The 49,798-nt window shown below is 65.0% G+C and carries 46 protein-coding genes; 35 read left to right on the forward strand and 11 right to left on the reverse strand.

Annotated features, from left to right (window positions below; translation table 11 throughout):
- Window positions 1-202: 202 nt before the first annotated feature.
- Window positions 203-1,525: an APC family permease gene (locus ACQKPE_RS11560; RefSeq protein ID WP_427665899.1), complete on the reverse strand. Its 1,323-nt coding sequence runs from the start codon at window positions 1,523-1,525 to the stop codon at window positions 203-205.
- 221 nt (window positions 1,526-1,746) lie between these two features.
- The gene (locus tag ACQKPE_RS11565) at window positions 1,747-2,568 is read right to left on the reverse strand and encodes a carbon-nitrogen hydrolase family protein (RefSeq protein WP_427665900.1); all 822 of its coding nucleotides are present in this window, start codon (window positions 2,566-2,568) and stop codon (window positions 1,747-1,749) included.
- A gap of 120 nt (window positions 2,569-2,688) precedes the next feature.
- Between ACQKPE_RS11565 and ACQKPE_RS11570 the strand changes: the two genes are divergently transcribed.
- Window positions 2,689-3,474 carry a response regulator transcription factor gene (locus tag ACQKPE_RS11570; RefSeq protein ID WP_427665901.1) on the forward strand — a complete coding sequence of 262 codons (786 nt, stop codon included), beginning with the start codon at window positions 2,689-2,691 and terminating at the stop codon, window positions 3,472-3,474.
- Between the two features lie 8 nt (window positions 3,475-3,482).
- On the opposite strand, the gene ACQKPE_RS11575 is transcribed toward ACQKPE_RS11570, so the two are convergent.
- Window positions 3,483-4,361: a LysR substrate-binding domain-containing protein gene (locus ACQKPE_RS11575; protein WP_427665903.1), complete on the reverse strand. Its 879-nt coding sequence runs from the start codon at window positions 4,359-4,361 to the stop codon at window positions 3,483-3,485.
- A 136-nt stretch (window positions 4,362-4,497) separates the two neighbouring features.
- Here ACQKPE_RS11575 and ACQKPE_RS11580 point away from each other — a divergent pair, with 136 nt between their 5' ends.
- From ACQKPE_RS11580 to ACQKPE_RS11620, 9 genes are all read left to right on the forward strand, one after another.
- On the forward strand, window positions 4,498-4,896 hold the full coding sequence (locus ACQKPE_RS11580) for a RidA family protein (protein ID WP_427665904.1): 399 nt from the start codon (window positions 4,498-4,500) through the stop codon (window positions 4,894-4,896).
- A 1-nt stretch (window position 4,897) separates the two neighbouring features.
- A complete protein-coding gene (locus ACQKPE_RS11585; RefSeq protein ID WP_427665905.1) occupies window positions 4,898-6,001 on the forward strand; it encodes an NADH:flavin oxidoreductase in 1,104 nt (367 codons plus the stop codon).
- A 171-nt stretch (window positions 6,002-6,172) separates the two neighbouring features.
- Window positions 6,173-6,337, forward strand: a complete 165-nt coding sequence (locus tag ACQKPE_RS11590) for a hypothetical protein (protein WP_275639077.1) — start codon at window positions 6,173-6,175, stop codon at window positions 6,335-6,337.
- Between the two features lie 126 nt (window positions 6,338-6,463).
- Window positions 6,464-7,384, forward strand: coding sequence for a SctD/MshK family protein (locus ACQKPE_RS11595; protein ID WP_427665907.1), 921 nt, complete (start codon window positions 6,464-6,466; stop codon window positions 7,382-7,384).
- Window positions 7,381-7,743, forward strand: a complete 363-nt coding sequence (locus ACQKPE_RS11600; protein ID WP_427665909.1) for a hypothetical protein — start codon at window positions 7,381-7,383, stop codon at window positions 7,741-7,743. Before ACQKPE_RS11595 ends, ACQKPE_RS11600 begins: the two co-directional genes overlap by 4 nt.
- The gene (locus ACQKPE_RS11605) at window positions 7,740-8,078 is read left to right on the forward strand and encodes a tetratricopeptide repeat protein (protein WP_427665910.1); all 339 of its coding nucleotides are present in this window, start codon (window positions 7,740-7,742) and stop codon (window positions 8,076-8,078) included. Before ACQKPE_RS11600 ends, ACQKPE_RS11605 begins: the two co-directional genes overlap by 4 nt.
- Window positions 8,075-10,207: a type III secretion system export apparatus subunit SctV gene (gene sctV, locus ACQKPE_RS11610; protein ID WP_427665912.1), complete on the forward strand. Its 2,133-nt coding sequence runs from the start codon at window positions 8,075-8,077 to the stop codon at window positions 10,205-10,207. Before ACQKPE_RS11605 ends, sctV begins: the two co-directional genes overlap by 4 nt.
- 38 nt (window positions 10,208-10,245) lie before the next feature.
- Window positions 10,246-11,514: a type II and III secretion system protein family protein gene (locus ACQKPE_RS11615; protein WP_427665967.1), complete on the forward strand. Its 1,269-nt coding sequence runs from the start codon at window positions 10,246-10,248 to the stop codon at window positions 11,512-11,514.
- A gap of 12 nt (window positions 11,515-11,526) precedes the next feature.
- Window positions 11,527-11,964, forward strand: coding sequence for a hypothetical protein (locus ACQKPE_RS11620; protein ID WP_427665914.1), 438 nt, complete (start codon window positions 11,527-11,529; stop codon window positions 11,962-11,964).
- An 8-nt stretch (window positions 11,965-11,972) separates the two neighbouring features.
- Here the strand turns inward: ACQKPE_RS11620 and ACQKPE_RS11625 are convergent, their stop codons facing one another.
- On the reverse strand, window positions 11,973-12,758 hold the full coding sequence (locus tag ACQKPE_RS11625) for a tetratricopeptide repeat protein (protein WP_427665915.1): 786 nt from the start codon (window positions 12,756-12,758) through the stop codon (window positions 11,973-11,975).
- A gap of 144 nt (window positions 12,759-12,902) precedes the next feature.
- Between ACQKPE_RS11625 and ACQKPE_RS11630 the strand changes: the two genes are divergently transcribed.
- From ACQKPE_RS11630 to ACQKPE_RS11690, 13 genes are read left to right on the forward strand one after another with little or no spacing between them, the layout of a single operon-like run.
- A complete protein-coding gene (locus ACQKPE_RS11630; protein WP_427665968.1) occupies window positions 12,903-13,418 on the forward strand; it encodes a type III secretion protein in 516 nt (171 codons plus the stop codon).
- A gap of 37 nt (window positions 13,419-13,455) precedes the next feature.
- Complete coding sequence (locus tag ACQKPE_RS11635; protein WP_427665917.1) at window positions 13,456-13,674, forward strand: hypothetical protein; 219 nt, start codon at window positions 13,456-13,458, stop codon at window positions 13,672-13,674.
- Between the two features lie 5 nt (window positions 13,675-13,679).
- A complete protein-coding gene (locus tag ACQKPE_RS11640; protein WP_427665918.1) occupies window positions 13,680-14,108 on the forward strand; it encodes a hypothetical protein in 429 nt (142 codons plus the stop codon).
- A 4-nt stretch (window positions 14,109-14,112) separates the two neighbouring features.
- Entirely contained in the window at window positions 14,113-14,889 is a 777-nt protein-coding gene (sctJ, locus tag ACQKPE_RS11645) for a type III secretion system inner membrane ring lipoprotein SctJ (protein WP_427665920.1), read from the forward strand.
- The gene (locus tag ACQKPE_RS11650) at window positions 14,886-15,506 is read left to right on the forward strand and encodes a type III secretion protein (protein WP_427665922.1); all 621 of its coding nucleotides are present in this window, start codon (window positions 14,886-14,888) and stop codon (window positions 15,504-15,506) included. Before sctJ ends, ACQKPE_RS11650 begins: the two co-directional genes overlap by 4 nt.
- Entirely contained in the window at window positions 15,503-16,093 is a 591-nt protein-coding gene (locus tag ACQKPE_RS11655; RefSeq protein ID WP_427665924.1) for a FliH/SctL family protein, read from the forward strand. Before ACQKPE_RS11650 ends, ACQKPE_RS11655 begins: the two co-directional genes overlap by 4 nt.
- Window positions 16,090-17,412 (forward strand): FliI/YscN family ATPase, encoded by a 1,323-nt coding sequence (locus ACQKPE_RS11660; protein ID WP_427665926.1) that lies wholly within the window; start codon window positions 16,090-16,092, stop codon window positions 17,410-17,412. Before ACQKPE_RS11655 ends, ACQKPE_RS11660 begins: the two co-directional genes overlap by 4 nt.
- Before the next feature lie 13 nt (window positions 17,413-17,425).
- Entirely contained in the window at window positions 17,426-17,899 is a 474-nt protein-coding gene (locus ACQKPE_RS11665; protein ID WP_427665928.1) for a hypothetical protein, read from the forward strand.
- Window positions 17,896-18,927, forward strand: coding sequence for a type III secretion system cytoplasmic ring protein SctQ (gene sctQ / locus ACQKPE_RS11670; protein ID WP_427665930.1), 1,032 nt, complete (start codon window positions 17,896-17,898; stop codon window positions 18,925-18,927). The genes ACQKPE_RS11665 and sctQ overlap by 4 nt, the downstream gene beginning before the upstream one ends.
- On the forward strand, window positions 18,924-19,580 hold the full coding sequence (gene sctR / locus ACQKPE_RS11675) for a type III secretion system export apparatus subunit SctR (RefSeq protein WP_427665931.1): 657 nt from the start codon (window positions 18,924-18,926) through the stop codon (window positions 19,578-19,580). The genes sctQ and sctR overlap by 4 nt, the downstream gene beginning before the upstream one ends.
- A gap of 4 nt (window positions 19,581-19,584) precedes the next feature.
- Entirely contained in the window at window positions 19,585-19,854 is a 270-nt protein-coding gene (locus ACQKPE_RS11680) for an EscS/YscS/HrcS family type III secretion system export apparatus protein (RefSeq protein WP_375099509.1), read from the forward strand.
- Window positions 19,855-19,861: 7 nt separating this feature from the next.
- Entirely contained in the window at window positions 19,862-20,680 is an 819-nt protein-coding gene (gene sctT / locus ACQKPE_RS11685; RefSeq protein WP_427665933.1) for a type III secretion system export apparatus subunit SctT, read from the forward strand.
- Window positions 20,673-21,719, forward strand: a complete 1,047-nt coding sequence (locus tag ACQKPE_RS11690) for an EscU/YscU/HrcU family type III secretion system export apparatus switch protein (protein WP_427665935.1) — start codon at window positions 20,673-20,675, stop codon at window positions 21,717-21,719. The genes sctT and ACQKPE_RS11690 overlap by 8 nt, the downstream gene beginning before the upstream one ends.
- A 200-nt stretch (window positions 21,720-21,919) precedes the next feature.
- Here the strand turns inward: ACQKPE_RS11690 and ACQKPE_RS11695 are convergent, their stop codons facing one another.
- The 5 genes from ACQKPE_RS11695 to ACQKPE_RS11715 all read right to left on the reverse strand — a co-directional run bounded on the left by ACQKPE_RS11695 (window position 21,920) and on the right by ACQKPE_RS11715 (window position 34,211).
- Entirely contained in the window at window positions 21,920-25,486 is a 3,567-nt protein-coding gene (locus ACQKPE_RS11695) for a hypothetical protein (RefSeq protein ID WP_427665936.1), read from the reverse strand.
- A 164-nt stretch (window positions 25,487-25,650) separates the two neighbouring features.
- Window positions 25,651-28,503, reverse strand: coding sequence for an ATP-binding protein (locus ACQKPE_RS11700; protein ID WP_427665938.1), 2,853 nt, complete (start codon window positions 28,501-28,503; stop codon window positions 25,651-25,653).
- Between the two features lie 828 nt (window positions 28,504-29,331).
- Entirely contained in the window at window positions 29,332-32,655 is a 3,324-nt protein-coding gene (locus tag ACQKPE_RS11705; RefSeq protein ID WP_427665939.1) for a type III effector HrpK domain-containing protein, read from the reverse strand.
- A gap of 306 nt (window positions 32,656-32,961) precedes the next feature.
- Entirely contained in the window at window positions 32,962-33,465 is a 504-nt protein-coding gene (locus ACQKPE_RS11710; RefSeq protein WP_427665941.1) for a DUF1097 domain-containing protein, read from the reverse strand.
- 14 nt (window positions 33,466-33,479) lie between these two features.
- Entirely contained in the window at window positions 33,480-34,211 is a 732-nt protein-coding gene (locus ACQKPE_RS11715; RefSeq protein ID WP_427665943.1) for an SDR family oxidoreductase, read from the reverse strand.
- A gap of 164 nt (window positions 34,212-34,375) precedes the next feature.
- On the opposite strand from ACQKPE_RS11715, the gene ACQKPE_RS11720 reads away from it, so the two are divergent.
- The gene (locus ACQKPE_RS11720; RefSeq protein WP_427665945.1) at window positions 34,376-35,266 is read left to right on the forward strand and encodes a LysR substrate-binding domain-containing protein; all 891 of its coding nucleotides are present in this window, start codon (window positions 34,376-34,378) and stop codon (window positions 35,264-35,266) included.
- Here ACQKPE_RS11720 and ACQKPE_RS11725 read toward each other — a convergent pair.
- Window positions 35,226-36,134 carry a LysR family transcriptional regulator gene (locus ACQKPE_RS11725; RefSeq protein WP_427665946.1) on the reverse strand — a complete coding sequence of 303 codons (909 nt, stop codon included), beginning with the start codon at window positions 36,132-36,134 and terminating at the stop codon, window positions 35,226-35,228. The two genes, ACQKPE_RS11720 and ACQKPE_RS11725, sit on opposite strands and share 41 nt — an antisense overlap.
- A 102-nt stretch (window positions 36,135-36,236) precedes the next feature.
- Here ACQKPE_RS11725 and ACQKPE_RS11730 point away from each other — a divergent pair, with 102 nt between their 5' ends.
- The 3 genes from ACQKPE_RS11730 to catA are packed head-to-tail and all read left to right on the forward strand — an operon-like array spanning window position 36,237 to window position 38,652.
- Window positions 36,237-37,358 (forward strand): muconate cycloisomerase family protein, encoded by a 1,122-nt coding sequence (locus tag ACQKPE_RS11730; RefSeq protein ID WP_427665948.1) that lies wholly within the window; start codon window positions 36,237-36,239, stop codon window positions 37,356-37,358.
- A gap of 28 nt (window positions 37,359-37,386) precedes the next feature.
- Entirely contained in the window at window positions 37,387-37,677 is a 291-nt protein-coding gene (gene catC, locus ACQKPE_RS11735) for a muconolactone Delta-isomerase (protein WP_375099500.1), read from the forward strand.
- Window positions 37,678-37,716: 39 nt separating this feature from the next.
- The gene (gene catA / locus ACQKPE_RS11740; RefSeq protein WP_427665950.1) at window positions 37,717-38,652 is read left to right on the forward strand and encodes a catechol 1,2-dioxygenase; all 936 of its coding nucleotides are present in this window, start codon (window positions 37,717-37,719) and stop codon (window positions 38,650-38,652) included.
- Window positions 38,653-38,735: 83 nt separating this feature from the next.
- Here catA and ACQKPE_RS11745 read toward each other — a convergent pair whose 3' ends face one another.
- Window positions 38,736-42,341, reverse strand: a complete 3,606-nt coding sequence (locus tag ACQKPE_RS11745; protein WP_427665952.1) for a hypothetical protein — start codon at window positions 42,339-42,341, stop codon at window positions 38,736-38,738.
- A gap of 258 nt (window positions 42,342-42,599) precedes the next feature.
- Here ACQKPE_RS11745 and ACQKPE_RS11750 point away from each other — a divergent pair, with 258 nt between their 5' ends.
- The 8 genes from ACQKPE_RS11750 to ACQKPE_RS11785 all read left to right on the forward strand — a co-directional run bounded on the left by ACQKPE_RS11750 (window position 42,600) and on the right by ACQKPE_RS11785 (window position 49,676).
- The gene (locus ACQKPE_RS11750) at window positions 42,600-43,565 is read left to right on the forward strand and encodes an arsenic resistance protein (protein WP_427665954.1); all 966 of its coding nucleotides are present in this window, start codon (window positions 42,600-42,602) and stop codon (window positions 43,563-43,565) included.
- Window positions 43,566-44,038: 473 nt separating this feature from the next.
- A complete protein-coding gene (gene iacA / locus ACQKPE_RS11755; protein WP_427665955.1) occupies window positions 44,039-45,208 on the forward strand; it encodes an indole-3-acetate monooxygenase in 1,170 nt (389 codons plus the stop codon).
- A 17-nt stretch (window positions 45,209-45,225) separates the two neighbouring features.
- Window positions 45,226-45,588: an IacB protein gene (locus ACQKPE_RS11760; RefSeq protein WP_427665957.1), complete on the forward strand. Its 363-nt coding sequence runs from the start codon at window positions 45,226-45,228 to the stop codon at window positions 45,586-45,588.
- A gap of 54 nt (window positions 45,589-45,642) precedes the next feature.
- Window positions 45,643-46,917, forward strand: coding sequence for an aromatic ring-hydroxylating oxygenase subunit alpha (locus tag ACQKPE_RS11765; protein ID WP_427665959.1), 1,275 nt, complete (start codon window positions 45,643-45,645; stop codon window positions 46,915-46,917).
- 16 nt (window positions 46,918-46,933) lie between these two features.
- On the forward strand, window positions 46,934-47,410 hold the full coding sequence (locus tag ACQKPE_RS11770) for an aromatic-ring-hydroxylating dioxygenase subunit beta (RefSeq protein ID WP_427665961.1): 477 nt from the start codon (window positions 46,934-46,936) through the stop codon (window positions 47,408-47,410).
- Between the two features lie 25 nt (window positions 47,411-47,435).
- Window positions 47,436-48,176, forward strand: a complete 741-nt coding sequence (locus ACQKPE_RS11775; RefSeq protein WP_427665970.1) for an SDR family NAD(P)-dependent oxidoreductase — start codon at window positions 47,436-47,438, stop codon at window positions 48,174-48,176.
- A 31-nt stretch (window positions 48,177-48,207) separates the two neighbouring features.
- Complete coding sequence (locus tag ACQKPE_RS11780) at window positions 48,208-49,167, forward strand: PDR/VanB family oxidoreductase (protein ID WP_427665963.1); 960 nt, start codon at window positions 48,208-48,210, stop codon at window positions 49,165-49,167.
- 11 nt (window positions 49,168-49,178) lie between these two features.
- The gene (locus ACQKPE_RS11785; RefSeq protein ID WP_427665965.1) at window positions 49,179-49,676 is read left to right on the forward strand and encodes a flavin reductase; all 498 of its coding nucleotides are present in this window, start codon (window positions 49,179-49,181) and stop codon (window positions 49,674-49,676) included.
- The last annotated feature ends 122 nt before the right edge of the window (window positions 49,677-49,798 follow it).

Here is a 49,798-nt window from a genome sequence, read left to right on the forward strand (position 1 = left end):
GCCTTCGCGGCCTACGACTTGCTTCGCAAGTCTACATCTCGCGACTTCGGCTACGCCGAAGGGCGCTGCGCGCCAGGGCCCTCCAGACGCCTCCGTTCGGCCTTCTGGAAGTCGCGAAGATCAAGATCAAGATCAAGATCAAGATCAAGATCAAGATCAAGATCAAGATCAACGGCGAAAGCAAAGCGAGAGCGGTGGTGGGTCAGGCTTCTTCAAAGTGCATCTGCGGCGGCTGCTTACGGAAACCGCCCGTCAGCACCGCCAGGTACAGCACGCCCGCCGCCAACCACGCCAACCCCAGGTAGATCGCCAGGTGATCGAGACTGGCCATCAACCACAAGTCCGCTACCAGCCCCACCAGCGGGAACACCAGGAACAGCACAGTCCCGCGCAAGCCACGCTGCCCCTGGGCAATCCAGTAATGGAAGATCACCGACAGGTTCACCAGGCTGAACGCCAGGAACGCACCGAAGTTGATGAACGACGTCGACGTGGTCACATCCATCCGCAGCGCCAACAATGCCACCACACCACACAGCACGATACTGCCTACCGGCGTGCCGAAACGCTCGCTCAGGCGTCCGAAGAACGTCTTCGGCAGCACCCCGTCGCGGCCCATCGCGAACAGCAACCGCGAAGCACTGGCTTGAGCAGACAGCCCCGAGGTGAACTGCCCGACGATCAGGCCAATCAGGAACAAGCTGACGAACACATCACCACCAATATTGCGAGCAATCTCGTAGGCCGCCGAGTCGGCATTTTCGAACGTGGCGGACGGGTGGGCGAGCTGCACGAAATAACTCGTGGCGATGAAGATACAGCCACCGATCAAGGTGATCAGCAGGATCGCCCGCGGAATGTTCTTGCGCGGCTCATGGGTTTCCTCGGTCAGCGTGCTCACCGCATCGAAGCCCAGGAACGAATAGCAGGCGATCGCCGCGCCACTCATGATCAGTGGCAGTTGCACGCCCTCCTTCAAGAACGGCTCCAGCGACCACAAAGGCTTGCCCGCATCGCCCAACACATAGTGCACCGCCAGCCCCACGAAGGCCGCCAGCACCAGGAACTGCACCAGCATCAGCACACCGTTGATGTTCTTCGCCAAGCGCAGGCCAACCACGTTGATGGCCGTGGTCACGCCGATGAACGTCAGCACCCACACCGCATGCGGCACCTGCGGGAAGGCCGAGTGCAGGTAGGCCGCGCCGATCAGCCAGATGGCCATGGGCAGGAACAGGTAGTCCAGCAGCACACCCCAGCCGGCCAGGAAGCCCAGCTTCGGGCTGATGGACTGGCGTACGTAGGTATAGGCCGAGCCTGCCACCGGGAAGGCGGCGGCCATGCGGCTGTAGCTCAGGGCGGTGAACAGCATGGCGATGGAGGCCACCAGGTAGGCCGAAGGCACCAGCCCGCCCGTGGTGTCGGCGAGGATGCCGAAGGTGCCGAGGACGATGATCGGGGTCATGTAGGCGATGCCGAACAGCACCACCGCACCCAGGGAAAGGGTTCGCTTGAGTCGAGCCATTACTGCGTACTCCAATTTATGTTTGTTATGCAGAGTCGAAATCGACGCAAAGGCGGCATCCCTGGCCGCAGGTGTTCTTCTTGTTTTCTCTATCGCCACAAACCCCTGTAGGAGCGGCGGTGCGGCGATCCGACTTGCCCGCGAACCAGGCACCTCGGTGAATGGCCGGGGCTTTGCCCCGGTTCGCGGGCAAGCCCGCTCCTACAGGGACGGTGTTGTATTCAGCTGGCGATGATCAGCTCACGCAGCCCGCCGTCGTGCTCGCGCACCTCACCCGGCAGCACGAAGCGACGCTCGCTCAGGTAGCTGTAGTCGCGCCGTGCGACTTCCAACTGCTTCAGGTCCAGCGTCATGCCCAGTCGGCATTCCTCGCGCCCGGCCTCGCACAGCACCTGCCCGTAGGGGTCGACTACTGCGCTGCCGCCAGCGAACACCAGGCCGCCATCGCCCTCGCCAACGCGGTTCACCATCACCGCGAACGCCTGGTTTTCCATGGCCCGTGCGCAGATGGCGGTGCGGTGCGTGGGGCCGTACGGGTCCATGTTGCCGTTGGTCACCAGGATCAGTTCCACGCCCAACTGGCCCAAGGCCCGCGCGCTTTCCGGGAACTCGATGTCGAAGCAGATCAGCAGGCCTACGCGCACGCCCTTGAACAGCGTGGTGGCGTAGCGGTCGCCGGGGCTGAAGAAGTCGCGGTCGGAGGCCCATAGGTGGGTCTTGCGGTACTTCAGGGCGATGCCCTCGGCGGTCACCAGCAGGGTGGTGTTGTAGAAGCAGCCATCGTCGGCAGCCTCGGCCATGCCCAGCACCACCCCGACGTCACGGGCTTTCGCCGCCTGCTGCACGGCGCGCACGCTGGGGCCATCCAGGGGCTCGGCGACCTGGGCGACATTGGCCTCGGTAGGGAAACCCATCAGTTGGGTTTCGGGGAACACCACCAGGTCGGTGCCGGCGGGGCAGGCGTGAATCGCCGCCAGGGTGCGCTCCAGGTTGTAGGCGGTGTCGCCATCGCGACCGGCCAGTTGCACGAGTTCGACCTTCATTGCAGCTCCTGTACGTAGACATGACCGTACGACCAAAACCGGTCAGAATGCGCCGAGTATGCAGTTGGCCATCGCGCCTGGGTAATTACGCCCATGGGGTAACCCAACAGGGGTAGAGGCATGAACCTTTCGCTACAGGACCTGGCCTGGCACCGCGGGGTAGGGCAGTTGATCGAGACCTTGGACACGCCAGGCTTCTGGCTGGCCCAGGTGCGCCTGCTCAAGCGCTACGTGCCGTTCGACAGCTGGGTGGCGCTGCTGTTCAGCAATGGCCGCCCCCAGGTGTTCGCCGAATGCGCGGCCGAGGACGGCGGCCCCGACCCATTGTTCCAGGACTACCTCAAGGGCCTGTACCTGCTCGACCCGTTCTACATCGCCAGCCGCGAGGCGCCGGGCAGCGGGTTGTTCCAGCTGTGCGACGTGGCCCCGGAATGCTTCGAGCAGACCGACTACTACCAGCGCTATTTCCGCCTCAACGTGGTGGCCGACGAAGTGCAGTTCAACGTGCAGCTCGATGCCGAGCGCACCTTGTGCCTGTCGTTGGGTAGCAAGGGCCGTTTCACCCCGGAGCAGATAGCTTTGCTCGACCTGCTAAGGCCCTGGGTGGCGGGTTTGATGCGCCAACGCATGGCGTTCGAACGGGAGTTGCTGGAGCAGGCCAGCGCCCCGGCGCCGCGTTGGCAGAGCCGCCTCGAGGAAACCGTCGAGGCCCTGGAAACGCCCCTGACTGCGCGCGAGCTTGAGGTGGGGCGCTTTATGCTCAGCGGCTGCTCGAGCAAGGAAATCGCCCGCAAGCTGGCGATTTCCGCCGAGACGGTGAAGGTGCACCGCAAACACATGTACAGCAAGCTGGGGATCAAGTCGCAGTCGGAGTTGTTTTCGTTGTTCTTGCAGGCGCAGGGGTAGGGCGCAGCTCACCCCGCGCTCTGCGCTGCCAACCACGCACATACCGCCGCCACCGCGCCGCCAGTCTCCCCCTCGCGCGTCAGCAGATGATGGCGAAACCCGGTAATGGTCTGCCCGAACGGCTGCACCAACTGCCCCGCCGCCAGCTCATCGCGCACCAACGCCAAGCTCACCAAGGCCACCCCCTGGCCCGCCACCGCCGCCTGGATGGCATGACTCTCATCGGAAAAACTCAGCAGCGGCGCCTCCTTCGGCTCCTCCAGGCCCGACTCGGCGAACCAGCGGGTCCAGGTCGGGTTGTCGGGGTGCTTGCGCCGCCACTGGAAGTCGATCAGCGGGCGCTGCAACAGGTCGGTGACCGACTCGACCTTCAGCAGCGGGTTCGCCACCGGCGCAAAACGATCGGCGAACAGTGGCACCACCTCGAAGCCGGGGTAGGGCCCCTTGCCGTAGCGAATCGCGATGTCGACGCCCGCAGCCTCCAGGTCGACCACCTCGTCCGAGGCCTGGAGCTGCAACGCAATCTGCGGATGTTGGGCATGAAACGCCGTGACCCGGGGCACCAGCCAGCGCGCAGTGAACGCCAGCGTGGCTGACACCGTTACTTGAGCGCGGCCCTGCCGAGGCGTGATGCGCTCGATCACCTGGACGAACGCATCGAAGCCTTCGCGCAGCACCGGGTAGAGCCTTGCGCCGGCATCGGTCAGCAAGACCTTGCGCACCCGGCGCTCGAACAATGCCAGCCCCAGGTGCTCCTCGAGCGAGCGCACCTGGTGGCTGATGGCGGTAGGCGTGACCGACAGCTCATGGGCGGCCTGCTTGAAACTGCCATGCCGGGCGGCGGCTTCGAAGGCGCGCAGCGTGGACAACGGGGGAAGGCGCCGCATGGCTTAGTTTTCCTCATCTATCGGGTGATAATTGAACGTTTGTCGGCCTGGCCGTGAACGTCGATCTTATAGCTCTACACATGACCCCCGGAAGCCACTTTCGGCGACCGGCACCTTCACGTACTGGAGCAAGACGATGAAACTCGAACGCGTTATCACCACCCCCGACAACTACGCGCCCTACCTGCTTTCACAAGGCATTCGCTTCGGCAACCTGCTGTTCGTCTCCGGCCAAGCCGGGGCTGGCGACGATGGCAAGATCGTCGAAGGCGGCTTCCGGGCCCAGGGCGAGCAGGCCTTCGCCAACCTGCGCCGTGCGCTTGAAGCCGGTGGCTCGAGCCTCGACCAGGTCATCAAGGTGACCATCTTCGTCACCGATATGAATAACTTCAAGGATGTTATCGAACTGCGCCGCCAGTTCTTCAGCGCACCCTATCCGGCCGACACCATCGCCGAAGTGCGGGCGCTCTATAACCCCGAGGTAATGATCGAGATCGAAGCCATCGCGGCCGTTGCAACGGCACAGGAGCATTGACATGAGCGCGATCACCCGGCTGTTCGACCCGCTGAACCTCGGTGCGCTCGCCCTTGGCAACCGCCTGGCGGTCGCGCCCATGACGCGGGTCAGCGCCACCCAATCAGGGGACGCCACGGCGCGCATGGCGCAGTACTACGCCAGCTTCGCCGAGGGCGGTTTCGGTCTGGTCATTACCGAGGGCATCTATACCGACGAGCGCTGGTCGCAGGGCTACTTCCATCAACCGGGCCTGGCCAATACCGCGCAGCGCGAGGCCTGGCGGCCGGTGGTGGAGCGTGTCCACGCGGCGGGCGCACGCATCATCGCCCAACTGATGCACGCTGGTGCGCTTTCCCAGGGCAACCGCTTCGTCAGCGATACCCGCGGCCCTTCGGCCAAGCGACCGGTCGGGCAGCAGATGGGCTTCTACCGTGGGGTCGGCGACTACCCATTGCCGCAGGCCATGACCCAGGCCGAGATCGACGAAGCGGTTGCAGGTTTTGCGGCAGCCGCGCTGCGGGCGCGGGAGGCGGGCTTTGATGGCGTGGAAATCCATGGCGCCAATGGCTACCTGCTCGACCAGTTCCTGAGCGAGGGCGTGAACCTGCGCACCGATGCCTACGGCGGTAGTGTCGCCAACCGGTTGCGGATCACCGTGGAAGCGGTGAAGGCGGTGCGTGCCACCGTGGGGGACGACTTCATCGTTGGTTTGCGCAGTTCACAAGGCAAGGTCAACGACTTCACGCACAAGTGGCACGGCCAGGAAGAAGCGGCCGATATCTACACGCTACTTGGACAACTGCCACTCGATTACCTGCACACCACCGAGTTCGAGGCCTGGCAGCCCGCGTTCGAGCAAGGCCCAAGCCTGGCGGCGCTGGCCAAGCGTCATGGTGGCCTGCCGGTGTTGGCCAATGGCTCGTTGCACGACCCTGAGCGCGCTGGCGCCATGCTCGCCTCGGGCGAGGCGGACATGGTCACCCTTGGACGCGGCGCCCTGACCCATGCCGACTGGCCGCAGCGGGTGCGCAATGCAGACGCGCTAGCAGCCTTCGACCGCCAGATACTCTCGCCGCTCGCCGACCTCGAGAACGCCGACCGTCTCAAGGCCAGTGCCCGTTAAAACGTTGTTCGTCGCTGGCGCTTCATGACCTTTCACAACGTTTCACAGCGGTGGCCGAAACCGGCTGCCTAACATGAGCCCCGTTCCGCAGTGCTTACTGCCCTGCGGCACAGGCTTCACGTTAGCCGCAATGCGGCCTATGAACCTAACCTACCTCGAAGGAGTTTCACGATGAGCAACGTTCCTCCAGCAAGTGCCGGCGGCGGCGCCGATGCAGCCATCGCCAAGATGGAAGCCACCTTCAACATGGCTATCGAGAAGTCGGCAAAGATTACCGAGCTGACCACTGCGAAAAAGGCTGAGCTCGACGCTACCAAGCAACGTCCGCAGAACTGACGTTGTCGTGCGGGCGGTGCTTGCGCCGCCCGCCCACCCCTTGCAGCGAATACATTACCCAGAAGAATTCCATGCCAAGGCTGCTGACACCTTGCTGTCGGCGGGCTTCACGGTGGTGATCCGCCCATGACCGTTCTTGCCTCTCCCGTTTCCATCGGTGGCCATACAGCACCGGCCAGGCCCGTGCTCAGCATCACCGAAGGCCTGCACCAGGGCGGTCGCATCGTTCTGGAGGGCGCTCGCCATGTCCTGGGCAGCAGCGCCGATGACGATTTCATCCTCACCGACCCAGGCATCGCCCCTGGGCACCTGGCGCTGCGCCTGGACGATGACAAGGTCGCCGTCGAGGCGCTGGCGGGTGAGGTGCAGGTCGAGGACCGCCTCGGGCGTTCGACCTTGGTGCCGTTGGGCAGTGGCTACCGTGGCCAGCTGCCGCTGCGCATTTGCCTTGGCGAAGCACGGCTGTGCCTGGAGCCGGCGCCCACGCGCGCTGCATCCAGTCAACGGCCGACCGGTTTGGCCAGGCCACACCTGCTGCTGGCGCTGGGGCTGATGTTCATCTGCGCCTTCGCCTTTGCCTTTCGTGGCGAAAGCGAACTTCCCCAGGTGAACAGCGTCAGCGTCACGCCAGAGCCGCGTGCGCCGCAGCAGGCGACGCTCGCCGATGCCCGTTCGTGGCTCGAGCAACAACTGCTCGCCAGCGGCTTCAGTGGCGTCAAGGTCAGTGAAAGCGGCGGCCAGCTGGTCGCCAGCGGGCGCCACGAGGCCGCTCAGAAAAGCCGCTGGGTCGAGCTGCGCCAGGCCTTCGATCACCGTTTCGGCCAGCAAGTGATGCTGCATAGCCAGGTGACCGTGCACGCCGATGTCGCCAAGCCCAGGGTGTACTTCCAGGCCGTATGGTTCGGCGAAAACCCCTACGTGGTCGGCGAGGGCGGCAAGCGCCTGTACCCCGATGCGCCGCTGTCCGATGGCTGGGTGCTGGAGCGCATCGACAGCAACCAGGTGGTGCTGGCTAGGGGTGAAGAACGCTTCACCTTGACCCTATGAGAATCGACCCTCGGCCATTGCTGCCGACACCTTCCGATAAAGCCCCCGCCGTCGAAGCCGTGCGCCCGGTGCAGGCGCGCGCCAACGCCCGCTTCGAGGCGCTGCTGGGCAAGCGCGAACAGGCGGCCCGTCGTTCGCTGCGCGGCGAACTGGAGCAGGCCCTGGGCTGCGAGGCGATCAACCCCGAGCTGTTCGCCGGTAGCCGCGCGCAGGAGCTTTTGCACTACCTGCTGGACGAAGTGCTGCCCAGGCTCGACGCCGAGCCCGAAGTGCGCGTACTGGCCGAAGACCTGCTGCGTGAAGAGCTGCACCTGCGCCAGTCGCTGGCCCAACAACGTGCCGAGGTGCAGCAGCCATGAAGCCGCGTGAACACCACGACAGCGTTGAACTGCTCAAGGGCCTGGGCGACCTCTACCGGCGCAGTGGCCAGGCGCAACGGGCCCTGGTGATGCTGCTGATCGCCGCGCAGATGGCGCCCAACGACGGCGCGCTGCTACGCCAGCTGGCCATGGCCTTCACCGACAGTGGCGATGCCCTGCGCGCGCTCAATGTCCTGGACCGCGCGGTAGCCCTGGAGGGCGATTCGGCTGCGCTGTTGCTGCTGCGTAGCCACGCCCTGTGGCGCGCCGCGCGCAAGGACGAGGCGCGCCAATGCTTCAAGCGCTACCTGGCGGCGCGCAAGGTGGCGCCATGAGCCTGCTCGGACGCCTCAATGGCCTGGCCCACGCGGCCTCCCGGCGCAGCGATGTGGTCATCGTGGCATTCATGCTGATGGCCATCGCGATGATGATCATTCCGTTGCCGACCTACCTGGTCGATAGCCTGATCGCCTTGAACATCACCTTGAGCCTGCTGATCCTTATCGTCGCCTTCTACATCGGCCACTCGGTGGAGTTCTCCGCGCTGCCGCCGTTGATCCTGCTGAGCACCTTGTTCCGCCTGTCGTTGTCGATCACAACCACGCGGTTGATCCTGCTCGATGGCGACGCCGGGCACATCGTCAAGGCCTTCGGCGACTTCGTCATCGCCGGGCAAGTGGTGGTGGGGCTGGTGGTGTTCCTGATCATCACCGTGGCGCAGTTCGTGGTCATCACCAAGGGCGCCGAACGGGTGGCGGAGGTGGCCGCGCGCTTCACCCTCGATGCCATGCCCGGCAAGCAGATGAGCATCGACAACGATCTGCGCAACGGCGACATCGACCAGGCCGAGGCGCGCCGCCGCCGCTCGCGCCTGGAACGCGAGAGCCAGATGTTCGGGGCGATGGACGGCTCGATGAAGTTCGTCAAGGGCGATGCCATCGCGGGCCTGGTGATCCTGGCGGTGAACCTGTTGGGCGGCATGCTGATCGGCATGGTCGAGCGCGACATGCCGTTCGGCGAGGCGGTGCACACCTATTCGCTGCTCACCGTGGGTGACGGGCTGATCGCGCAGATTCCCGCGCTGCTGATTTCCGTGGCGGCGGGCACCGTGGTGACGCGGGTCAACAGCGACGGCGCCAGCGGCGACCTGGGTAGCGAGATCGTACGCCAGCTGGGCGCCAGCCACCGGGCCTTGGCGTTGACGGCCTTGATCCTGCTGGGCGTTGCCCTGTTGCCGGGGTTCCCTGCTGCGGTGTTCATCAGCTTGTCGGCCCTGCTGGGCGGCGCTGCGTTCATGCTGGCGCGGCGCGAGGCGCGTAACGCGCTCGAGGTCGTGGAAGAGGCGTTGCCGGTGGAAGAGCCAGAGCCACTGCCGGCCGAGCCTGTCGCACCGGCCAGCAAGCCGTTGGACTGCCGCATTCTCATGGTGCTCGGGCCGGGCCTCGCGGCCAGCGCACCGACCCAGCCGCTGCGCCAGCGTTTCGAGGCGTTGAGCTTCGAGCTGCGTGACGAGCTGGGTATCGACGTCCCCATGGCCGCCATCCACGTCGATGGGCAGTTCCCTGGGCAGCGTTTCGTCATCGAGCTTGAAGGCGTGCCGGTCAGCGAGGGCGAGCTGCCCGCCGACTGCCTGCTGCTGCGCGACGACCCGGTGAATGCCGAGCTGCTGGAAGTACCGCTGCTGGAGGCCGACTCGCCGCTGACCCGGCGCAACGCGCACTGGGTCGAGCGCACGCACCAGGTGCGCCTTGAGCAGGCCGGCGTGGGCTTCCTGTTGCCCGAGGAAGTGCTGCGCGCCGTGCTGGAGCGCACCTTGCGCCGCTACGCCGCAGATTTCCTCGGTATCCAGGAAACCCGCGCCTTGCTCGAGCGTAACGAAGGCAGCTACGGCGAGCTGATCAAGGAGGCGCTGCGCAACCTGTCGTTGCAGCGCATGGCCGAGGCCTTGCGCCATCTGGTGAGTGAGGGCGTGTCGATCCGCAACCAGCGCGCGCTGCTCGAAGCCATGGTCGATTGGGGCGGGCGCGATGCCGATGCAGGGCAGTTGGCCGAGCACCTGCGCGCGGCGCTGGCGCGGCAGATCAGCCATCAGCATGCCGACCGCAACCGGGTCATCAGTGCCCTGGTGATGGCGCCGATGCTCGAGCAGCACCTGCGCACCGCCCTGCGCCGCCAGGAGTCCGGCGGTGATCGGATACCCGAGCAGGCCAACCGTGGCTTGCTCGCACAACTGCACCAGGCCTGCGAACGCCTGCCGGAGGACCGGCGCAGCGTGCTGCTGGTGCACCCGGAGCTGCGTCGTCACCTGCGCTGGCTGGTGCTGCGCGGCGACCTGGAGCTGGCCGTGCTGTCATTCCGCGAGCTGGCGGGCGAGTACAACGTACAGGCCGTCGGCACCCTGGAGCCTGGTGAAAACCAGCCACGGCGCGACACCCCGGTCACTTCCACGGCGAGTGCTTCATGAACGGTTTTCTGCGTATGGCGTTGTGTGTGGGCCTGGTGATGGCTGGGCTGGTGGGGTCGTTTTCGGCTGCCGCCCAGGACTTGGCGCCGGGCAGCCGTGGCACCGTGGACCTGGCCGCTGGCGAGGGGCGCATCCTGCGCTTCCAGGCCCCGGTGGCCTCGGTGTTGCTGGCCGAGCCTGGGGTGGCCGACCTTCAGGTGGTGTCGGCCGGGGTCATCTACCTGTTCGGCAAGGCCCCTGGGCAGACCAGCCTGATCGCCCTCGACGAGGCCGGCACGCAGCTGGCGGTGATGGGCGTGTCGGTGAATAGCCCGACCCAGGCCGTGAGCCGCCCGTTGCAGGCGCTGCACCCGCAGAGCAGCGCCCAAGTCAGTGCCGTGGGCAACCAGCTGGTGGCCAAGGGCAGCGTGCAAAGCGTGGGCGAGGCCAGCGACTTGAATGCCTTGCTCGACAACCAGGCCCAGGTACCGGCGCTCAACAGCGCCACTTACCCTGGTTCCGCCCAGGTCAACATTCGCGTGCGCTTCGCCGAGGTGTCGCGTTCCGAGCTGCTGCGCTATGGCGTGAGCTGGAACGCGCTGTTCAACAACGGCACCTTCTCCTTCGGCCTGCTTACCGGTGGCAGGTTGGCTGCCGATGCCGCCAGTGGTGCCTCGAACGTGATCAGTGCCGGCGTGAGTTCGGGCAACGTGGACATCGACGCGATACTCGAGGCACTGCACAGCAACGGCATCCTGGAGATTCTCGCCGAGCCCAACATCACCGCCATGACCGGGCAGACCGCAAGCTTCCTGGCCGGCGGCGAAGTGCCAGTGCCGGTGCCGGTGAACCGCGACCTGGTGGGTATCGAATACAAGCCCTTCGGCGTGTCGCTGCTGTTCAGCCCGACCTTGCTGCCGAATGGGCGCATCGCGTTGCAGGTGCGACCCGAGGTCAGCAGCCTGATGGGCTCGGAGGCCACTGAAGTGGGTGGCTACCGGGTGCCGTCGTTCCGCGTGCGGCGGGCCGATACGCGGGTCGAGGTCGGCAGCGGCCAGACCTTCGCCATTGCCGGGCTGTTCCAGCGCGAGAGCAGCCAGGACGTGGAGAAGGTGCCGATGCTGGGCGACATGCCGATTCTCGGCAACCTGTTCCGCTCCAAGCGCTTTCAGCGCAATGAAACCGAGTTGGTGATCCTGATCACGCCGTACCTGGTGCAGCCGGTACGCCAGCGCGACCTGGCCACGCCCGTCGACCCTATGCCAGGCGCCACCACGGCGTCGGCGGGGCCGCGCAGCGGCGGCAAGTTCGGCTTCTACATGAATTGATTCGAGGTAGGCATGGACGTGTTGCAAACCAACCTGGATGAGCGACGGACCTGTGGTGAGGCGACTGGCCTATTCACCGCCGTCCTACTGCTCTTGTTGACGGGCTGCCAGGGCCACCTGCCCCCGGCCACCTACTCGGGCGACTTCCAGCGCCAGGCGCAGAGCGGTGACCTGGTACCGGTCGAATGCCTCAAGCCCGCCGCCGAGGACGCCTTCGACCTGGGCGCCGACTTCGTCCCACTGCTACCCCCAGGCTGCGCCAATAACCTCACCCTGATGCGCATGGTCGAGCAGCCTGCGGACCTTACCCAAGGTCGCCAGACCGGCCCGACCATGGCCGCGCCCGTGGGCCGTGCGGCCCAGGTGTACATCGAAGGCTACGACCGCGCTGAACTGCGCCGTCGCCAGGAAGAACAGCAGTCGCGCGCCGACCGTCAGGAGCGCCAATGAACCTGTCGTCAGCGCGTATCCACCAGCCCCAGCGCGCGAGCCTGGGCCTGCGGGTCGGCAATGGCCTTGATGCGCTGGGCCTCGGCCAGCAGCGCCGGGCGCTCGCTGGCCGGAATGTCGTCCAGCACAAGGTTCGCAACGTCCTGCTCGCGTCCTGCCAGCACCGTCACCAGCAGTTCGTTGCGCTGGTGCCGGGGCAGTGCCCGCGGCGAGCGGGCTACCTGGCGCACGGTGTCCAGCGCCCGCTGCGCCTGGCCACCCAGGGCGTAGGCCAAGGCCAGGTTGCAGCGGGTGTCGAGGTCGTCCGGGGCAAGGCCCAGGCTCTTGCCGAAGGCCGTCTGGGCCGCGTTGGCCTGGCCGCGCAAGATCTGGGCGATACCCAGGCGGTTCCACGCCTGCGGGTTGCTGCTGGCGGCGGCGGCCTGGGCCAGCACCGTGGTCGCGCGTTCCAGCTTGCCCAGGTGCAACTGTGCGGTGCCCAGGCCCAGCAACGCATCGGGGTTGTCCGGTTGCAGCGTCAAGGCCTGCTGGTAGGCGCGTTCGCCAGTGCGCGCATCGCCGCTGGCCAAGCTCGCCTCACCCAGCTTCAGCCAAGCCTCGGGGTGTTGGCCGGGCTGTTGCGTGGCGTTCTCATAGAGGGCGGCGGCCGAGGTATTGTCGCCACGGCGTTGCAGGTCGCCCGCCAGGTGCATCAGGCGTTCGTAGCCATCGTCGGCGGGGCGTGGTTGGCTGGAGCAGGCAGCCAGCAAGGCGCTGGCCAGCAGAAGCAGGGTAGACGGCAAGCGGTTCGGCATGGGCAAGGCTCGGCTAGGCGCAAGGACGTCCATTCTAGCGGCTCGATCGGCCAAGACGCCTGCCATTCACGCAATTTCACATCCGTGAAGCACCTGGGGGCGGTGGCGCTGTTGCTGGCCTTGGCCTGGCCTGCGCACGGGCAAATGCTGCTGGACGGCCCCGACTGGTTCGCCGAGCCATTCGCCTATGCGCTGGTCGACCAGGACGTACGCGGTGCGCTCAACGAGTTCGGCCACAACCTGGGGCTGATCGTGGTGATGTCGGAGAAGGTCCGCGGCAAGGCGCGCAGCCCGGTGCGCAGCGACCTGGCCGGCGAATTCCTCACCCGCCTGTGCGACAGCAACGGCCTGGCCTGGTACTTCGACGGCAACATCCTCTATATCAACGCCGCCGACGAGGTGGCCACGCGCCTGGTGAGCAGAGGCCCGGACCTTGACCCACAGGCGCTGCACGACTACCTGGCCGAACTCGACGTGAAAGGCTCGCAGCTGTCGATGCGCCAGGGCGGGGGCGGTGAAGAGCTGTACATCTCCGGCCCGCCGGCCTACCTGAACATGGTCCAGCAGCACCTCGACAGCCTCAAGCAACCGGCCGCGCAAGCGCCGAGCGTGGCTCGGGGCATTCGCGTGTTTCGCGGCATCTCGATCAGTGACCACTGAATCATCCACCCACGCATCCCCCTCAAGGAGAAACACCATGGCCGTTACCCCGATCGACAGCACCGCCAGCACTCCAGCCAGCGCCGAGGCCAAGTTCAACTCGGCCGTGGACAAATCCAAGGAGCAGATCACCGACGAAGAGCTCACCACCGCGCTGATCGACAACGCGGTCATGGTCGGCGGGCAGTTCATCATCATGCCCAAGGTCCAGGAAATCCTGAACGAGGCGATGTCCTCGGAAGACGACGAAGAGTAACGGTCATGAGCATCAGCCTCGCCAGCACGGCGGCTATGCCGCCTTCAGGAGGGCCGCAGGCGCCTGGCGCCTCGCAGAACCTGTTCGAGCACATGGCCAATGGCGCCAAGGGCATGCCCGAGGGCGCAAGCCCCCACCAGATTGGCGAAAGCCTGATGCAGCGGCTCGATGGCTTCATCGACCGCTCGCGCAACTTCAGTGCCCGCGCCGAAACCCTTGGCCAGGCCGGCACCCAGCCGGCACCGCCGGCGCAGTCGCCGTCGTCCTTCGCCAGCGTGGCGGGCGAGGGTGGGCGCAAGGTCGGCGACCCGCAGATGGACCGGATCGTCCAGTCGCTGGGGCGCATGTTCGACTACTCGATCGAGACCCAGATGGTGGTGCGTGGGGCGACCCAGGTGTCCGGGTCTGCCAACACCTTGCTCAAAGGACAATGACCCTATGGCCCGTCGTGCTTCGCGCCTGTTGATCGTCGTGGCTCTGGCCGGCCTGCTGCAGGCTTGCGAGATGGACCTGTACAGCAACCTCGGCGAACGCGAGGCCAATGCCATGCTCGCGGTGTTGCTGCGCGAGGGCATTCCGGCTACGCGCAAGGTCCAGGACAACGGCCAGCTGAAGATCGTCGTCGATGAGCGACGCTTCGCCGAGGCCATGGCACGCCTGGACGAAGCTGGCCTGCCGGGGCAGCAGTTCTCCAACCTCGGCGAGGTGTTCAAGAGCAACGGGCTGGTGTCTTCGCCGGTGCAGGAGCGGGCGCAGATGGTCTATGCCCTGAGCGAGGAGCTGTCGCACAGCGTGTCGCAGATCGACGGCATCGTCTCGGCGCGGGTGCACGTGGTGCTGCCGGACAACGACCTGCTCAAGCGGGTCATCTCGCCGTCCTCGGCCTCGGTGCTGGTGCGCTATGACGCCAGTACCGACATCAACCCGCTGATCCCGCAGATCAAGACCCTGGTGGCCAACGGCATTTCCGGGCTGGCCTACGACGGCGTTTCGGTGACCGCGATCAAGGCCGCCAGCGTGCCGCGCGAAGCTCAGGGCCAGCCGCGCATGACGCGCTTCATGGGCATCTGGCTGATGCAGGACGACCTGGCCTGGGCGCGCCTGGTGCTGGGCGGCAGCCTGCTGTTGGCATTGGCCTTGGGCGGTGTGTTGGGCTGGCAGTACTGGAACCAGCGCCGTGCCCAGGCCCTGTACCGCCTGCCGGAGGCGCAATGAGCGCGCTGGCGCAATGGCAGGCGCTGCTGGCCGAGCCACTGGCGTTCATCGACCGTCGCCACTTGGCCGCGTGCTTCGCCGACGAGGTGGCGCCGACGCAGGTACAGGCGTTGCTCAAGGCCCCGCGTTTTCAAGGGCGGCTGCTGAACCTGTTGCTGCGCACCTACCGCCTGCAACCCACCGCGCAACTGCCAGAACCGCTGGCGCAAGACCTGCCGTTACTGCTGCTGTCACCCGAGGCGTTCGCCCGCCTGCCAAGGCTGTGCGGGGCCATCTGGCATGGCGCGGCGCTGGGCCGGGAGATTCGTCGCGAGGTGGTCGAGCACCTGCGCCAAGGCCTTGGCCAGGAGGTGTTCAACCTGGCGCTGGCGCACCGGCAATGGAGCGGTGCCCTGGACCTGCTGCGCCAGCCCGACGACCTGCTGGCGGCCATTGAGGCCGATGGCGCCCGCTGCGTGCAGGCCTGGTTGCACAGCCAGCCACAGCCGCTGCGCGAGTGGCTGTTGTTGCGCCTGCCGCAACCGGACGCCGAGGCCTCTTCCAAGGCGATAGACCCGGGCCTTGTGCGCCGGGTGGCGGGCCTGTTGGCCACGTCTGGCGAGGAGGTGACGTCATGAGCGACCTGCCAAGCCGCCCAGCTGCGCGCATCCTGCGTGCTGCCGAGGCGCAGCTGTGGACCGACGGCCAAGCCTACTTGCAAGCGGCCCGGGAAGAAGCCGAGCGCGTGCGTGAAGACAGCGCCCAGTGGCTCGAACAGGCCCGCGCAGAAGGTTTCGAGGCCGGCCGGGCGAAAGGTGCCGAGGCGGTGGGTACGCTGCTGGTGCAGACCCAGGCACAGGTCGATGCCTATCTGGCGGGCCTGGAAGGTGCCCTGGCCGACCTGGCCCTAGGGATCGCCCGCGAAGTGTTGCAAAGCATGGACGATGCCGAGCGGGTGCTGAGCAGCACGCGCAAGGCCTTGCTCGCCTTCCGCCAGGACCAGGCCCTGACGCTGTTCGTGCCGCCCCAAGAGGTGGCGGCGGTACGCCAGCGCCTGCTGGCCGAGCCTGAAGGGCTGGCCGCCGTTACGCTGGAGCCCGATGACCAGCTGCACGCAGGCCAGGCGCGTCTGGGCAGTGCGGTCGGCTCGGTGGAGCTGGGGCTGGATGCGCAGTTGCAGGCGTTGCGCCGAGGCCTGCTGCCCTTCGACGAGGTGGCATCGTGAGCCTCGATTCAGTGCTGCCACGCTTGCAGGCGCGCCTGGTCGAGGCGCGACCAAGGCCGATGAAGGGCACCATTCGCAGCATTCGCGGCGTGCTGCTGCGCGCCAGTGTGGCGGGGGTGCGCATCGGTGAACTGTGCCGTCTTCACGACCCGTCCACCGGGCGCATGCTGGCCGCCGAGGTGATCGGCTTCGACGGTGACGAGGCGATCCTTTCGCCCATCGGCTCGCTGGAGGGGTTGTCCACTCGCACCGAGATCACCGCCACCGGCGCGGCCATGGCGGTGAGCGTGGGCGATGCGCAACTGGGCAGGGTCATCAGCCCCATGGGCGATTACCTCGATGGCGATCGCCAGCCACCGGTTGGCACCTTGCAGCGCTACCCGCTGCAAGCTGAACCGCCTGAGCCGTTCGCCCGGCAGGTGATCGAACAGCCGCTGTGGGTCGGGGTGCGGGCCATCGATGGCTTGCTGACCTTGGGCCGTGGCCAGCGCATGGGCTTGTTCGGCGAACCGGGGGTGGGCAAGTCGTCGCTGTTGGCGAGCATGGTGCGCAACACCAGTGCCGACGTGGTGGTGATCGGCCTGATCGGTGAACGTGGCCGCGAGGTGCGCGAGCTGCTCGACGTACAGCTCGGTGCCCAGGCCCGCGCGCGCACCGTGGCGGTGGTAGCCACCTCCGACCGGCCAGCGGCCGAGCGGGTGCGCGCCGCCTACGTGGCCACGGTGCTGGCCGAGTACCACCGCGACCAGGGCCGCGATGTGCTGCTGCTGATGGACAGCCTGACCCGCTTCGCCCGCGCCCAGCGCGAGATCGGCCTGGCGGTGGGCGAGCCGCCGACCCGCCGCGGTTACCCGCCGTCGTTCTTCTCTGCCTTGCCGCGCCTGCTGGAGCGCGCAGGGCCTGCCGAGCGCGGCAGCATCACGGCGCTGTACACGGTGCTGACCGAAGGCGATGCGGCGACCGACCCGGTGGCCGAAGAGGCCCGCTCGATCCTCGATGGCCATGTGGTGCTCAGCGCCGAACTGGCCCAGCGCAACCATTTCCCCGCCATCGATGTGCTGCGCAGCCGCAGCCGCCTGATGGAACAGGTGGCCAGCCGCGAACAGCGCAGCCTGGCCATGCGCATGCGCGAGCTGATGGCGCGGCATAACGACATCGAGATGCTGGTGCGCATCGGCGAATACGCCGCTGGCAGCGACCCTCTGGCCGACGAGGCCATCGCCCGCCATGGCGCCATCGAAACTTTCCTGCGCCAGGCGGCCGACCAGCCGGGTGGCGCGCAACAGACCCTGGACCAGATGCGCAAGGTATTGGCATGAGGAGCAAGCGCCGATGAACGCCCACGACCTGAAGAACCTGCAAGCCCTGCGGCAACTGCGTGAGCAACGCGCCGGCAGCCAGTTGGCCGCGCAGCGCATGCGCTGCCGGGAAAGCCACGCGGCCCTGGACGATGCCCGCGAGCGCCTGCACCAGCACCGTGAGGCCGCCGCCCACGAGGCTGAAAAACTCTATGGTCGCTTCAGTGAGGGCCTGTCGGTCAGTGCCTGGCTTGCGGCGCAATTGCGCCTGGACGAGCTTGAAAGCGACCAGCAGGCCTTGCTCGGCGGCATCGACCAGGCGCACGCAGACCTGGCGCACCAGGAGCAGGCCCGTAGCGCCTTGCAAGTGATGCATGCCCAGCGCCAGCGCCAGGTCGAAGCCTGGGACGACGTGGTGCGCCAGCACACGCAGGGCGAACGGCGCGCCGGTGAGCGGCGCGAAGACAGCGACGACCTGTTCGCCCCGCTCGCGGATATCGCGCCTTGACCACCCTGAATATGCCAGCGTCCACGGATGCCCTGGCGTTTTCCCAGGCCCTGGCCTTGTACGACCCGGCGTGGCAGCCCTTGCACCGGCGTCTGCATCGCCCACGCCAGCCCTGGCAGGGCCGCTTCGGCGAGTACGCCTTGCAGGTCGAGTGGCAGGTGAGCATGGCGCCGGGCAACGAGCCGTTGCGGGTGGTGTGGTTGACCTTGGGCGAGTCGCCGCTGTGGTTGGCGCTGCCCCGACAGGCCTTGCGGCTGCTGGCGCTGCCCGATGATCTGGCCCTGGTGAGCCCGGCGTCGGCGCTGCTGCTGGAGCAGGCGTTGTTGCCGCTGATCGAGCCGCTCGAGCAGGCGCTGGGGCTGACGTTGCAGGTGCTTGAACGAGCCCCCGAGACACCGTCGAACCTGGCGCCGTTGCAGCTCGAACTGCGCGTGACCATCGATGGCACGCCGATGCCCGTGCAGCTGCGCAGCGATGCCGAGGGCTGGGCAGTGCTGCTCGATGCGCTGGACCGGTATATCGCACCGGCCCCCCTGGACCTTGGCCCGTTGCCCTTGCTGTTGCAGGTCGACGCTGGCGAGGCCTGGCTGACCCTGGCCGAGCTGCGCAGCCTGTTGCCGGGCGATGTGGTGATGCTCGAGCCCTGGGCCGAGGCCCAGGTACGCCTGCACCTGGGTGGGCAATTGATGCTGAAGGCGCAGCGCGATGGCCAGCGCCTGCGGCTACTCGAAACTCCAAACGTACTGGCGGTGGTGAAGGAGCGATCTATGAGTGATGTAGAGGTCGGGGCCGACGGCCTCGATAGCAGTCTGGATGAGCTGCAACTGAAGCTGGTCTGCCAGGTGGGCAGTGTCGAGCTGAGCTTCGCCCAGTTGCGCGAACTGGGTGTCGGCAGCGTGCTGGAGCTGGCGCCGCGCATGCATGAAGGGGTCGACTTGATGATCAATGGCCGCCGCGTCGGCCAGGGCCAGCTGGTGAAGGTGGGAGATGGCCTGGGGGTGCGCGTGCTGAGTTTCGCCGTCTCATGAGCGGGTACCAGCCCAACCTGGTCGAGATCATCCTGGTCGTCGCCTCCATCGGCTTGATACCGCTGGCGGTGGTGACCCTGACCGGCTTCCTGAAAATCTCCGTGGTGCTGTTCCTGATCCGCAACGCCTTGGGTGTGCAGCAGACGCCGCCGAACCTGGTGCTGTACGGCATCGCCCTGATCCTCTCGGTGTATGTCACCACGCCCTTGATCGGCGACATGTACCGCGCCGCGCAAAGCCATGGTTTGCAGATGGACAACGCCGAGCAGGTCAAGGCCCTTGGCCAGGCCCTGCGCCCGCCGTTGCAGGCGCACCTGTCGCGTTTTGCCAACGAAAGCGAGCGTGGGTTCTTCGTGCAGGCCACGGAGAACGTCTGGTCGCCCGAGGCCCGCGCCGACCTGCGCGACGATGACCTGGTGGTGTTGATTCCGGCGTTCGTCAGCTCCGAGCTGACCCGCGCGTTCGAGATCGGTTTCTTGCTGTACATCCCGTTCCTGGTGATCGACCTGCTGGTGTCGAACGTGCTGATGGCCATGGGCATGTCGATGGTTTCGCCCACCTTGATATCGATTCCGTTGAAGCTGTTCCTGTTCGTGGCGCTGAGCGGTTGGTCGCGCTTGATGCATGGTCTGATTCTGAGCTACGGGGGCTGAGGCGATGGGGCAGGACGTATTCCTTTCACTGATGAAACAGGCGCTGATGACCGTGCTGCTGCTGTCGGCACCGGCCCTGGGTGTGGCAATCCTGGTGGGCCTGGGCGTTGGCCTGTTGCAGGCGCTGACGCAGATCCAGGACCAGACCCTGCCGCAGGTGGTCAAGCTGGTGGCGGTGCTGCTGCTGATCGTCTTCGTCGGCCCGTTGCTGGCCGGGCAGGTGCTGGCCCTCGGCGATCAGGTGCTGGACAACTTCGCCCTGTGGACGCGCTGACCTAGCCATGGACGCGGCCCTTGCCAACCAGTTCTTCGAAATCGCCTACCCAACCATCAGCTCGGCGGCGCTGGCCAGTGCCCGGGCCATGGGCGTGGTGGTCATCACCCCGGCGTTCAACCGCCTGGGCCTGACCGGGATGATCCGCAGCTGCGCCGCCGTGGCCATCTCGGTGCCGATGTTCGTACCGGTGTTCGAGGTGTTCACCGGCCTGCCCGAGCATGGCGGCTTCTGGTTGCTGGGGCTGCTGCTCAAGGAGTTCCTGGTGGGGGTGCTGGTGGGGTTGCTGTTCGGTATTCCGTTCTGGGCGGCAGAGGTGGCGGGCGAGCTGATCGACCTGCAACGCGGCTCGACCATGGCCCAGCTGGTCGACCCCTTGTCGTCGGGGGAGTCCGGAGTGATGTCGACCTTGCTGACGGTGATGCTGATTGCCCTGTACTTCATGTCCGGCGGGTTCATCCTGATGGTCGACGGCTACCTGAACAGCTACCGGTTGTGGCCGGTCGGCGACTTCACGCCGCTGTTCTCCGACTCGGCAGTGCTGGCGGTACTGGCGATTCTCGACCAGGTGATGCGCATCGGCGTGCTGATGGTGGCGCCGCTGATCATCGCCTTGCTCGTCACCGACCTGATGCTCGCCTACCTGTCGCGCATGGCGCCCAGCCTGCACATCTTCGATTTGTCGCTGCCGGTGAAGAACCTGTTCTTCGCCATTCTCATGGTGCTGTACATCGGCTTCCTGATCCCGGTGATGCTCGACCAGCTCGCGGAATTCCGCGGCACGGTGCAGGTGCTGAAGAACCTGGTGGAGGGCGGCGATGGCTGATACCAGTGAAGAGAAGTCGCAGCCGGCCACCGACAAGAAACTCAAGGATGCGCGCAAGAAGGGCCAGGTCGCCAAGAGCCAGGATTTGGTCTCGGGCATGGTCATCCTTTGCTGCACCTTGTGCATCGCGATATTGGCGCCCAGGGCCGAGGCGCAGGTCAGCGCTTTGTTCGACCTGGTCGTGCTGATCTACGTGGAGCCGTTCGCCAGTGTGTGGCCGCAGGTATTGGACACCGCCGAGCAACTGCTGATCGACATCACCTTGCCGGTGATGGCGGTGACCGTGGTGACGGTGATCCTCACCAACCTGGTGACCCTGCGTGGCGTGGTGTTCTCGGTAGAGCCGCTGAAACCGGACTTCAAGCGCATCAACCCGGCGGAGGGCTTCAAGCGCATCTTCGCCATGCGCAATGTGATCGAGTTCCTCAAGGGGCTGGTCAAGGTGAATCTGCTGGGCCTTGCGTTCTACGTGGTGGGGCGTCATGCGTTGCAGGCGTTGATGGAGTCGTCGCGCTGCGGGCCTGAATGTTTGCAATCGACTTTCTTGCTGGTGCTAAAGCCGCTGGTGTTCACCGTGCTAGCCGCGTTCCTGGTGCTGGGTGCGGCGGATGTGCTGATGCAGCGTTGGCTGTTCGGCCGGGAAATGCGCATGACCCGCAGTGAGCAGAAGCGCGAGCGCAAGGACATCGACGGCGACCCGTTGATCAAGGCCGAGCTGCGTCGCCAGCGCCAGGAAATGCAGGCCATGGCCACCAAGCTGGGCTTGGCCCGGGCGTCGTTGATGGTGGGTGTGGCCGGTGGCTGGGTGGTGGGCTTGCGCTACGTGCGTGGCGAAACCCCGGTGCCGGTGGTGGTGTGCCGCTACGAGCCGGAGGAGGGCGCGCGGGTGCTGGCCGAGGCTGCGCAGTTGGGCATCGCCCATGCACCGCAAGAACGGCTGGCGGCGGAGCTGGCCCGGCGCACGGTGGCTGGGGATCCGGTGCCGGACAGTACGTTCCAGGCCGTGGCGGATTTGCTGGTGGCGGCGCGATTGATTTGAGAGTGGTCTTTTGTTGAATCAGTTCTGCTTCTAAAAGGCGAAAGCACCCACGGTGGTGCATGGCCGGGGCTTTGCCCCGGTTCGCGGGCAAGCCCGCTCCTACAGAATTTCTTGACCCTGTAGGAGCGGGCTTGTCGGGGCGCCGAACCGCCGCGAACACCGGCGACGCCGGTGCCATTCGCAGATTACCTGTGCTGGCCTCAGCTGTTCTCTACCGGCTTGTACGCCCCGCCATACCCATCCCCGACCATCCAGATGATATTGCCGTTGTCATCGATCCACTCCGAGGGCTTGAGCGAGTACTTGTAGTCTTCCGAGCGCCGGTTGTTGCCATCGCCCACGTAGTCCGGGTGGTCCTTGCGGTTGTCGCCGCGAATGCTCGAGCGGGCATCCCATTCTTCCTTGCGGAAGTCGAAGATGCTGCGGTCGCCCGGCGCATCGCGCTGGCCCCAGTCCGACAGGTAGGTCTGCAGCCACACATAGGCTTCATCGCCGTTGGGCTTGAGCAAACCATCCTGCTTGAAGTCCTGGATCTGGTCCCATTTCTGCAACGATACCTTGTGCAGCTTGGCCGACTTGATGTCCCCCAGGATCGCCCCGACGAACGAGAACACCCCGGAGAACAGGAAGCCCACCGGCCCGAGCAGCGGCACCAGGCGCCCGGTAACGCCGATTGCCCCGGCCACGCTACCGGCCGCGCCTATCAGGCTGCTGGCCCCGCCCGCCACCGACAGCGAGCCGGAGGCGATCTTGATCGGGTCTTTCTCGCGCACGCCATCGCGGATGGTCAGGCCGCCGGTGACCACGCTGATCACCCCGCCCACCACGTCCGCCCCGGCGCCGATGACCTTGATGGCGCTGCCGGCGAAGCGCGCGACCTTGCCGGCCCCCGCGACCCCGCCACGCTTTTCGATACCCGACTCGATGCCTTCGTGCAGCTTGGTCATCGAGGCCTCGTCGAACGGCTGGCCGTTGAGCGCCTTGCTCACATCCCGGCCTTCGCCCATGGCGTCGTCGATGATGTTGTAGTAGTTGTTCTGCACATCCTGCACGGTACGTGGCACGCCGTCTGGGGCGTTGGCGCCGGGCTTGCTCCAGATCGCCGGCACCGAGCGATCCAGGCCCATCAGCTTGTAGGCGTTGGTGCCGAACGCCTTGTCGAAGGCCTTGGTGCCCAGGGTTGCGAAGTGTGAGCCGGTGCTGAGGAAACCAATGAAGTCGTTGGCGATACCCACCCGCTCGCGCGGGGTGTCGGCCAGGCTGCCGCCTTTGCCCGCCAACTGGTAGATGGCCCGGCCCAGGGAAATGGCGCCGCCCATCGAACCCAGCACGCCATTGTCGCTGAGGAACGAAATGGCGCGGGTGAAGGCGCTGCGGTTCTCGGCGCTGAGGTTTGGCATCAGCTCGGTGCCGACGGCCCGGTTGATATCGTCCAGGGTGACGGTGCCATTGGCCTGCCAGACGTCGCCCAGGTGGGTCATGACCTTGCCGAAGTCGGCGGCCATCCTGCCATCCTTGCCCAGCAACTCGACGAACTTCTCGTAGGTGGCCAGCCCGCGCCGTGGCAGGGCATCGCCGCCAGCCTTGATCGCTTGCAGGATCAACAGCGCCTGGTCGGTGGTGGCCAGCGCGGTGTTTTCGTCGGAGATCTTGCTGGGGTCGGCCAGCAGCTTGTCCAGCTCTTGGGTGTAGCCGTCGATTTGCAGGTTCTGCAGGAACTCATCGGCCCTGCTCGGGTCAAGGTCGGCCAGGCTTGCATAGGCGCTCTGGATCTCCTGGGTGGCGAGCTCGGTCTGGCCGTTGGCCTGGAGGCTGTCGATGTACTTGGCGAAGGCGTCCGAGGAGGTGCTGTCGAGCAGCTTCTGGCGGGTTTCGTCGACCTTCGCCGAACCGCCCTCGACCTTGCCCAGGGCGCTGTCGTGGGCGGCCTTAAGGTCCTTGACGATGGTGTCGTTGCCGAGCAGTTCGGTCATCTGCGCATCGATGGCCTTGACGTCGAAGATCTCGTCGCGCACATCGCGCGAGGTGACGGTGATCGCGTCGGTGGCATTGCCGTGGTTGCCGAAGCCATGCTCGGGGATGATCTGCATGCCGTGCTCGGACATGCTCTTGGCTTCCAGCGCGCGGACGAACTTGGCGCGCGGGTCGTCCTGGGCGATGCTGCCGTCCTTGATGCCTGCGCGGTAGCCGTCGACCAGCTCTTTGATCGCCAGGTCGCGTACCGACAGGGCCTGGCCGTCCTCACCCTTTTCCGTGGTGGGCAGCTCGTCCACCGTCACCTCCTTGAGCGGCGGCAGGCCGTGTTCGGCGCGCAGGGCGTCGACGTCGGTGATCTGCTCGGCGATGCTGGTGCGGTAGGCGCTGATCTGCTCGAACATCTGCGGGTTGTCGAATTGCGAGACGACGATCTTCTGTTCTTCGCCACCGGGCTTGCGCTGGGTGAAGGCGATCAGACCTGGGCCATAGTCGCCAGCGCCACCCACGCTCATGATGTCCTCGGTGGACGACAGGTATTCGTCGGGGCTGGCCTTGCGGTAGCCGTCAGCGGCCGCTTTCTCGATCCCGGCCAAGGTCTGGCCCTTGGCGCTGTACTCGAGGAAGGCTTCGGGGGCGATGTGCTTGGACACCACCACCAGGTTGCCGTCGGTCTTGGTGACCACCACGATGCCATCGGTGGGGGTGTCGACCTTGCTGATGTCGCCCATGCCCAGGGTGCCTTCGTTGCGTGCTTGCAGATGCTGGCCAGGAAGCTTGCGGGCGTTCACCAGGTAGTCGAAGGCCGGGGTGCCCTTGGTGTCGTCCAGGGCCTTGAGGTAGTCGTAGAGCTGGCTGCCACGGTTCTGTGCGGTCGGCTGGTTGGCTGCGGCCGAGGGCACGCTGTCGAGCGCATCGTAGCCGCGGTCATGGGCGGCGGCATCGTCGCGGCTGATCATGTACTTGTGGCCGTCGTGCTCGAACAGGATCACACCGTTGTCCTGGTCGTGCGACACCACCTTGAGCTTGTCCACGTCCAGCCCGCCGGGCAGGCCGGTGACCTGCTCGTAGCCCTTGGCCTTGCCCGCCTCGAGCGCTTCCAGGGTCTTGCCGGCGCCGCTGTAGGCGGCGAAGGCCTCGGGGGTGATGCCCTTGGCGATGATGACCTGCTGGCCGTTGTGCAGCGTGACCTTGAGTACACCGTCGACAGGTTGGGTGACCTTGTCGATGTTCTCCAGCAGGAAGTTGCCATCGTCCTTGCGCAGCAGCGTCTGGTCGGGGTTGGCGTAGCTGCCCTTGATGATCTCGAAGGCGGGTGTGCCCTGGGTTTCGGCCAGGGTGTCGAGCAGGTTGTACAGCTGCGTACCGTGGTCCGGGCCGACGGGCGTGCGGGTGGGAACGGCGTGGCCGAAGCGCAGGCTTTCGAGGGTCTCGAAACCGGGCTGGGCATCCTGCGCGGCCTGCTCGCTGATCTGGTACTGCTTGCCGGCATGCTCGAAATAGATCACGCCGGCCTCGCTGTCCCTGGCCACCACCTTGAGCGTATCGATATCGAGGGTTTCCGGCAGTTGGACGATGCTCTGGTAGCGCTCGGCGTCGGCGGGTTTCTGGTTCTCCACCTTGGGGGTGTGGGTGCTGGCCAGCACCCTGGGTTTGAAGCCGTCCTCGGTGGCCGGTTGCTGCGTACCAGTGAACAGTAGGCGGGTCTTGTTCAAGACGTCTTCGAAGGCACTGCCTACCGGGCGCTGCGAAGAGGTGCCCTTGGCGGGCGTTGGTTCGGGTTTGCTGATCATGGCACTGTCCGTGTGGGGACGGCAGCATTACGCGAACAGGCGGCGACTGACCCGTGCCACCTGGCAGGCACATCGCGTGGCCGCTATCGAGGTTCGTTGGGAACCTCGAGGGTAATTTGAAGCGGGGCCACCGATTACAAACCTTTACGTCTTTTAACAAGGTTTCACGTATGTGAAACCTGTGTGCTCGCCTGTTGGCGTTCCTGGCGGCGTTGTTCCCAGCTTTGATCGACCTCGCGGGGCTGGAGTGGCGTGGTGTTGCGGTTGGCCAGTTGCGACAGGTTGGCGGCGATGCGCCCGGCCCAGAAGCGCGCGCCCTGCTGGTTGGCTTCGGCCATGGCCAGGTTCAGGGTTTCCAGCACCTGGGCACGATGCTCAGGGTTGTCCGACTGGGCCAGCAGTTGCGACTTGACCCGCAACAGCTCGGGGCGGAACCAGAACTCTTGCCGGGCGGCGGTGACGTCCAGGGTCTGCTCGATGATTTCCACGGCCAGTTGCGCCAGCCCCAGGCGTGCCAAGCCCTGGGCATATTCGCTGCGCACCAGGCAGTAGAGTGGGCTGCCGCCCAGGGCCTGCAAGTGGTCGAGGGCTTCGCTCAGGCCGCGCACGCCGTCTTCGACCTGGCCATCGCGAATCGCCAGGATATGTTCGAAGCAGCGGATGAACAGGCGCCACACCGGCATTTCATGGCCATCCAGGCTGCTGCCCAGGCGCTGGAGGAATTCGCGGCTGCGTTTTTCGTGGCCGACCAGCAGGGTCACCGGAATGGCGCTGAAGGTCAGGGTATACCAGAGGCTGGCCGGGTGATGCAGGCCGGTGGCGGCATCGACGTTGCCTTCGAGGGTCAGCAGCGCCTGGCCGACCTGGCCTTGCAGCAACTGGACCTGCGCCTTGAGCGAGCGTGCCGCGATGGACTGGTCGAAGTGGCTGTCGACCACATGGCTTCGGGGCGTCTGCGGGAAGCTCAAGGCCTCGTTGATGGCTTGTCGCGCGCCCTCGAAGTCGGCCATGTAGAACAGTGGGCTGGCACGCATGCGCCGCCCCAGCAGGCGCCGCTCGAGGCTGTTGGTATGGTCGCTGAGCTGGATGTAGCGCTCGGCCAGTTGCAAGGCTTCCTGATGCCGGTTGCAGCAACACAGGTCGTGCCACAGGCCCCACAGGCCCCGCAGTTCATGTTCGTAGTCGCCCAGGGTGCGGGCGTCGTCGATCACGTGCTGCCAGGCCGTACGAATTGCCTGGCCGGCACCTTGGGCCAGGGTCATGACGCTGGCCGAGATGGTCAGCAGTTGCATGCGTTGGCGGGTGCTGGCAGCAGCGAACAGCAGGCCGCTGTTGACCCACTCGTGGCATTCCTCGATCAGCGACAGGCGCAGCCACAGGGGCACGCTCGCCAGCACCAGCTCCACGCCCAGGGTTGGGTCGCCCTGGTCGCCGAAGCACCAGGTCAGGGCGGCGCGTACGCAGTCGATGTTCTGGCTTTGCTGGGCTAGCCAGGCCTCTGGGGCCAGCTGTTCGAGCTCGAGCGAGGCGCGGCGTTGTTCGCCCAGGGTGTACCTGGCATGACGCTGCGCGAGGGCCCGGGCATTGGGGTGCTGGCCGAGTTTCTGGGCGGCGTACAGGCGCGTGCTGTGGGTCAGCCGGTAGCGTTTCACTGGGGTGGCGCTGGCGGCCAGCAACAGCGATTTGTCCAGCAAGCCTTCGAGCAGCCAGGCCGAGTCCTGGAACTGGCCTGGGCTGACATCGACCACGGCCTTGGCGCTGGCCAGGGTGAAGGAACCGGCGAAGACCGACAGCTGGTGCAGCATTGCCTGCTCTTGGGCGCTCAGGCGAGCATGGCTCCAGTCCAGCAAAGCTTGCAGCGTGCGATGACGCGGCGAGCTGTTGCGCCGGCTGGCCATCTGCAAGCGGAATTCACCTTCGAGCAGTTCCACCAGGTAGCCCAGGCCAAAGGCCCTGACGTGGGAAGCGGCGATTTCGATGGCCAACGGGTTGCCGTCGAGCATGCGGCAGATCGCCTGGGCCGCAGGCACCTCGGCATCGCTGAAGCGAAAGCCGCTGTCCAGTGCGGCGGCGCGCTCCACCAGCAGGCGGACCGCCGGGGCAGTGAGCGCCTCGTCGGCGCAGCAGGCATGAGTGCTGGTCTGCGCGCACAACGGTGGCACTTCGTGGACGAACTCGCCTTCGATGTGCAGTGGCTCACGGCTGGTGAGCAGGATATGGCAGGACGGCACCAGGCGCAGCAGCGCTTCGACGGTGGCTGCAGTGTCTTCCAGGGCCTGGTCGCAGTTATCGAGGATCAACAGGTGGCGGCTGTTGCCCAGCCGAGCGGCGAGCTCGGTCAGCGGCTCAGGGCTGGCCTCGATGCCCAGGGCGCTGGCGAGCTGCTGGGCCACACCGCTGAGGGTGTCGGTGAGGTCGAGGAGGGTGCGCCCCCCAGGAAAATCTACCTCCAGGGCATTGGCCAAGGCCAGTGCCAGGGTGCTCTTGCCGATGCCGCCGCTGCCGGTAAGGGTTATCAGGCGGCGCCCACGCAGCTCTTCACCCAAGGCCTGCAAGGTATGCTCATGCCCCATGACGCTACCGCTCAGGCTCGGCAGTTCAGGCTCTGGCCTGGGCGCCATGGCCGGTGCAACGCTGGCTTCACGGACAGTCACCGGCGCCACGAAGCGATAGCCTCGGCCTGGCACCGTGACGATATGGGTGAAGTCGCCTTCGTCACCCAGCACGCGGCGTAGTGTGGTCATCTGCGCGCGCAGGTTGCATTCCTCGACCACCACCTTGGGCCAGACCAGCGCCAGCAGTTCGTTCTTCTCCAGCAGCTCGCCACTGCGGCTGGCCAGGGTGACCAGCAGTTGCAGGGCGCGGCTGCCCAAATGCACAGGTTCACCGTGCTTGAACAGCAGCTGCTGCTGGGGGAAGAGCACGAAGGGGCCGAAGCACAAGGCGTTCTCCGGGTCGGGGAGGTCCAGGGCGTCGAGGGTGACTATCGTTCCGGGCTGGGGTCTGTTGAAGGGCATGATCAAACCTTTGTGAATGAGTTAGTTATCGGCGATTACAGGCGCCTTTTATGGGTTCACAGGGACAGAGAAACGGCACTTCCGGAGTAATAGTTTCTATGTTCGTCTCAATACCTTTCGAAGCAGGGCAATGTGCCAGTGCACGGAATTTCACAGCAGTAGGTTGTGTGAAAGTTGTGTGTAGCCGAGGTTGTCGGCAGGGAAAAGAGCGCAAGTATCGTGCCATGGTAATTACGATGCAGTCGAAGGGGCGGGGTAGAACTCTCGGGGAAAATTATGACGATATAACTTCGGTGTTCGAATGTTCGGTAATCCGGATGAGCCAGCGGCGTGTTGTTCGGTAAACCGAATGATGGCGACATGCTATTCATTCGAAAGGCTGATCGAAATGCGACTTGAAAATGGCCGTAAGCCAAGCTGGCAAAGGGCTACGTCAGCGGATTAAGGCTTGTATCAAAAGCGTCTCAGCGATGCGCCACAGATCTCTTGAAAGCCCCGACGACAGGCATTTGGGCTATTGGTTCGCTGGCGAAAAACCGCCAGAATTATATTTGTGAACGGTGTCGCAAAATGTAGGAAGAACAGAAGTGTTAACAAACTGATGCGGTGTGGGGGTTATAAAAGTTCGAATAGCCCGCGTTAAAAGGGCTGAACGCTATTTGAGTAATTACTCAACTGTCGCTGGGTACGATGCAAGTGTTAATAAGTGTTGTGAAATTGTTAATGTGCGCTTGAGTTGCAGTGGCGGAATGTCGCCAATGCTGTAGCGAGCCGCGTGCGCTGGAGTTTCAGAGCGTATTGAAACCGAGCGCACGCAAGCAGTCGGCGCTACGCGCCCCATCCGTAGGGGAAGTCGTACATGGCGTCCTTGTCTTTCTGGGTGACCGGGCCGCCTGTCAGCTCGTACTTGTCGAGTACCGGCTTGAGCTCACCGAAGAACTGGTCCTGCATCTTCTCGCGCTTGCTCACCTCGATGATCGGGAAGACGATCCCGAGCACCACGCCAAGCCCCGCCGTCGCCCAACCCAGCACACCGGCGAACGCGCCGGCGACGCTGCCGACGGTACCCAAGCCGAACAGCCCGGCAGCGCCCTCGATGATCGAGCTGATCGCTGCGCCCGTACCGAGGATGCCGGTGGTCAACGAGAACCCGGCATTGACCTTGTCGCCGGCGAAGGCCGCGTTGACGCCGCCGATCAGGCCCAGCACCCCACCGACGAAGCTGCCTGCCCCGCCGACGATCTTGCCCAGGTTGCCCAGGCGGTCGATGCCACCGGTTTGCTGCACCATCTTGCCGGTGGGGAAATCACCGATGCCTTGCGGTTTGCTCGGGTCGATCGGCGTGGGCTTCCACACCATCCCGTAGCCCGCTTCCTTGGCGTACTTGGTGCCGCCCTCGATGATCAGGCCAGCGAACTGCATGCCTGCCGAAACCCTTGCTGCGTTTTCGGTCGGGGTGTTGCCGCCAGTGGTGGAGCGGGCCACCAGCACGCCGCCGGCCAGCATGGCGCTGCCGATGTGCAGCAGGCCCTGCTTGTACGACTCGCTGACATTGAGCTTGAGCCCATCGATCGCCTTGGGCAGGGCATCGCTGATCTTCTCGCCCTGGCGGCCCAGGTCCCAGGTCGCGCGCACCAGTGCAACCACGTCCTGTGGTTGGATCGGTTTACCGCTGGCGTCGGTGAACAGGTTCGGGTCCTCGGCCATGGCTTTTTCGATGATGGCCGTGACCTTGGCCTCGTCGAAGTTGCCGTTGCCGTCGCCGAAGATGTCCTTGAGGGTATCGGCGGTGGCGCCGTCGACCAGGGTTTCGGACACCGCCTGGTTGATCCGCTGCTGCACCTCGGAAGCATCCTGGGCGGACACCTTGTCGCCGAGAAACTCCTTGAACAGCGCCGCCTGGGTGCCGAACTGGCTGATCGCGACCATCGGGTCGCCGCCTTTGGCGAGCGCATCGGCCAGGTCCTGGCCATTGAGGATATGTTCACGGAAATACTGTTCGATGTCCCCTGCCTTGCCGGATTTATCGGCGATGGCGGCCAGGTCCACCTTGCCATCCCCGCCCAGGGCCAGGTCGGTCAGGGTGGCATCGGTACCCGCCATGGCCAGTGCTTCGGGAAGGGAAACCGGAGTGCCGTCAGGGTGCTTGGCGGCGAGGCTGGCGTTGATGATCTCGCCGCTGTTGATGCGGCTGTCCTGGCTGTGTTGCAGGGCCTTTTTGATCGCCGGGCTCTGCGCGACGATGTCGCGCATGCCCTGGCCCTGGTTGAGCCTGAGGAAGTCCTGCACGTCCGGGTCGGCGGCGAGCTTGGCGATGGCGTCGTCGAGCTGCTGCATGACCTTGGACTTGGTCGGGTTGAGCTGGTACTCGTAGTCGGCGGTGATCCCGGCGTACAGGTCGCCGTCGACCTTGTCGCTGGCTTGCAGGCGCACGCGGGCGTCGGTGATCTCCAGCATGGCTGCGGCTTTGGTCTTGCCGTCGTAGTTTTCGGGGTGTTCGAGGATGTCCTTGCCAAGGCCGGAGGTATCCACGCCGGTCAGCGAGCCTCTGACCGAGGCGTTGCTGAGCATCATCAGCACGCCGTGGTCGTCCTTCGGCGCCTGGCCCTCCAGCCATTTGCCGAGGTTGTGCTGCTGGACGATACCGTCGTCGCGCGCGGTGGCGGGGTGGTCGCCGGCCGGGTCGAGCACGTTCCACATGCCAAGGTTGGACCAGTAGCCCGCAGCGCCCGTCAGCTCGGAACTCAGGGCCTTGTCGGTCTTGATCGCGTTGAGGTTGTCGGTGGTCAGGCTGCCGTTGTTGGCACGCTGGTTCTCGCCCTGCATGGCCGGCCCTGCACTGCTGACCAGCGAGATATTGGCCATGACCAGGGCGGCGGAGCGGGCGTTTTCCTTGGCCAGCTCCGAGGCGCCGGGATTGTTCTTGAGGAACTTGTCGTAGGCCGAGTTCGCGGCGGACAGGTCGAGGTTGGACTGGCGGATGAAGCGGTCGGTCTCAGCCCAAGTGATGACCCCGTCGCTCCTGCCCAGGCCACCGCTGTCCAGGGCGCTCATCAGGCTCGGGCTGCTGGCGATGTACTTCAGGCACGCCTGCGCTTCGGGGGGCAGGTCGCTGGGTGGGTTGGCGAAGCTGATCTTGCGGTCATGCAGGCCCCAGTTGTCCCAGTTGTCGCTGAGCATCTTCGCGGCGGCGCGTGGGCGCTCGAGGCTCTTTTCCCGTTCGCTGGGGCGCGCGTTGCCCTTGTTGCCGGTGAGGGTGTCCCATTCGCGTATGCCGCTGGCGTACTTGGAACTGTCGAGCCAGCTGGTGTCGATCACGCCGTCTGAGCCAAAGGCGCCCTTGGAGTCGTTGGCGATCGAGGCGTACAGCTCGGGGCTGATGCCCTGGGCGACGATGATTTTCTCGCCCTTGCCGTTCTCGTAGCGGATCAGCCCGTGGCCCAGTTCCTCCACACTGCCGAGGCCGGTGATGCCTTCGGCCGATTCGTCGGCACCGGCCAGGCGGTAGCCTTCAGCGGTGCTCTTGTTGATCAGCGCAAGGGTATCGGTGTCGTTGTTCACCTGGTTGAACAGGTCGTGGTTGACCTCGTTGCTAACGATGACCTTGTCGCCGGACCAGGTCTCGTAACGGATCATCCCAGGCCCGACCTCGTCGACCACGCCGATCGCCTTGTAGTCGCCAAGGCCAGGCGCCACGTCGCCTCGCTGGGCGATTCGGTAGCCCTCGGCCTTGCTCTTGTTCAGCACCTCGACGGCGTCGGTCTTGCCCGCCATGCCCTCGAACAGGTATTCGGTGATCTGCTTGATGATGACGATGGTGCGGCCGTCGCGGGTCTTGAGTTCCAGCACGTTGTCGGAAAGCTTGGTGATCGAGGCGATGTTGGCCAGGGGGATGCCGGTGTTGCCGATATCGGCCAGGTTCGGGTCGTCGAGGTGCTTGGCGACTTGCGGGTCGCCGGTGGCGAGTGCGGCGGCGAGGTTTTTCTCGCGGGGGTTTTGCACCGCAGCGCCGATGAAGATGCGCGGGCCGTTCGCTGCCTCCTGGGGCGCTTGCTTGAGTGCCAGCAACGACTTGCTGAGCGCATTTTCGAAGAAATCGGCAGCCTTTTTTCCCGTGGAGGGTTTTACGTCTTCGGTGCTGGTGGTCTTCATGACCGGGCCTCGGGCAGTGGAGAGAGGGCCGACGATAAAGAACGCTCAAGTCAGTTTTATTTCATGCTGGAAAAGGCTTTTGTTAATTAAAAATACCTTTTAAATCAATTGGATGAATGATTTTTGCGTTGAGGGTTTCGACTGCCTCGCGGTTGTGAATCAAGTGCTGCCGGTCAAGTGAAATGTCGTGAAAATCTGCTGTGGATAATGCACGGCGAGAGGGTTCGACTTTCACAAGCAACCGCTTGCCATGCTCATCGGATCTACGCGCAGGATGAGCACGGCAAGCGCTTGGGCATGTGGCGATCAGTGCGGCGAGGCAGCGGTGGTGAGCAGGCGTTTGGGCGCATGGTGCGAAAGCCAGCCGGCGAACGACCCGAGGGTGCTGGCGCTGGCCAGGTGCTGAAGGCTTTCCAGCGACGGCTCCAGGTGTGCGGCGAACCACGCCACCAGGCCGAGGAAATAGCTCAGCAGGTTGTTCAGCACCGGCAGGCCGCGCAAGCTGACTACCAGCAGGGCGACCCCGAACACCACCAAGGGGACCGCCAGCAGCGGCCCTGTCGTCGGTGCCAGCAGGCCGGTGACGGCGGCCGCGATCGCGCCAATGGTCATGCCCAGCCACACGCAGCCGAGGTTTTCCAGGGTCGAGCGGGTGGTCAGGCCGCGGGTGAAGAAGGCGATCCAGCCGATGAACATCGCCCACACCGGTAGCCCCAGGGCCAGGGCGCTGGCCGCAGCCAGCGAGGCGGTGACGGCGGCGACCAGGGTCACGGTGAAGTAAGCACGCGGTGATGCGGATGAATGGCTCATGTCGATCTCCTGGTTCAGGCGATGCCGCCGTTGGTACGCAGTACCTGGCCGTTGACCCAGCCGCTTTCGGGGCTGGCGAGGAAGGCCACGACGTTGGCGATGTCGTCGGGTTGGCCGAGGCGTTCGAGCGGCGACAGCTTGGCGAAGTGCTGGATCTGCTCCTCGGTCTTGCCATTGAAGAACAGCTCGGTGGCCACGGGGCCCGGCGCTACGGCGTTGACCGTGATGCTGCGCCCGCGCAGTTCCTTGGCGAAGATCCCGGTGAAGGCTTCGACGGCAGCCTTGGAGGCGCTGTAGAGCGCATAGTTGGGCAGCTTCAACGCCAGCACGGTGGTCGACAGGTTGATGATGCGTCCGCCATCGTTCAGGCGTGTGGCGGCGGCGCGCAGGGTGTTGAATACGCCCTGGGTATTGATGGAGAAAGTCTCGGCGAACAGTTCGTCGCTGCTGTCGGCCAGCGGGCTCAACTTGAGGATGCCGGCGTTGTTCACCAGCACATCGATGCGGCCCAGCTGCTGTTCGACGGTCAAGAACATCGTCTGCACCTGGCCGGGGCTGGCGATGTCGGCCTTGATGGCGATGGCCTTGCCACCGGCCTCTTGCAGCTCGGCGGCCAATGCCTCGGCCTCGCTGCTGCTGTTGGCATAGTTGATGGCGACGGCGAAACCATCGCGGGACAAACGGCGGGCAATGGCGGCGCCGATACCGCGGGAGGCGCCGGTGACGAGGGCTACTGGAGTGGTCATGGGGCTTTCCTTCTACAGGGGCTGAACAAGTAAGAAGGAGTGTGGGCTGTTCGATGGAATAAATAATTGCCTTGAGATGACTATCAGTGTTTCATTTACATTAATTATCTCCCACCTGACCCAGGTATTTTCTCGTGGGCGCGTACGCAGTAGAGGACCTATAAATGGACCGCTTCCAGGAAATGCAGGTATTCGTGCGCATCAATGAGCGCCGCAGTTTTTCCCAGGCCGCCGAGGACCTGCAAATTCCCCGCGCCACGGTTACCAACCTGATCAAGCGCCTGGAACAGCGCCTGGGCGTGCGGCTGCTGGAGCGCACCACCCGGCATGTGCGCCCAACCCACGATGGCGAGGCCTACTACCAGCGCTGCGTGCGCCTGCTGGCGGACCTCGAGGAGAGCGAGAGCGCCTTTCGCGACGCCCCGCCCAAGGGCCTGCTGCGGGTCAACCTGCAAGGCACCCTGGCGCGCTATTTCCTGATGCCGGCCCTGGGCGAGTTCCTGACGCGCTACCCCGATATCACCTTGCACATCGGCGAGGACGACCGCCTGGTCGACCTAGTTCGCGAGGGCGTGGACTGCGTGCTGCGTGCCGGCACCTTGCAAGACTCGACGCTGATCGGCCGGCAGGTGGCGAGCCTGGAGCAGGTAACCGTGGCCAGCCCCGCGTACCTGGCCCGATACGGCACGCCGAGCAGCCTCGACGACTTGGACCAGCATTTCGCCGTGGCCTATGTCTCCAGCGCCAGTGGCCGGGTGTTGGGCCTGGAGTTCAAGGTGGGGCGAGAGGTGGTCGAGCGCCAGTTGCCGTCCAAGGTTTCGGTGACTGGGGCCGACCTCTATACCGGTGCGGCGCTGGCAGGGCAGGGTATCGTCCAGGTCCCGCGCTACCGCATTGCCAATGAGCTGGCCACAGGCCAATTGCAGGTGTTGCTGCCGGAGCTGGCGCCGCCGCCGCTGCCGGTGTCGGTGGTGTACCCGCAAAGCCGCCAGTTGTCGGCGCGGGTGCGGGTGTTCAGCCAGTGGCTGGGCGAATGCCTGGGGCCGGTGCGCTGAGGTTGACCTGCTCGATCAGCGCCAGGCAGCGTTGCACCATGGGGCTCATGTCGCCCTTGCGCCGACTGAGGATGATTGGGCTGACGGCGCTGGGGTCGAGCAGGTTGGCGTACTCGATGTCAGGGCGGTGCTGCTGCTGCACCGAGGCCGGTGCCAGGGTCACGCCCAGCCCGGCAGCCACCAGGCCCAGGGCGGTTTGCAGTTCATTGCTCCACTGGCTGACCTTGACGCTCAGGCCATGGTGGGCGAACAGCGCGAGAATATGGTCGGCGTAGCTGGGGCGCGGGTTGGCGGGGTACAGCACGAAGGGCTCGCTGGCCAGTTGCTCCAGGGTCAGGGCCTGGCCTGCAAGGGCATGGCCGCTGGGCAGCACGGCCACCAGCGGGTCTTCGCGCAGCACCTGCTGGGTGATGGCCGAATCCTCGATGCGGATGCGCCCGAAGGCGATGTCGATACGGCCGCTTTTCAGCGCCTCCACCTGCTGCACCGTGGTCATCTCGTTCAGCCCCAGTTGCAGCTCGGCGTCGCGGCGCAGTTCGCGAATCAGTTCGGGCAGCACGCCATACAGGGTCGAGGGGGCGAAGCCAATGCCCAGCCACTGGCGTTGGCCTTCGCCAATGCGCCGGGTGTTCTCGCTGATCTGTTCCAGCTGGCGCAATACGTTGCAGGTCTGCTCGTAGAAAAAGCGCCCGGCTTCGGTCAGGCGCAAGGGGCGCTCGCGCAGCACCAGCAGGGTGCCGAGCTGGTCTTCCAGCTGGCTGATCTGGCGGCTCAACGGCGGCTGGGCGATGTGCAGCAGTTCGGCGGCACGGGTGAAGTTCAAGGTTTCGGCGAGCACCTTGAAGTAACGCAGGTGACGGAGCTCCACAAGACCTCCAGGGTATGGTGGGAGATTCATTTGATATTGGACCGTTCTGCAACCGGCGCGCAATCCTTGCTGCATAAGTAAACCCACGGGATGTCCTGACCGATGAGCAATGCCCTGATCGAGCGCCTGGAGACGTTTATCGTCGACCTGCCGACCATTCGCCCGCACAAGCTGGCGATGCACACCATGCAGCAACAGACCCTGGTGATCCTGCGCCTGCGTTGCAGCGATGGTGTCGAAGGTATCGGCGAAGCCACCACCATTGGTGGGCTGGCCTATGGCAACGAAAGCCCGGAAAGCATCAAGACCAATATCGACACCCACCTGGCGCCTGCGCTGATCGGCCTGCCCGCCGACAACATCAATGGCGCCATGCTCAAGCTGGACAAGCTGGCCAAGGGTAATACCTTCGCCAAGTCCGCCATCGAAAGCGCATTGCTCGATGCCCAGGGCAAGCGCCTGGGCCTGCCGGTCAGCGAGCTGCTGGGCGGGCGTGTGCGCGACAGCCTGGAAGTGGCCTGGACCCTGGCCAGCGGCGACACCGCCCGCGATATCGCCGAAGCCCAGCACATGCTGGAGATTCGCCGCCACCGCCTGTTCAAGCTGAAGATCGGCGCCAACCCGCTGGAGCAAGACCTCAAGCACGTGGTGGCGATCAAGCGCGAGCTGGGCGAGCAGGCCAGCGTGCGCGTGGACGTCAACCAGTACTGGGACGAATCCCAGGCCATTCGTGCCTGCCAGGTGCTGGGCGACAACGGCATCGACCTGATCGAACAGCCCATTTCGCGCATCAACCGCGGCGGCCAGATTCGCCTGAACCAGCGCAGCCCGGCGCCGATCATGGCTGACGAATCCATCGAGAGCGTCGAGGACGCCTTCAGCCTGGCCGCCGATGGTGCGGCCAGCATCTTCGCCCTGAAGATCGCCAAGAACGGTGGCCCCCGCGCCGTGCTGCGCACCGCGCAAATCGCCGAGGCTGCCGGTATCGCGCTGTATGGTGGCACCATGCTCGAAGGCGCGGTCGGTACCTTGGCCTCGGCCCATGCTTTTGTCACCCTGCGCCAGTTGACCTGGGGCACCGAACTGTTCGGCCCGCTGCTGCTGACCGAGGAAATCGTCACCCAGGCCCCGGAGTACCGCGACTTCCAGCTGCACGTACCGCGCACCCCGGGCCTGGGCCTGGAACTGGACGAAGCGCGCCTGGCCCGCTTCGCCCGCCGCTGAACCTTTTGCCATTCAAGGAGAGCCACCCATGCTGTTCCACGTGAAGATGACCGTGAAACTGCCGGTCGACATGGACCCGGCCAAGGCCGCGCAACTGAAGGCCGACGAGAAAGAACTCGCCCAGCGCCTGCAACGCGAGGGCAGCTGGCGCCACCTGTGGCGCATCGCCGGGCACTACGCCAACTACAGCGTATTCGACCTGCCCAGTGTCGAGGCGCTGCACGATACCCTGATGCAACTGCCGCTGTTCCCGTACATGGAGATCGAGATCGACGGCCTGTGCCGTCACCCGTCGTCGATTCACCAGGACGACCGCTGATCCCCTCTACCTGACAAGAACAATTCGAGGTAAGCAAAAATGACCGTGAAGATTTCCCAGACTGCCGATGTACAAGCGTTCTTCAAGGAAGTGGCCGGGCTCGGCAACGACCAGGGCAGCCCAAGGTTCAAGCAGATCGTGCTGCGCATCCTCAACGATGCCGCGCGCCTGATCGAAGACCTGGAAGTGACCGACGACGAATTCTGGAAGGCGGTGGACTACCTCAACCGCATGGGCTCGAACCAGGAAGCCGGCCTGCTGGTGGCGGGCCTGGGCATCGAGCACTTCCTCGACCTGCTGCAAGATGCCCGCGACGAGCAGGCCGGCCTCACCGGCGGCACCCCGCGCACCATCGAAGGCCCGCTGTACGTGGCCGGTGCGCCGCTGAGCGAAGGCGAGGCGCGCATGGACGACGGCACCGACCCGGGCACCGTGATGTTCCTGGGTGGCCAGGTGCTGGACACCGACGGCAAGCCGGTGGCGGGCGCCACTGTCGATGTGTGGCATGCCAACACCAAGGGCACCTATTCGCACTTCGACACGCGCCAATCGGAATTCAACCTGCGCCGTCGTATCCTCACCGACGCCGAAGGCCGCTATCGCGTGCGCAGCATCGTGCCGGTCGGCTACGGTTGCCCACCCACCGGCACCACCCAGGAAGCTCTCGACCTGTTGGGCCGCCATGGCCAGCGTCCGGCGCACATCCACTTCTTCGTCTCGGCGCCGGGGCATCGTCACCTGACCACGCAGATCAACCTGGCGGGTGACGAGTACCTGTGGGACGACTTCGCCTATGCCACCCGTGACGGGCTGATCGGCGACCTGCGCTTCATCGACGATGCCGCAGCGGCGCGTGACCGTGGCGTGCAGGGCGAGCGTTTCGCCGAGCTGAACTTCGACTTCCAGTTGCAGACCGCCAAGGCGCCTGGCGCCGAGGACCGCAGCCAGCGTCCGCGAGCGCTTCAGGACGCCTGATCGGACCTGTTCACCCGTTGGTTTTAGGCCTGGGCCATCCCGTGCGGAGATGGCCTGGGTTTTTTCGTTTTTGGCCGCGCGCCTCAGTGGTCCCTGTCGGAGCGCTCCATGTCCTTGGTCACCCGGTTCTTGCCATCGCCTTCGTAGTCTTTGTGGTTACCCGGGCCCCACTGGTCCCTGCCTGTGCGGTGCTGGCGGTTATCGAACTCGTCCTTGCGGAAATCGAAGATGCTCTGGTCGGCTGGCGCATCGCGCTGGCCCCAGTCGGACAGGTAGGTTTGCAGCCAGACGTAGTTTTCCGCGCCCCCTGGCTTGAGCAACCCTTGCTGTTCGAAGGCCTTGATGTTGTCCCAGTTCTGCATCGAGATCTTGTGCAGCTTCTTGGTCCGGTCGATGCTGAGGATGGCGCCGACGAAACCCAGCACGGCCCCGACCAGGAAGCCTACAGGCCCCGCTGCGCCAAGCAGCCGCCCCGCAGTGCCGCCGATGATGCCCCAGGCGCCATTGACGCTGGCAAGGCCTGCGACCGTGCTGCCCGCACCGCCGAATACGCTCAGGAACCCGGAAGCGGTCTGGATGCTGTCATGGTTCTTCAAGCCATCGCGGATCGAGAACCCACCCAATACGATCCCGGTGACACCGCCGACCAGGTCGCCAGCCGAGCCCAGGAAGCGCGACACCGAACCTGCGATGCGGTGCCCGGTGTTCGCCCCCTGGATGCGGTAGTTGGTGTTGTACTTGCCATCCAGGTAACCGGCCTTGAATGCCTCGGGGTTGAAGTTGGGGCCGCCACGGGTGGCATTGCCGCCGTTCGCGTCGGGCACCCAGGCGCCACCGCTGTTGGCACCGCCAGGCTGGACGCGGAAGCCGCCCTTGCCGTCGGGTACATAGACGTCCGGTTTGTCCGGCAGGAAGTCCTGCTGTGCCAGGCGCCGTGAGAAGTCGGTCTCCAGCTCTTGCGGCAATTGGGTCGTGGGCGGCGGTTTGCGCCACATGTCCGGGATGGTCTTGCTCAGGCCAAGGTGGTCGTAGATCTTGGTCTTGAAGATGTGGTCGTAGGTCTTCGCGCCGAGCGTGACGAAGCCATTGGAGAAGCTGGCGAAGGTGACGAAGTCGGCGGAAATGGCCAGGCGGCCTTCGGCAGTGGACGCCATCTTCGCCGGGTCGCCGTGCAACTGGTAGACGCCACGGGCCAGGCCGAATATGCCCGACATGCTGCCGAAGGTGCCGGTGTCCTTCATGGTGGTGAACAGCTTGACCAAGCCTTCGCGCTCGGTGGTGGAAAGTGCCCTGAAGGCGTTCTGTTCCTTGGCGAAGGCGGCATCGATGTCGGCCTGGCTGATGCTGCCGTTGCGGAAATACTTGTCGCCCAGGTCTGCGTAGATGTTGCCGAACGCAGCGGCATCGGGCTTGTTGTTGTAGACCTTCTCGATCGTGGTTTCCCAGATGTTGATCGAGTGGTTGGGGATATCGGAAAACGCGCGGGCAGCGCGCAGCCAATACTTGGTGGTGTCGGTGGCCGCCAGGGCGCTGTTTTCCGGGCTGATCTTGCTGGGGTCGGCCATGATGCCGTCCAGGTCCATGATCAGGGTGTCGCGGGTCAGGTCGCCGAGGAACTGCTCGGCGACCTTCGGATCGACCTGCGCCAATGCCAGGTAGGTCTGCTGGATTTCCTGCTGTGCCAACTCCAGGTTGCCAGCGTCCTTGAGTTCTTTGATGTACTCGCGAAAGCCCTGGGAGTTGGCCATGGTCTTGAGCTTTTCCTGGGCCTCGGTGATCTTGCCTTCACCGCCCTGCACCTTGGCCTGGGCGTTTTTCTGCAGGCGTTGCATGTCGTTGGCGATGGTCTCGTTGCCGCTCAGTTCCAGCAGTTGCTGGTCAATGGCCTTGAGGTCGAAGATCTGCTCGCGGACATCACGGTCGGTCACCTCGATGGGCTCGTCGGCATTGCGGCGGATACCGTGCTCGGGAATGATTTGCATGCCGTTCTCGGCCATGCTCTTGGCTTCGATCGCCCGCAGGAACTTGGCGCGTGGGTCGTCGGCAGTGATGCTGCCATTGGCCACGCCGTCGCGGTATTCCTTGACCAGGTCTCGCAACATCAGGTCCTGGACGCCCAGTGGCTGGCCTTCCTCGTCCATCTCGGTGGTCGGCAGGTTGTTGTAGTCCAGCTCGCTGGCCGGCGGCAGGCCGTGCTTGGCGCGCAGGGCATCGACATCGCTGACCTGCGCGGCGATTTCGCCGCGGTGCCCGGCGACCTGGGCGAACATCTCGGGGTTGAGGTCCTGGCTGACGATGATCTTTTCCTGCTGGCCACCGGGTTTCTGGTAGGTGAAGGCGATCAATCCGGGGCCGTAGTCGCCCACCGCCCCCATGCCGGAGATATCGTCGGTGCTGGGTAGGTACTCGTCCTTGCCGGCCAGGCGGTAGCCGTCGCCCTCGGCGCGCTTGATGCCTTCCAAGGCCTTGGCGGTCTCGGCATAGGCTTTGAACGACTCGGGGGCCAGCGCCTGGATCACGGTGATGGTTCGGCCACTCTTCAAGGTCACGACTTGCACACCGCCTTCCTGGTAGGCGTGGATGTTGTCGATCTCGCTCAAGGAGACCGTTGGCGCGTTGTCCTTGGCCAGCTCATCGTGGTTCTTGATGGCATTGACCAAGGCTTGGTTGGCCATGGTGCCTTCGGTTGCCTTCAGCGCCGACAGCAGCTCGTAGAGGCGCGTACCGCGCAGTTCCAGGCTAGGCGACTTGTCGTTGGCGCCGCCCTTGCCGATGCGGATACCGGGCGGCAGGTTGCTCTCGGCTTCTTGCGCGTCGCCGGGCGGCAGCAGGTACTTCTGGCCGTCGTACTGGAATTGGATGACGCCGGTGTCCTTGTCGATGGATTCGACGGTGATCTTGGTGACGTCGAAGTCGCTCGGCAGTGACGACACCAGCTCGTAGCCCTCGGCCTTGCCTTGGTCGATCACCTTCTGCACGGCGCTTTGGTAACCCAGTTGCTGGGAGAGCTCGGGGTTGAATTCACTGCCGATGACGTAGCGCTTGCCGTCCTTGGTCTCGACCAGCGTCAGGCCGTTGTCGAGGTGCTTGATGTGCTTGTATTCGCTGCTGCTCAGCGGTAATTGCTGGTCGCCGCCGACCAGTGCGTAACCCTGGTCCTTGTACGCCAGCGCCTGCTTGGCCTGTTGCAGACGCTTGAAGGTGTCCGGGGTCAGGGTGTCGTTGATCACTGACTTGTTGGCGCCGAAGGTGTAGGTGATCACCCCCTTGTCGGCATGCCGGGTGTCGATGCCGGTGATGTGGTCGGCGTACCACAGCATGTCGCTGTTATCCACCGACAGGGTAAAGCCGTCGGCCTGGGCGTCGAGGGTCAGCTTGTCCTTGAGCACCTGCGCGTACAGTTCAGGCGTCTTTTGCCGGTCCACCACGGTGGTCTGGCCGTCGCGGGTGGTGAAGGTGAGGGTGTCCTTGCCGTCCTTGGATTTTTCGATGCTCTTGTACTCACCGAAAGTCGGCGCCTTGACCTGCGGGCCAACTTGCTTGCCACCGCCGTCGTCGCCGGTTTTCGCCTCTGGATTTCCTGTGTTCCCCGTTAGCCGTACCTTGGCCTTGCTCAACGCGTCGTCGAAGACGGCCTGGCCTTTGAGCGGGGCGGAGGGTGTGCGCAAATCCGGTTGCACTTGGGGCATCGTGGCGAACTCCAGGGGGTCATGTTCGTAGCGGGTTGTGTGCAAGCACAGGGAGGCTTCGATCGTATGACAGGGCCAGGTTTCTTCCACTGGGGAGCACGTGAAATACACAACGATTCACAGGTTTAACGGTGGTGAAAAAACGGCTGCAACCTGTGAGGCAAAAAGCCGACCTGTTTTTTCGGTTGTGGGGCGACGTGAGGGGATCGATGCGCCATCATGCAGGCCATTCGTCCATGCCTTGCACCTGAGAGCCCCATGACCCGAGACACCCTCGAGCACAACCAGATCCCCCTCTACTTCGTCGTGGTGATACTCGCCGCCGCTGGTGGGTTGCTGGCGCCTTCTGCTGCGCAAGGGCTGTCGGCCTTGGTGACGCCCTGCATCGCAGTATTGATGTACGCGATGTTCTTGCAGATCCCCTTCCTGAACCTGCGCGAGGGTCTGCGCAACAAGCCCTTCATGGCCGCGCTGCTGCTCACCAACTTCGTGTTGATACCGCTGCTGGTCTGGGGGCTTACGCGCTTTCTGGAGGGCCAGCCGGCCATCCTGGTAGGTGTGCTGCTGGTGCTGCTGACGCCGTGCATCGACTATGTGGTGGTGTTCACCCATATCGGCCGAGGCGATTCACGGCTGATCCTGGCTGCCACGCCTATCCTGCTGCTGCTTCAGCTCGCTTTGCTGCCGCTGTACCTGGGCTTGATGCTCAGTGGGAGTGCCGGGGTGCAAATGCAGGTGGCGCCGTTCCTCGAAGCCTTTCTGGTGCTGATCGTGGCACCGCTGCTTCTTGCGCTGTTGACCGAAGCGCTGGTCAAGCGCAGCAGTGCGGTCAGGGTATGGGCCGATGCCTGGGCCTGGTTGCCGGTGCCGGCGATGGCGGCGGTGCTGGTCGTAGTGGTCGGTTCGCAGATCGCCCCGGTGGTGAGCCAGATCGACAAGCTGGCGCCGGTGTTGCCGGTGTATATCGCGTTTGCGGTGCTGGCCCCGATTATCGGCGCGCTGGTGGCGCGGGCCTTCAAGTTGCCGGCAGGCGCAGCGAGAGCAGCGACCTTCAGTGCCTCGACGCGTAATTCGCTGGTAGTGCTGCCGTTGGCCTTGGCCTTGCCGGAAGAGCTGCGCGGGCTCGCGGCGGCGGCGGTGATCACCCAGGCCCTGGTGGAGCTGGTGTTCGAGCTGATCTATGTGCGCGCGGTACCTGCGCTGCTATGCCGGGATCACGGCTGACTGACGCGAGCCCTGTAGGAGCGGGTTCACCCGCGAACACCGGCGTAGCCGGTGCCATCCAACGCGTTGCCTGGTTCGCGGGCAAGCCCGCTCCTACAGAGAGCGGCGCCAAATATTCTAGTTTTTTCCGCTACTCCAAAGATTTTTTCAGAAAAAATAAAAAATCTTCCCGCCTAAGAAAAGCAAAATATCTCCTTACTTAACAAGTGTTTATCAATATATACGGTCTTCTTTTGCCTTTTTTTGGTGGATTTTTCGCGTGAAAAATTAATTGACAATTCACGTAAATAATCCCAAATTCACCCCATCGGCACACACAACAAGAAGGCCAATGCCATGCCGCCAATTTCGCATCCCGTGCGAGTGATCGGTGCCTGTCCACACCCAGGCGCGCCACGTCGCCACTGCTTCCTGGTGAATTTGCTCACCCCTGCCACCTTGTTCCAACCCGTAGCTAAAGACGGAGAAACTCCATGGATCCGCTTTGCCTGAGCGCCGCCTCTGCGTCTGCGCTTTCTTCCGGCCCTGCGTTCGAGGCCTTGCTTGATGGAATTCGCGATCGTGCCCGCTTGGGCGAGTTCGACCGCCAACGCCATATTTCCCGGGATGTGATCGATGCGTTCAAGGCCCACGGCGTGTACCGCGCCCTGGTGCCCAAGCGCTTTGGTGGCCTGGAGTGCTCGCCCGCCGAGTTCTGCGAAATGGTCGAACGCATCTCCCACGCCGACGGCTCCGCCGGTTGGGTGGCGAGCTTCGGCATGAGCCCGGTGTATCTGGCCGCGCTGCCGCTGGAGACCATCTCCAACCTGTACCGCAACAACCCCGACACCGTGTTCGCCGGCGGCATCTTCCCGCCGCAACCGGCCGAAGTGGTTGCCGGTGGCTTTCGTATCAATGGCCGCTGGAAATACTCCAGCGGCTCGATGGGCGCCGACATCGTTGGCGTGGGCATCGCCCCGCGCAACGGCGACAAGCTCGACCTGCCACGCCTGGCGGTGATCCCCCGTGCCAGCGCGCGCATCGAGGAAACCTGGGACACCGTCGGCCTGCTCGGCACCGGCAGCCACGACCTGGTGGTCGAGGATGTGGTGGTGGGCGAGGAGTGGACCTTCATTCGCGGTGGCCAGCCCAACCTCGACGAGCCGTTCTTCCGCTACCCCTCGCTGTCCTTCGCCACCCAGGTGCTTTCGGTGGTCGGCCTGGGCGTGGCCCGCGCAGCGCTGGACGAGCTGGCCGGCATGGCCAGTGGGCGTATCTCGGTGACGGGCGCTCCGGCGCTGGCCGACCGACCCCTGGCCCAGGTCGACGTGGCCAAGTGCGAGGCGGCATTGCGCTCGGCGCGGGCGTTCTTCTACGAGTCCATCGATGCGGCCTGGCAGCACGTGCTGGCCGGCGACCCGGTACCGGTCGAAGCCACCAACCTGCTGCGCCTGTCCTCCACCCACGCCACCCGCGTGGCCGCCGATGTGGCGCGCTCGGCGCAAATGCTCTCGGGCATGACCGGCATCTACAACGACAGCCCCCTGGCACGTTGCGTCAACGACGCCCAGGTGGTCACCCAGCACGCCTTCATGGGCGATGTCACCTACCAGAACGCCGGAGCGATGTTCTTCGGCAAGCAGCCTCTGCCGGGCTACCTGTAACTTTCGAGGAGATTCTCATGAGCGACAAGAAAACCCTGCGCGTGCTGTTCTGCATGGGCATCAACCAGAACTTCTTCGACGCCCCGCGTGAAGAGCAGCTGCAAGTCTGGGCCGCGTTCAGCGCCATGTGGAACGGCATCCACGACCTGGCTGGGGTGAACGTACTGGGCAACATGGACGACGACCAAGGCATGGTCGGCCCCTCCGATGGCTTCCCCTGGACCACCTACCTGCTGGCCGACGTACCGGACATCGAGACCGTGCACGCCGCCTGCAACCTGTTCCGCACCACCGCCGTGGGCGACGGCCCGTTCAAGCTCTGGCGCTACGCCAAGGTCGAGGCGCGGGTTGGCCGCGAACTGATCATCCAGCGCAGCTGAACCCCTCCACAGAACAACAGCACTGCCAGCACCGAGGCTGGCAAGGAGCCTTCCGTGACCAACCTGATTCCCGCCGTCAACCTGGCGGTCGACCCCGCCGAACTGGTGCAGGCCGACCGCGTGCACACCTCGCTGTACACCGACCCGGCGTTGTTCGACGCCGAGCTCGAGAAGATTTTCCACAGCACCTGGATCTGGGTCGCCCACGAGAGCGAGATCCCCGAGTCGGGCAACTACAAGACCACCTACATCGGCAAGCAGCCGGTGATCGTGGTGCGCGACCGCAAGAAAGACGTGCACGTGCTGCTCAACCGCTGCCGCCACCGTGGCGCCACGGTGTGCGAGCACAAGAAGGGCAAGACCGCCAGCTTCGTCTGCCCGTACCACGGCTGGGGCTATGCCCTGGACGGCTCGCTGCGCGGCATTCCGCACCCGGAGAGCTACGGCGACTGCCTGGACAAGGCCGAGCTGCCTTTGGTGAGCCTGCGTGTGGAAAGCTACGCCGGCATGATCTTCGCCACCTTCAAGGACGACATCGAGCCGCTGGAAGACTTCCTGGGCGCGGCGAAGAAGTGGATCGACCTGTTCATGAAGCAAGGCGCCGGCTACGGCGTGAAAGTGCCCGGCGAGCACCGCTTCCGCTTCCCCGGCAACTGGAAGATCCAGCTGGAGAACACCACCGACGCCTACCACTTCCCGCTGGTGCACAAGTCGTTCCTGTCCTCGGTGGATGAAGAAACCCTGGAGCTGTTCGACTTCGTCAAGGGCCCCGGCTATGTCGAGGACCTGGGCAACGGCCACAGCGTGATGGTGATGATTCCCGAACTGGTGGACCTGGAAGCGGACCTGGACAAACCCATCCCCGAGCGCTTCGAAGGCCTGGCCGCGGAGCTGCGCGACGAGGGCATCGAAGAGCAGCAGGTACGCCGCATCGTGCGTGCGGTGGGCGGTTCGGGCTTCAACCTCAACCTGTTCCCTAACGTGGCCTGCTCGATGGCGTTCTTCCGCGTGCTGCAGCCGATTTCGGTGACCGAGACCGAGATCCACCACGCGGTCATCACCATGGACGGCGGCCCGGCCGTGGCCAACCGCTACCGCCTGCGCCTGCACGAGCACTTCCAGGGCCCCATGGGCTTCGGCACCCCGGACGACTCCGAGGCGTGGGAGCGTGTGCAGAAGGGCGCCAAGGCCGGTGAAGAGCTGTGGATCATGCTCAACCGTGGCCTGCCCGGCGAGAAGCCGAGCGAAGACGGGCTGATCTCCGACGTGAGTGCCGAAACCGGCATGCGCGCGGCGTACCAGCAGTGGAAAAAGATGATGTCGGCCTGAGCCCTGGAGAACCCTCATGAACCTGCAATTGCTGCAAGAAGTCACCGCCTTCATCTGGCAAGAGGGCGACATGCTCGACCACGGCGAGTTCGACGCCTGGCTGAGCCTGTGGAGCGAGAAGGGCACCTACATCATCCCGATCGACCCCAAGGCCACCGATTTCGAGAACACCTTGAACTACGCCTATGACGACCACCACATGCGCAAATTGCGCGTGCAGCGGCTGATCGGCGGCGAATCGATCTCCACCAGTCCGCAGCCGCGCACCGTGCGCACGATTTCGCGCATTCGCGTGCTGGCCGACGACGGCGCCATGGTGACCGTGCGCTGCGCCCAGAACCTGCGTGAGTTCCGCAAGGAGAGCCTCAAGCACTACAGCGCCGACCTCACCTTCGAGCTGGTGCGCCACGAAGGCAGCTTCAAGATCCAGCGCAAGCTGGTCAGCCTGATCAACAGCGACGATACCCTTGCCGGTATCGGCTACATCCTCTGAGGGCGGCGCCATGAACCAGGCTGTGATGAACCAGGTCGCGCTGGTTACAGGGGCTGGGCAAGGGTTGGGCGCGCGCTTCTGCGCTCGCCTGCTGGCCGCAGGCTTCGATGTGGTGGTCTCGGACCGCGATTTCGCCCAGGCCCAAGCCTGTGCCGGGCAGCTGCAAGGGCAGGGCGGTCGGGTGCTGGCGGTGAAGCTGGATGTCGCCAGCAAGGCCGACTTCGAGCAGGCGCTGGCCCAGGTGCTGGAGCACTTCGGCGCGCTGCACGTGGTGGTGAACAACGCCGCCGTGACCAAGACCACGCCGCTGATGCAGATCAGCCCCGAGGAGTTCGACGCGGTGGTGGGTGTGAACCTGCGCAGCGTGTTCCTCGGCTGCCAGGTGCTCGGTGCGCACCTGGCCGAAGCCGGCTACGGGCGCATCATCAACATGGCCTCGCTGGCCGGGCAGAACGGCGGCACCGCCACCGGCGCCCACTACGCCGCGAGCAAGGGCGCCATCGTCACCCTGACCAAGATCTTCGCCAAGGAATTCGCCAGCCGCGGCGTCACCGTCAATGCCATCGCCCCAGGCCCGATCGACTCGCCTGCGGTGCATGCCGCAGTGCCTGCCGAGCGTCTGCCGGGGCTGCTGGCGAACATTCCGGTACAGCGCCTGGGGGATGCGAATTTCCTCGGCGACCTGATCGTGCAACTGGCGCGGCCCGAAGCCTACTTCACCACCGGGGCGACCTGGGACGTGAACGGCGGGCTGTTCATGCGTTGAACCTCCATTGGCGAACCACGGGACACCGGCCATGACTGAACAACTGTTGAACGTAGTGGTGCGCAAGCGCGAGGTGCAGGGTGACGGCGTCGTCGTCCTCGACCTGGCCCGCACCGATGGTGCGTCGCTGCCTCGCTTCGAGGCCGGCGCGCACGTGGATATCCATATCGCCCCGGGGCTGGTGCGCCAGTATTCGCTATGCAGCGACCCGGCCGATGACCAGGTGTACCGCCTGGGCGTGCTCAAGGACCCGGCCTCGCGTGGCGGCTCGTTGGGCGTGCACGACACCTTGCTGGAAGGGCGCGAGGTGCAGATCAGCGCGCCGCGCAACCTGTTCCCGCTGGAGCCGTCGGCGCGCCGCTCGATCCTGCTGGGCGGTGGCATTGGCATTACCCCGATGATCGCCATGGCCCACGCCCTGCACCAGTGCGGCGCCGAGTTCGAGCTGCACTACTGCGGCCGCTCGCGCAGCCGCAGCGCGTTCCTTAGAGAGCTGGGCGATGCGCCTTTCGCTGGCAAGGTGCGCACCCACTTCGACGATGAAGACTCGGCCCAGCGCCTGGACCTGGCCGCCGTGCTCGGCAAGGCCGAGGCGGGCACGCACATGTACACCTGCGGCCCCTCGGGCTTCATGGACTGGGTGATCGCCGGTGCTCGCGGCCAGGGCTATGCCGAGGACCATATCCACAAGGAGTACTTCCAGGTCGAGGTGGACGCCTCGGGTGACAGCTTCGAGGTGGTCGCTGCGCGCAGCAACAAGGTGGTGCAGGTTGCCGAGGGCCAGACCATTCTCGACGCCCTGGCCGGCGTGGGTATCAAGATCGAGATTTCCTGCGAGCAGGGTGTGTGCGGTACCTGCCTGTGCGATGTGCTCGAAGGTGAGCCGGACCACCGCGACGTGTACCTGACCGACGACGAAAAAGCCGCCAACGACCAGATCCTGGTGTGTTGCTCGCGGGCCCGTTCCAAGAAACTCGTGCTGGATATCTGAGGAGAACGACCATGGTCGACATAAGCAGTTTTCGCAACGCGATGGCCATGCTCGGTGGCGCGGTCTCGGTGATCACCACCGATGGTCCTGCCGGGCGCTTCGGCTTCACCGCTTCGGCGGTGTGCAGCGTGACCGACTCACCGCCCACCTTGTTGGTGTGCATGAACCGCAATTCGCACTCCAACGCGCATTTCAAGGCCAACGGCACGCTGTGCGTGAACGTGCTGGCCGGCACGCACCAGGCGCTGTCGGGAGCGTTCGCCAACAAGGCCATGAGCATGGAAGAGCGCTTCGCCGTCACCCACTGGAGCGTGCTGCAAAGCGGTGCGCCGGTGATGCAGGAGGCGTTGGTGAACTTCGACTGCCGCATCGCCCAGGTGCATGAGGTGGGGTCGCACAGCATCTTCTACTGCGAGGTACAGGGCATCCGCCAGGGCGGCGCGGACGATGGGCTGGTGTACTTCAACCGGGCGTACCACCGGGTGAGCGAGGCGTCGAAGGCTTGCTGAGCTTCTTGAGGACGGCGCCGTACCTGTAGGAGCGGGCCCGACCAGCCACGCCTGAGCGTCTTCGACCCGGCCACCGGTGCGCCGGTCGGCAGCGTCAGCGCCGCCAGCCATGCACAGGCCAC

It is taken from the genome of Pseudomonas sp. NPDC089554 (assembly GCF_050280645.1).
Taxonomy (GTDB): domain Bacteria; phylum Pseudomonadota; class Gammaproteobacteria; order Pseudomonadales; family Pseudomonadaceae; genus Aquipseudomonas.

Coding starts and splice junctions, on each gene's coding strand:
- ACQKPE_RS11770 (WP_427665961.1), top strand. CDS start 46,934: ATGAACCTGCAATTGCTGCAAGAAGTCACCGCCTTCATCTGGCAAGAG.
- ACQKPE_RS11680 (WP_375099509.1), top strand. CDS start 19,585: ATGGGGCAGGACGTATTCCTTTCACTGATGAAACAGGCGCTGATGACC.
- sctT (WP_427665933.1), top strand. CDS start 19,862: ATGGACGCGGCCCTTGCCAACCAGTTCTTCGAAATCGCCTACCCAACC.
- ACQKPE_RS11655 (WP_427665924.1), top strand. CDS start 15,503: ATGAGCGACCTGCCAAGCCGCCCAGCTGCGCGCATCCTGCGTGCTGCC.
- ACQKPE_RS11635 (WP_427665917.1), top strand. CDS start 13,456: ATGGCCGTTACCCCGATCGACAGCACCGCCAGCACTCCAGCCAGCGCC.
- ACQKPE_RS11745 (WP_427665952.1), bottom strand. CDS start 42,341: ATGCCCCAAGTGCAACCGGATTTGCGCACACCCTCCGCCCCGCTCAAA.
- ACQKPE_RS11710 (WP_427665941.1), bottom strand. CDS start 33,465: ATGAGCCATTCATCCGCATCACCGCGTGCTTACTTCACCGTGACCCTG.
- ACQKPE_RS11630 (WP_427665968.1), top strand. CDS start 12,903: ATGCTGCTGGACGGCCCCGACTGGTTCGCCGAGCCATTCGCCTATGCG.
- ACQKPE_RS11650 (WP_427665922.1), top strand. CDS start 14,886: ATGAGCGCGCTGGCGCAATGGCAGGCGCTGCTGGCCGAGCCACTGGCG.
- ACQKPE_RS11595 (WP_427665907.1), top strand. CDS start 6,464: ATGACCGTTCTTGCCTCTCCCGTTTCCATCGGTGGCCATACAGCACCG.
- ACQKPE_RS11695 (WP_427665936.1), bottom strand. CDS start 25,486: ATGATCAGCAAACCCGAACCAACGCCCGCCAAGGGCACCTCTTCGCAG.
- ACQKPE_RS11615 (WP_427665967.1), top strand. CDS start 10,246: ATGGCTGGGCTGGTGGGGTCGTTTTCGGCTGCCGCCCAGGACTTGGCG.
- ACQKPE_RS11575 (WP_427665903.1), bottom strand. CDS start 4,361: ATGCGGCGCCTTCCCCCGTTGTCCACGCTGCGCGCCTTCGAAGCCGCC.
- ACQKPE_RS11580 (WP_427665904.1), top strand. CDS start 4,498: ATGAAACTCGAACGCGTTATCACCACCCCCGACAACTACGCGCCCTAC.
- ACQKPE_RS11565 (WP_427665900.1), bottom strand. CDS start 2,568: ATGAAGGTCGAACTCGTGCAACTGGCCGGTCGCGATGGCGACACCGCC.
- ACQKPE_RS11620 (WP_427665914.1), top strand. CDS start 11,527: ATGGACGTGTTGCAAACCAACCTGGATGAGCGACGGACCTGTGGTGAG.
- catA (WP_427665950.1), top strand. CDS start 37,717: ATGACCGTGAAGATTTCCCAGACTGCCGATGTACAAGCGTTCTTCAAG.
- ACQKPE_RS11705 (WP_427665939.1), bottom strand. CDS start 32,655: ATGAAGACCACCAGCACCGAAGACGTAAAACCCTCCACGGGAAAAAAG.
- ACQKPE_RS11720 (WP_427665945.1), top strand. CDS start 34,376: ATGGACCGCTTCCAGGAAATGCAGGTATTCGTGCGCATCAATGAGCGC.
- sctV (WP_427665912.1), top strand. CDS start 8,075: ATGAGCCTGCTCGGACGCCTCAATGGCCTGGCCCACGCGGCCTCCCGG.
- ACQKPE_RS11585 (WP_427665905.1), top strand. CDS start 4,898: ATGAGCGCGATCACCCGGCTGTTCGACCCGCTGAACCTCGGTGCGCTC.
- ACQKPE_RS11785 (WP_427665965.1), top strand. CDS start 49,179: ATGGTCGACATAAGCAGTTTTCGCAACGCGATGGCCATGCTCGGTGGC.
- sctR (WP_427665931.1), top strand. CDS start 18,924: ATGAGCGGGTACCAGCCCAACCTGGTCGAGATCATCCTGGTCGTCGCC.
- ACQKPE_RS11775 (WP_427665970.1), top strand. CDS start 47,436: ATGAACCAGGTCGCGCTGGTTACAGGGGCTGGGCAAGGGTTGGGCGCG.
- ACQKPE_RS11625 (WP_427665915.1), bottom strand. CDS start 12,758: ATGCCGAACCGCTTGCCGTCTACCCTGCTTCTGCTGGCCAGCGCCTTG.
- ACQKPE_RS11715 (WP_427665943.1), bottom strand. CDS start 34,211: ATGACCACTCCAGTAGCCCTCGTCACCGGCGCCTCCCGCGGTATCGGC.
- sctJ (WP_427665920.1), top strand. CDS start 14,113: ATGGCCCGTCGTGCTTCGCGCCTGTTGATCGTCGTGGCTCTGGCCGGC.
- ACQKPE_RS11750 (WP_427665954.1), top strand. CDS start 42,600: ATGACCCGAGACACCCTCGAGCACAACCAGATCCCCCTCTACTTCGTC.
- ACQKPE_RS11780 (WP_427665963.1), top strand. CDS start 48,208: ATGACTGAACAACTGTTGAACGTAGTGGTGCGCAAGCGCGAGGTGCAG.
- ACQKPE_RS11760 (WP_427665957.1), top strand. CDS start 45,226: ATGAGCGACAAGAAAACCCTGCGCGTGCTGTTCTGCATGGGCATCAAC.
- ACQKPE_RS11665 (WP_427665928.1), top strand. CDS start 17,426: ATGAACGCCCACGACCTGAAGAACCTGCAAGCCCTGCGGCAACTGCGT.
- ACQKPE_RS11560 (WP_427665899.1), bottom strand. CDS start 1,525: ATGGCTCGACTCAAGCGAACCCTTTCCCTGGGTGCGGTGGTGCTGTTC.
- ACQKPE_RS11730 (WP_427665948.1), top strand. CDS start 36,237: ATGAGCAATGCCCTGATCGAGCGCCTGGAGACGTTTATCGTCGACCTG.
- ACQKPE_RS11590 (WP_275639077.1), top strand. CDS start 6,173: ATGAGCAACGTTCCTCCAGCAAGTGCCGGCGGCGGCGCCGATGCAGCC.
- ACQKPE_RS11690 (WP_427665935.1), top strand. CDS start 20,673: ATGGCTGATACCAGTGAAGAGAAGTCGCAGCCGGCCACCGACAAGAAA.
- iacA (WP_427665955.1), top strand. CDS start 44,039: ATGGATCCGCTTTGCCTGAGCGCCGCCTCTGCGTCTGCGCTTTCTTCC.
- ACQKPE_RS11600 (WP_427665909.1), top strand. CDS start 7,381: ATGAGAATCGACCCTCGGCCATTGCTGCCGACACCTTCCGATAAAGCC.
- ACQKPE_RS11605 (WP_427665910.1), top strand. CDS start 7,740: ATGAAGCCGCGTGAACACCACGACAGCGTTGAACTGCTCAAGGGCCTG.
- catC (WP_375099500.1), top strand. CDS start 37,387: ATGCTGTTCCACGTGAAGATGACCGTGAAACTGCCGGTCGACATGGAC.
- ACQKPE_RS11700 (WP_427665938.1), bottom strand. CDS start 28,503: ATGCCCTTCAACAGACCCCAGCCCGGAACGATAGTCACCCTCGACGCC.
- ACQKPE_RS11640 (WP_427665918.1), top strand. CDS start 13,680: ATGAGCATCAGCCTCGCCAGCACGGCGGCTATGCCGCCTTCAGGAGGG.
- ACQKPE_RS11570 (WP_427665901.1), top strand. CDS start 2,689: ATGAACCTTTCGCTACAGGACCTGGCCTGGCACCGCGGGGTAGGGCAG.